The sequence below is a fragment of the Streptomyces sp. NPDC027962 genome, from assembly GCF_055566095.1.
Genome location: NZ_JBVHTA010000003.1, coordinates 220,847 through 276,819, shown reverse-complemented (window position 1 = coordinate 276,819; position 55,973 = coordinate 220,847). Strand labels below are relative to the sequence as shown.

The window sequence follows — 55,973 nt, the reverse complement described above, 5'->3', positions numbered from 1 at the left end:
CCACACGACAACGTCGGTCTCCAAGACCACAACCGGGTCTTGGAGACCGACGTCACGCAGGCCCCGAATTCGCCAACAGCATCCCTGATGGGTAGGGGCGGCGCACGTACCCGCTTCGGCTCAGGCGGCCTTGAAGCCGCGCAGGCGCAAACTGTTGCCGACGACGAAGACGGACGAGAAGGCCATGGCCGCGCCCGCGATCATCGGGTTGAGGAGGCCGGCGGCGGCGAGGGGGAGGGCTGCGACGTTGTAGGCGAAGGCCCAGAAGAGGTTCGAGCGGATGGTGCCGAGGGTCCTGCGGGAGAGGCGGATGGCGTCGGCGGCCGCGTTGAGGTCGCCGCGTACGAGGGTGAGGTCGCCGGCCTCGATGGCGGCGTCGGTGCCGGTGCCCATAGCCAGGCCCAGGTCGGCCTGGGCGAGTGCGGCGGCGTCGTTCACGCCGTCGCCGACCATGGCGACGCTGCGGCCCTCGGCCTGGAGCTTCTTGACGACGTCGACCTTGTCCTCGGGCGTGACCTCCGCGATCACCTCGTCGATGCCGACCTCAGCGGCCACGCTCCGGGCGACGGTCTCGTTGTCGCCGGTGAGCAGGATGGGCGTCAGGCCCAGCGCGCGCAGCCGGCGGACGGCTTCGCGACTGGTCTCCTTGACGGTGTCGGCGACCTCGACGACGGCGCGGGCCTCGCCGTCCCAGGCGACGGCGATCGCGGTACGGCCGGCGGCCTCCGCCTCGCCCATGGCCCGGGCGAGGTCGGCGGGCAGTTCCATGGCCCTCCCCCATGGCCCTTCGGGCATGGGAGGTCCCCCCACCCGCAGCAGCTTCTCGCGGCCGACGAGGACCGCGTGGCCCTCGACGACGCCCTGGACGCCGAGCCCGGGGATGCCGGCGAAGTCCTCGGGTGTGGGCAGCGTGCCGACCCTCTCCGCGGCACCGGTGGCGACGGCCTGGGCGATGGGGTGCTCGGAGGCGTGCTCCAACGCGCCGGCCAGCCGCAGCACTTCGGTCTCGGTGGTGGTGGCCGCGGTGTGGACGGCGAGGAGCGTCATCCGGCCGGTGGTGACGGTGCCGGTCTTGTCGAGGACGATCGTGTCGACCTTGCGGGTGGTCTCCAGGACCTCCGGGCCCTTGATCAGAATGCCGAGCTGGGCGCCGCGGCCGGTGCCGACCATCAGCGCGGTCGGGGTGGCGAGGCCCAGAGCGCAGGGGCAGGCGATGATCAGGACGGCGACGGCGGCGGTGAACGCGGCGGTCGGTCCGGAGCCGTTGCCGAGCCAGAAGCCGAGCGTGCCGAGGGCGAGCGCGATGACAACGGGGACGAAGACGGCGGAGATCTTGTCGGCGAGCCGCTGGGCGGCGGCCTTGCCGTTCTGCGCGTCCTCCACCAGCCTGGCCATACGGGCCAGTTGGGTGTCGGCGCCGACGCGGGTCGCCTCCACGACGAGTCGGCCGCCGGCGTTCAGCGTGGCGCCGGTGACGGTGTCGCCGACACCGACCTCGACGGGGACGGACTCGCCGGTGAGCATCGAGGCGTCCACGGCGGACGCGCCTTCGACGACCGTGCCGTCGGTGGCGATCTTCTCCCCGGGCCGGACCAGGAACCGTTCATCGACCTGCAGTTCCGCGGTGGGTATCGTCTCCTCGCGCCCGCCCCGCACCACGGTGACCTCCTTGGCGCCCAGCTCCAGGAGCGCCTTGAGCGCGGCGCCCGCCTTGCGCTTGGAGCGGGCCTCGAAGTAGCGCCCGGCCAGGATGAACGCGGTGACGCCCGCGGCGGTCTCGAGGTAGATGTTCCCGGCGCCGTCGCTGCGGGCGATCGTGAACTCGAAGGGGTGCGTCATGCCGGGGGTGCCGGCGGTGCCGAAGAACAGCGCCCACAGCGACCACAGGAACGCGGCCGACGTGCCGACCGAGATCAGGGTGTCCATCGTGGCCGCCCCGTGCCGGGCGTTGGTCCAGGCGGCACGGTGGAACGGCCAGGCCGCGTACGTGACGACCGGTGCGGCGAGGGTGAGGCTCAGCCACTGCCAGTACTCGATCTGCAGCGCGGGGGCCATGGCCATCGCGATGACGGGAACGGACAGTGCCACGGCGGTGATCAAACGCTGCCGCAGGGGCCGCAGCTCGGCCGCGTCGTCCTCGTCCCCGGCCTCGGCCCGGCCGGCGCCCTCCGTGCGCGGCGGGGCAGGCTCGTGCGCGGTGTAACCGGTGGCCTCGACCGTCGCGATCAGATCCGCGACGGCGACGTCCTCGGCGAAGGTGACCTTCGCCTTCTCCGTCGCGTAGTTGACGGTCGCCTCGACGCCGTCCATGCGGTTGAGCTTCTTCTCGATGCGCGCCGCGCAGGAGGCGCAGGTCATACCGCCGATGGCGAGTTCCACCGCACGTCCGGTGGCGGGCTGCGTCCGCGTCTGCGACATGGCTCTCCTCCTGGCAGTGGGGTATACCCTATGGGGGTATCTGGACTCCCATGTATACCCCCTGGCCGTATTGGGCGCAAGATGATGACCACATGGGCGGCTGCCGAGGCTGCTTCCGTGCGGTGCGGGTATTAGGCTGCTTATTGGACTAGACCTGTTGGGTCCTGGTCGTTCTACCGCCGACGGTGCAGCCGCCCCCTGGAGGAATGGGTCCCATGAGCAACCGTGCACTCCTTGAGGTGATCGCTCTCGACGCGCAGGACGCGGTCGCCGCCCGGTCCGGAGGTGCCGACCGGCTCGAGCTGGTCACCGACATGGCGGCGGACGGCCTGACGCCGCCCCTCGGCACGTTCACCGCGATCCGCTCGGCGGTCGACATCCCGCTGCGGGTCATGCTCCGCCTCGCCGACGGCTTCGCGGCCGGCGGCCCGGCGGACATCGACGCCCTCGTCCGGGCCGCGGAGCGACTGCGCGAGGCGGGCGCGGACGAGTTCGTCCTCGGCTTCCTGGACGACCACGGCCAGCCGGACCTGGTCATCGTGGAAAGGCTGCTCGCGGTACTGGACGGCTGCCGCTGGACGTTCCACCGCGCCATCGACAACGCGGCGGACCGGGACGCCCTGCGCAAGCAGCTCGCGGACCTGCCCGGCCTCGACACGTACCTGACCGCGGGCTCCGGGTCCGGCGTCGACGCCGGCATGCCGACGCTTCTCGCGGAGGCGGCGAGGCAGGGCGAACCGGGCTACGAGCCCCTGATCCTGGTCGGCGGCGGCCTCCGCCTGGACCACGTCCCGCGCCTGAGGGCGGCGGGCGTGACGGGCTTCCACATCGGCGGCGCGGCGCGCCCGCAGGGCTGGGCGGCACCGGTGTCACCGGGTGCGGTCCGCGAATGGCGCGAGGCGCTGGACGGGTAGTCCGGTTCGGGGTCGGCCCGAGCGCGCGGGCGTCAGGCGAGTTCGGGCAGCAGCCCGGGTCCCGTATGCGCGGGGTGTCGGCCGCATTCGGGCGGCGGGCCGGTTCGCTGCCGGGTCCGAGCGCGCGGGCGTCGGCCGAGTTCCGGGGTCGGCCCGGGTCTCGAGCGCGGCGTCGCCGATTTTCGGCGGCTGCGCGGCCCGGCCCGAGCGCGCGGGCCGTCAGGCGAGTTCCGGTGGCAGCGGGTCCGCGTGCAGGACCGTCAGGCCCGAGACCGCCCTCGTCAGGGCCACGTACAGGCGGCGCAGGCCGGTGCGGAGGTCAGGTTCGGACGCGATGATCGTGGCGGGTTCGTCGAGGACCACGTAGTCGTACTCGAGGCCCTTGGCCAGCGACGCCGGGACCAGGGTGAGCCGGGACTCGGCCGTCGTCTCCTCGCCGGGGGACAGATGGGGCAGGCCGGCGACGGTGAGGGCCGCCGCGAGGCCAGGGATGCGGGAGTCCGCCGCGATCAGGCCGATCGAGCCCTCGTTGCCCAGAGCCTCCGTGCACGCGGCGACGATGTCCGCGTCGAGATCCGTGGCCCCCCGGACGGCACGGACGGAGAGGGAGCCTGGGGTCTCGCGGACCGAGGAGACCGCCGCGAGGCCGGGGGACATGTGCGGCAGCAGGCGGGACGCGTAGGCGATCACCTCGCGCGGGACACGGAAGCCCGCGGTGAGTTCCTCCACAGCCGTGTCGGGCTTGCCGAGGTGGGACAGGGCTTCGGCCCACGATCCCGTCGCCCACGGGGTCGTGCCCTGGGCCAGGTCGCCGAGGACCGTGGCCGAGCCCGTGGAGCAGCGGCGGCCGACGGCGCGGTACTGCATCGGGGACAGGTCCTGGGCCTCGTCGAGGACGACATGGCCCAGGGACTGCGTGCGCTGCACAAGATCCGTGGCCTCGTCGATCAACACGGCGTCGGCGGCGGACCACTTGGCGGACTTCGCGCTGCGGGGCGGCTTGCCGAACAGGATCGTGCTCTGTTCCTCGGATGTGAGGATGCCGTCGGCGTGCGCCGCGAGGAACTCCGCGTCGGACAGCAGGCGCAGCACGAGTTTCGCCGGGTCGACCGGCGGCCAGATCGCCTTCACCGCGGCCTTGACGGCGGTGTTGCGGGCCACCGAGTCCTGGACGCGGTCGTCGGGGGCCTCGCCGGCCTGTTCCATGCGGACGAGCACGGTGTGCGCGATCCGCTGCGGCAGGGCCTCGCGGGCGGCGCCGTAGCGGATGTCGCGGTCGAGCAACTGTCGGACGATCTCCTCGAGTTCGTACGCGGGGACCCGCCAGCGCCGCGATCCGCGCACGACGACCACCGGCTCGGCCGGCATCGTGACATGGGAGCGGACCGCCCGCCGCAGCACCTCCGCCATCCTTGCGTCGCCCTTGACGACGGCCGCGGCGGCGGTGTCCTCGCCGCGTACGTCCACATGGGCGACGAGATCGTCCACCGTGGACTGCCTGACCTCCAACTCGCCGAGTGCGGGGAGGACTTGCTCGATGTAGTGGAGGAAGGAACGGTTCGGCCCGATGACCAGGGTGCCCGTACGGGCCAGCCGTTCCCGGTGGGCGTACAGCAGGTACGCGACCCGGTGCAGGCCGACGGCGGTCTTGCCGGTGCCGGGGCCGCCCTGCACGCACACCGTGCCGGACAGGCCGCTGCGCACGATCTCGTCCTGCTCCGGCTGGATCGTCGCGACGATGTCGCGCATCGGGCCCACGCGCGGGCGCTCGATCTCCGCCTGGAGCAGTTTCGACGTCTGCTCGGCCTCCGACGGGTCCGTGAGGTGCTCGTCCTCGTACGCTGTGAGGTCCCCGCCGGTGTAGCCGAAGCGCCGGCGCAGGCCGACGTCCTGCGGGTCCTTGCGGGAGGCCCGGTAGAAGGGCTGGGAGACCGGGGCGCGCCAGTCGATCACCATGGGGTCGCCCTGGGCGTCGTGGACGTGCCGGCGGCCGATGTACAGCTGCGTCTCATGCGCCTCCGGCGCGGGGCGCCGGCCCTCCTGGGCGGTGGGCAGGTAGTCGAGCCGGCCGAAGAAGAGCGGGGTGTGGGCGAGGTCCGCGAGCGCCTCGATGCGCTGCTCGATCTGCGCCTGGAGGACCGCGGCGTTGACCCAGTTCGCGGTGACGTCCTTGATGTCGAGGGACTGGACGTCCTCCCGCATCGCGCGCAGCGCGGACCGGGACGCGGCGAGGTGCGCCCGCTCACGGGCGAGCGGGTCGCCGCCGTCCGGGCCGCGGGGGGCGGACACGGCGGCCCCGGTGGATACAGCGGATACGGCGGATCCGGCGGATACGTCGGGTACAGGGGCGTGCGCGGGCACGGGTGGCCTCCGGCTGAGCTGCGTGATCACGACATGGCGGACCGGCCGGTTTCCGTCCGGGCGGCGGCGCTCCTCGGGGGAGGCGGGGGAAGGCCCCGCGGTCCGGCCCCGGGGCAAGCCCGCGATTCTAGTGGGGCTCCGGACCGGGGGCGAACGGTTTTTTCCCGCGAGGGTGCCATCCCCGTCCCCGCGCGGTCATCCCCGTAGGGGATGCACTCTGCCTGGAGTAGTACGCGAGGGGTCGCGGGGTTCAGCCCATGGCCCGATGCTCCGGCCGGGTGAATTGCCGCACCATGGAGACATGACCTCAGCGACCCTCATACCAGGAACCCACCCCGCTCACGGAGCCACGGCGAGCGGCGCCGGAGACCTCCCGCACCGCCCCGTCGGCAACGCCCTGCGCGCGGTCAAGGTCTTCGTGAGCGCCGTCTTCAGCGTCGCCGTCCTCGGCGAGTACGCCGAAGAAGCCGGCGTCCGCCGCCGCTGAGCGCGGCGGCGGCGCACCGTGAAAGGCCCTCAGCTCACCGGGTCCTCGCCCGCGAGCAGATCGTGCGAGTCGATGATCCGGTAGGCGTAGCCCTGCTCCGCCAGGAACCGCTGGCGGTGGGCCGCGAAGTCCTGGTCGATCGTGTCCCTCGCCACCACCGAGTAGAAGTGGGCCTTGTGCCCGTCCGCCTTGGGCCGCAGGACCCGGCCGAGGCGCTGTGCCTCCTCCTGGCGTGAACCGAACGTGCCGGACACCTGGATGGCGATCGTCGCCTCCGGCAGGTCGATCGAGAAGTTCGCGACCTTGGACACCACGAGCACGCTGATCTCTCCGTTGCGGAAGGCGTCGAAGAGCTTCTCGCGCTGGGTGTTGGGCGTCTCACCCTTGATCACCGGTGCGTCCAGGTGCTCGCCGAGTTCGTCGAGCTGGTCGATGTACTGGCCGATGACGAGGGTCTGCTGGCCGGCGTGCTTGCGCACCAGCTGCTCGGTCACCCTCCGCTTGGTCGCCGTGGTGGCGCAGAAGCGGTACTTCTCCTCCTGCTCCGCCGTCGCGTAGGCCAGCCGCTCGGAGTCGGTCAGATTGACCCGTACCTCCACGCAGTCCGCCGGGGCGATGTAGCCCTGCGCCTCGATCTCCTTCCAGGGCGCGTCGAACCGCTTCGGCCCGATGAGCGAGAACACGTCCGACTCGCGGCCGTCCTCGCGCACGAGCGTGGCCGTGAGGCCGAGGCGACGGCGGGCCTGCAGATCGGCGGTGAACTTGAAGACGGGCGCGGGCAGCAGGTGCACCTCGTCGTAGACGATCAGACCCCAGTCGCGGGAGTCGAAGAGCTCCAGGTGGGGATAGATCCCCTTCCGCTTGGTCGTCAGCACCTGGTAGGTGGCGATGGTGACCGGGCGGATCTCCTTCTTCGTGCCGCTGTACTCGCCGATCTCGTCCTCGGTCAGCGAGGTGCGCTTCACCAGCTCGTGCTTCCACTGGCGGGCCGAGACGGTGTTGGTGACCAGGATCAGGGTGGTGGCCTTCGCCTGCGCCATCGCACCGGCGCCCACCAGCGTCTTTCCGGCGCCGCAGGGGAGCACGACGACTCCGGAGCCACCGTGCCAGAAGCCCTCGACGGCCTGCTGCTGGTACGGCCGCAGCGCCCAGCCGTCCTCCGCCAGCTCGATGGCGTGGGCCTCGCCGTCCACGTAACCGGCGAGGTCCTCGGCCGGCCAGCCCAGCTTCAGCAGCGTCTGCTTGATCTGCCCGCGCTCGGAGGGGTGCACGACGACGGTGTCCGGGTCGATCCGGGTCCCGACGAGCGGCTGGACCTTCCTGGACCGCAGGATCTCCTCGAGGACCGGCCGGTCGGTGGTGGTGAGGACGAGCCCGTGGGTGGGGTGCTTGGACAGGGTGAGCCGGCCGTAGCGCGCCATCGTCTCCGCGACGTCGACGAGGAGCGCGTGCGGGACGGGATAGCGGGAGTACTCGACCAGTGCGTCGACGACCTGCTCGGCGTCGTGCCCGGCCGCCCGGGCGTTCCACAGGCCGAGCGGAGTCACCCGGTAGGTGTGGATGTGCTCCGGCGCACGCTCCAGCTCGGCGAAGGGCGCGATGGCGCGACGGCAGGCGTCCGCCTGCTCGTGGTCCACTTCGAGGAGGAGCGTTTTGTCGCTTTGGACGATGAGGGGCCCGTTCACGCCACACCCTTTCTCCGGGTCGGTCCGTCTGTATTGGACGCGGCCAAACAACCAGTGTCGCGCATCGCCGGAGTGCGCGGGGACCCTGCGGGTATCCGCGTGTCCATGACTAAGGGAGCCGAACCACGCCGTGAGTGGGGCAGAACTGTCCTGAGAGCTTTCCTGATCGTCTCCGCGTTCGTAGCGATGGTCCTCTTTTCGGCCGTGCTTGCACGGCTCACGCTGTCGCCGTCGGCCGCCTCCGAGGGCGTCGCGACCGCCAACATGCGGCCCGGGGCGTCGCTGCGCCAGTACGCGCAGGACTACACGTTCCTCGCGGCGGCCAAGCAGGTGGGCGGCAACCTGCTGCTCGGTGTCCCCTTCGGTGTGCTGCTGCCGGTGCTGCTGCCGCGTTCGCTGCGGCTGCTGCGGGTGATGGTGCTCACCGTGCTGGTGATGGCCCTGGTGGAGCTGGCGCAGGGCGCGATCGTCGCAGGCCGCGCCTTCGACGTGGACGACGTGATCCTCAACACCACGGGTGCGCTGATCGGCTACGCACTGCTGGGCCGCAGGCTGGGCCGGGCGGGACGCAGCCGGCGCGGCGAGCCGCACGAGTCTGCGGCCTCGCAGCCCGTGGACCACGCGAGGTCCGCGAGGTCCGAGAGGTCCGCGAAGTTCGCGAAGTTCGGGAAGCCCGCGAAGTTCGGGAAGTTCGGGAAGCCCGCGAAGCTTGAGAAACCCGCCACCGAATCGGCGGGCAGGGGACCGGGCGGCCTGTTCAGGTGGCGTCGTCGGCCAGTTCGGCCACGCCCGTGATGCGGTGCAACGGGTACGTGCGCACCTCGTCCGCGGTGTGGTCGTACGCCGTGACGAAGCCGCCCTCGACGCGGACGGGTGCGATGACACGCTGGCTCGCGGAACCCTCCGCGTTCACATAGCCGATCCAGACCGCGGAACCGGTGAGTACGGCGGCCTGCACGGTGGCGAGGGTCTCCGCCGAGGTGGTGCGCGGCAGTTCACCGCCCTGGGGCCGGCCCGCCATCGCGGCCGGCTTGCGGACGACTGTGGCGGCGAGATCGCCCGCCTTGATCGCCTTGACCGCCGCGCCGAGCAGCGTGCCGTCGGGCACGGGCGGCCCGTCCGGTACGGGGGCGGGCGCGGCGCGCGGCGGCGTGCGGCGGGCATGGGCGCGGGTGATCAGCACGTCGCCCTCCGCGCTCTCCGCGGCCGGCGCGAATCCCATGACGCGCAGCCCTTCCAGCAGCGTCCCCGGGTCGGCCTGGGACGCCAGCACGGTCGGGGCGAGGCGGCGCAGGCCGAGGCCCTGGGAGCGCTTGTCGGCGAGGATCTCGCCGAGAAGCGCGTCGTCGTCGCAGCGCACATAGGCCGAGGCGGCGCCGATGCGCAGATGGCCGTGACGGCGGGCGACGTCGTCGATGAGGTAGCTGAGCGGCTGGGGGACGGGCGTACGGGAGTGCGCGGCCAGGAAGGCGTGCAGGTCCGACGCGGCCTTCCCGGCATCCAGGGCGCGCCGTACGGAGGCGGGCGTGAAGCGGTAGACCGTGGCGCCGCCCTTGGACTCCACGTCGGCGAGCACGGCGAGCGTCTCGGCGAGCGGCCGTTCCAGCGGGCCCGGGGCGACGGCGGTGAGGTCGGCCTGGAGCAGGACATGGTCGAGCGGCTCCGGCAGGAGCGGCGCGAGCGCCTTGACCGCGCGGGCGCGGCACGCGGAGAGCGCCTCTGCGTCGGCGCTGGCCGCGGCATGGGGTGCGCCGGCGTTCATCACGTCCGGTCCGTCGGGGCGGTCCGGTTCGTCGAGGCCCACCAGGGCCCGCGCGTGCATGGAGAGGGCGCCGCGGCCCGTCACGCCCAGCAGCTCCGCCTCGGAGAGCGTCCAGGTCGCGGCCAGTGCCCGCAGGTCCCTCGTCGCGCCGGCGGCGTCGCCGCGCAGCGGACGTTCCCAGCGCAGCCGGGCCAGCAGCGTCTGCGGGTCGGGGGCCGCGCCGTGCGGGAGGTCCGCCAGCAGCTCCAGAACCCGGTGCCGCACCTCCACGGTTGCCGACCGGTCCAGGTCCGGCCCGAGCACGGACAGTGTGCGGCCCTTGCTGTCCTGGCTGCCGACGAGGCCGGGGGTGCGCGTCGCCGTCAACCAGGCGACGGCGAGTTCACCCCACCTTTCCGCCACAGGGAGTTCGAGCCACTCGTCGTACGCCGGTGTCGGCGCGTACCGCTCATCGGCCTCTCCGTCGGACGCCAAGAGCCCTGCCGCATAGGCCAGTTCCAGCCAGAACGCCGCCAACTGCTCGTTCGTGTCCAGTGCCGCGGCCGTCCGCTTGAGGTCCCGTACGGCGAGACCTCCCGCGCGCAGCACCGCGGGGCCGCCCTCGTGCCAGTCCTTCAGCAGGTCCTCGACCGTGGTCAGCGCCGTGTAGGCCTGGCCCGCCGCCGCACTGTCCACAACCTGTGGACCGTATACGGAGGCAGGCTCGACGGCCGGCGGAACCGGCTCCGGCACCCGGTGCGCCCGCCCCGCCCGCAGATGCAGCGCCGCCTCCCGCGGCAGCACCACCGTGCGCGTCGAGGCGGGAAGCAGCAGCCCGCGGTCGCGCAGCCAGCGCACGGGCGGCGCCGGATTGGACGTCACCTCGCCGTACGGAGGCCCCCACACCAGCCGGTCCAGGATCCCGAGCGCCTCCGGCGGCGCGGTGTCCAGCAGCGCCGCCATCCGCGTCCGGTCCGTGAACAGCGAGGTCAGCGCCGCGACCGCGGACACCGGGTCGTGCGTGGTCGGCAGACCCGCGGCCGCCAGGATCTCCTGCAGCCGGCCCGGCGACATCCCGGCGGTCGCCTCCGAGACGGTCGGGCCGAGCCCCGTCGGCGAGGGACGGGTGGGCGACGGCGCGAGCAGCTCCCGCGCGGTGCGCACCAGCCGCAGCCGGTCCTCGCCGCCCCACACCAGGGCCTGTCGGCGCAGCGAGTCCAAAGCCCTCGGCAGGGCGGCCTCAACGGCCGGTTCGCCCTCGTCGCCCGTCAGCAGCGCGAGCAGCGTGCCGTACGGGGCGGGGTCCGGTGCGACGGCCAGCGCCTCTGCGGTCTGCAGCGTGAACCGGTCCAGCCGCTCGAGGGCCCGTACGACCGAGGCCCGGGTGCCGGCCCGGGTCGCCAGCTGGGTCACGTCGTTCGGCACCGGGCTCAGCAGATCGGGGCGGGCGCGCAGCAGCGCGGCCAGCTCCTCGTCGTCGCGGGCGCGCAGCGCCTCGGCGAGGGTGCGCGGGCCGCCGCCGGTGGCGCTGCCGCCGCTTCCTTCGGGCATGGTCCCCATCCGCCCCACGTTAGCCCCTGGAGCGCTACCGTCGGGGACAGGGCGGCCCGGGAAGGCGGGCGGCCGGCCTTCGCAGGCCCTTCGCTGGGAACGTCAGGGGAACCGTCGGTGGGGATCGAGAGCGACCAGCTCGTCTACGACTATCTGAGCCGCGTAGGCGACCTGGCTCAGCAGGCCCAGCTCCCGTCCGGTGCGCGCATGCGGCTCGTGACGACACTGCGGAGCGAAATCGACAAGCAGCGGGCGAAGTTCGGCGGGGACAGCCCGGCGGGCGTCCGCCGCATCCTCGGGCGGCTCGGCACGCCGGACGAGGTGGTGGCGTCCGCGGCTTCCTCCTCTTCGGTGGCTTCCCCGGCCGCGGTGTCCGAGCCGCAGGACACGGGGAGTTCGCGTGCTGCGCCGGGCGCGGCGTCCGAGGACGAGCAGGGGGGCGCACTGCCGCGCCAGCGCGGGTGGCGGCGGGTGCCCCGGCCGCGTCGCGCCGACACCCCGGCCCCCGCGCCGCGCCCGGCGGCCTCGCCGCCGCACCTCGCCGGCATGGACGAGCTGGGTCCTTCGGGCTCAGAACCGGACTGGTGGCGCATCGACCCTGGGCCGTTCGGCTCGAGCGACAGCGTGGCCGGGTTCGTGGGGGGCGTCGAGATCCCCGAGATCCTGAAGCCGCCGGAACAGGACGATGCGGCGGAGACCGGGGCCGGGGCGGATCCGGCCGGGGACCCGGAGGCGGAGGTCGCCCCGGGCGGCCGCCGACCGCTGCTGCGGCGGCTCCTGCGGCGCGGCGGCACGGTCGTCGCGGAACCGGCGCAGCCCGGGCGGGTCGGCTTCGGCAGCCCGATGCTGCTGCTCGCCGCCGCGCTGCTCGTCGCGGGCGCGGCCCTCGGTTCGCTGATCGCGCTGGGCCTCGGCTGGCTCCTCGCGTACGGCTCACGCCGGCTCTCCCGCACCGAGGTCAAACTGGCCGTGCTCGGCCTGCCGGGCGCTGTTGCCGCGGGCGCAACGCTGTGGCTGTGGGGCCGCATCAACGGCAACTGGGGCGAACCCGTACCGGAGGGCGGCATGCGGGACGTGCTGGCGGGGATGTGGCCGTGGGTGGTGCGGGGGGCGGCGGTGGCGTCCGCGCTGTTCCTGGTGTGGCGGGGCAGGCGGGTGCGCTGACGCCTGCGGCGGGCTCCTTCCCCCACCCCGCCCGGACCCGCGCTCTGCCCGGACTCGCAGCCGGGCTCTGCCCGGGGCCGCAGTCGGGGTCTGCCCGGACCCGCGCTCCGCCCGGTGCCCGCACCGCGCTCCGCCCGGACCCGCGCTCCGCCCGGACTCGCAGCCGGGCTCTGCCCGGGGCCGCAGTCGGGGTCTGCCCGGACCCGCGCTCTGCCGGGGGTCGGTACCGCGTTCCGCGTGGACCCGCAGCCGGGCTCCGCCCGGACCCGCCCTCTGCCCGGACCCGCCCTCTGCCCGGACCCGCCCTCTGCCCGGGGCCCGCACCGCGCCCCGCCCGGGGCCGCACCCGTGCTCCGCGCGGACTCGCCGGGGAGCGCCCCCGGACGGGCTGGGGTTTGCCGCTGTGCGGCGAACCGCAGCCTCGTCTGCGCGCCCGGTCGGTTACTTCGTCAGGTTCGCCTGCAGTTCGTCCAGGATCTTCGACGCCGCCGTGTAGCCGATGCCCTGGATCCACACCTCGTCCTCGACGGCGAAGACCTTGTCGTTCTTGACCGCCTTCATGCCCTTCCACAGCGCGCTGTCGAGGGTCTGCTTCTGCTTCGCCTTCGTCGGGTCGCCGTACGTGGAGTGGAAGACGACGTCCGCGTCCGCGAGGTCGATCTTCTCGGGGCTCACGTCGTACGAGAAGCCGTCCTTGGCCTTGTCCGTGATGGCGGGGCGGCCCATGCCGACGTCGGCGAGGAGCGTCGAGATGTAGTTCTGCTTGCCGTAGATGCGGATGTCCGCGCCCTCGACGAAGCGGACCACGTTGACCTCGGTCTCCGCGGCCTTGTCCTTGCCGCCGAGCGCCTCCGTGACCTTCTTGGTGTGGGCGTCGTAGTCGGCGACCGCCTGCTTCGCCTCGGCCTTCTTGCCGAGCGCGTCGGCGTGGAGCTGGAAGTTCTCCTTCCAGGGGTAGCCGGTGGTCTCCGTCATCACCGTCGGCGCGATCTTCTTCAGCTCGGCGTACTTGTCGCCGTGCCGGATCTTGCTGGTGAGGATGAGGTCGGGCTTGAGCGCGGCGATGGCCTCCATGTTGGGCGTCATCATCTCGCCGACGTCCTTGATGCCTTCGACCTCGTCCTTGGGCAGATAGGGCAGGAAGCCGGACTCGGTGCCCGCGTGGGTGGCACCGACGGGCTTCACGCCGAGGGTGATGACGGAGTCCAGCTCGGCCGTGTCGAGCACGACGACGCGCTTCGGGGCGTTCTTGACCTCGACGTCGCCCATGGCCGTCTTGACCGTGTGCGTGTCATTGCCGGCGGCGCCGGACTCCTTGCCGTTGTCGGACGGTTCGGAAGAGCCGCACGCGGAGAGAACGAGCGCGGCGGTGAGCGTGAGGGAGCCGGTGAGGAGGCCGCGGCGGCGGGCGGTGGTCATGGCAGGGGGAACCTTTCAGGCGGACTGCGTGGACGGTGTGGGGGTTCGGGAGGGGGAGTACGGCGCTCCCGGGACGACGAGCGGCGACCCGGTCACCGGGTCGGGGACCACGACCGACTCCATGCCGAACACCTCGCGGACCAGCTCGGCGGTGACGACGTCCGCCGGACGCCCTTCCGCCACTATGCGGCCGGTCTTCATGGCGACGAGGTGGTCGGCGTAGCGGGCGGCCTGGTTGAGGTCGTGGAGCACGGCGACGACCGTGCGGCTGCGTTCGTGGTTCAACTGCCGTACCAGGTCGAGGACCTCGACCTGGTGCGCGATGTCGAGGTACGTCGTCGGCTCGTCCAGCAGCAGCAGATCCGTCTCCTGCGCGAGCGCCATCGCGATCCACACGCGCTGGCGCTGACCGCCGGACAGCTCGTCGACGGGCCGGTCGGCGAGGGCGGTGACGTCCGTGCGCGCCATCGCGTCCGTCACCGCGCGCTCGTCCTCCTGCGACCACTGCTGCCACCAGTGCTGGTGCGGCTGGCGGCCGCGGGCCACGAGGTCGGCGACGGTGATGGCCTCGGGCGCGACCGGGGACTGCGGCAGCAGACCGATCGACTGCGCGATCTTCTTCGTCGGGATCTTCGACAGCTCGGCGCCGTCGAGCAGGACCGCCCCGCCCTTGGGCTTCAGCAGTCGGCCGAGCGCCCGCAGGATCGTCGACTTGCCGCACGCGTTGGGGCCGACGACGACCGTCACCTGGCCGTCGGGGACGGCCAGGTCGAGCTCGTGCACGACCGTGCGGTCCTCGTAGGCGAGCGTCAGCTCGCGGGCCGTCAGCCTGCTCACGACTTTCCTCCAGCGGTACGGCTACGGATGATGAGCCAGATCAGATACGGGGCCCCGATGGCGGCCGTCAGTACGCCCACCGGCAGCTCGGTGGGCGAGAACAGCCGCCGCGCCGCCAGGTCGGCGAGGACGACGATCACGGCGCCGAGCAGTGCGGAGCACAGCAGCGGGATCTGCGCGGTACGGGTCGCCCGGCGTGCGTTCTGCGGTGCCAGCAGCGCCACGAAGTCGACGGGTCCGGCCGCGCCGGTCGCGACCGAGGCCAGTACGACACCGAGCAGCACCAGCCCGAGTCGTACGCGGCCGAGCCGCACGCCCAGAGCGGTCGCCGTGTCGTCGTCCATCGAGACGGTGCGCTGGGCGCGGGCGGCCCACAGGATCGCGGGCAGCAGGGCGAGCAGCGTCCAGCCGAGCGGCGCGGCCTCCTCCCAACCGCGGCCGTTGAGCGAACCCGTCATCCAGATCTGCGCCTGCTGGGCGACGAGATAGTCGCCCTTGGTCATGAACAGCGTCGTGACCGAGCGGAGCGCGATCGCGAAGCCGATGCCGATGAGGACGAAGCGGGTGGCGTGCAGGCCGCCGCGCCAGGCGAAGACGTAGACGAGCGCGGCGGCGACGACACCGCCGGTGACCGACAGGTACGGCAGCACCGTGTACGAGGTGACCCCGAACGTGAGCGCGCCGACGGTGAGAGCGCTCGCGCCCTGGCTGATGCCGATGATGTCGGGGCTGGCGAGTGGATTGCGCGCGACGGTCTGGATCAGCGCACCCGCGAGGCCGAAGGCGGCGCCGACGAGGAGCCCGAGGACCATGCGGGGCAGTCGCAGCGTCCCCACGACGAGCTCGTCGGGCGACGGCTGCCCGAAGAGCACCTTGAGCACTTCGCCCGGCGCGACGAAGCTCTCGCCGACGCAGAGGTACACGACGCACGACGTGGCGAGCGTGAGGGCGAAGGCGGCGGCGACGGTCGCGGAGCGGCGGTGCAGCAGGAGGCTGGCGCGGCGGGTGCGGGCGACGGCGTAGCCGGCGGGGCGGACGGTCGTGACGGTGTCAGCGCTCACTCGGCGCCCTCCTCGTAAGGGCCGGCGGGCACGGACCGCCGGGGCCGGAGCCCGAACTCCAGACGCGAAGGCAAGGGCAGGAGGAAATGGGATCCTTTCGAAGACGGAGCCCCGCGAAGCACGGACGTCACGCCGGCACCGCCTTCCGCCGCACCAGCGTCACCAGGAACGGCACACCGATCAGCGCCGTCATCACCCCCGCGGGGACCTCGCTCGGCGGGAAGACGATCCGGCCGGTCACGTCGGACACCAGCAGCATCACCGGGCCGACGACCGCCGCCATCGGCATCAGCCACCGGTGGTCGCTGCCGACGATCGCGCGGGCGATGTGCGGGACCGCGAGGCCGATGAACGCGATCGGGCCCGCCGCCGCGACGCCCACGCCGGTCAGGACCGTCGCGCCGACGCCGCCCACGATCCGGACCGTCGCGACGTTCTGGCCGAGGCCCTTCGCCACGTCCTCGCCGAGGGCCAGCGCGTCGAGGCCGCGTGCCACCGACATCACGAGGAGCGTGCCCACCAGCAGGAACGGCCAGATCTGGCCGACCACTTCCGCGTCGCGCCCGGCGACGGAGCCGACCTGCCAGAAGCGGAACTCGTCCAGTGCCGCGGCCTTCGTCGTCAGGATGCCCATCGTGACCGACACCAGCAGCGCGTTGATCGCCGCGCCGCCGAGCGCCAGTTTGACGGGGGTCGCGCCGCCGCGACCGCGGGCCGCGATCGCGTACACGGCGACCGACGCGAGCGCCGCGCCCGTGAAGGCGAACCACACGTACCCCGTGAGCGTGTGCACTCCGGCGAAGGCGATGGCCAGCACCACGCCCACCGACGCGCCCTGGCTGATGCCGAGGATGCCCGGGTCGGCGATCGGGTTGCGGGTGATGCCCTGCAGGACCGTGCCGGCGAGGGCAAGCGCGGCGCCGACCATCAGACCGATGAGGGTGCGTGGCACGCGCAGTTCGCGTACGACTTCGGCGTCGGGGCTGTGTCCGCCGTTCAGTACGGCGTCGAGGACGGTGGACGGCGCGATGGCACGTGCTCCGACCGCGAGGCTGAGCAGCACCGCGAGCAGCAGGGCGGCGACGGCGGCGGCCGTCCACCCGATGCGGCGGGCCGCGAGCGCGCGTCTGGCTGACATGGGCACCAATCGGATGGGGAAGTGAGGCGGGAGTTCGAGGAAACCGACGAAAGCAAGGTTGGTAAGGCTTGGCTAAGTCTAAGCGGGCGCACATTCGCGCCGACGCGTGGGCACAATGACCCCCATGGCTTCCTCGTCCGCGCCGCGCCCGCTCACCGTCGGATTCGACCTCGACATGACGCTCATCGACTCACGCCCCGGTATCCACGCCGCCTACCGGGCGCTCTCCGCGGAGACGGGTGTGCACATCGACGCGGACCTGGCCGTCACCCGTCTCGGGCCGCCGCTGGAGCAGGAGTTGGCGCTCTGGTTCCCGGCAGAGCAGGTCCAGGAGATGGCCGACCGGTACCGCGAGATCTATCCCGGGTACGCGATCGAGCCAACCCCTGCGATGCCGGGCGCCCGCGAGGCGATAGCGGCGGTCCAGGAGCTCGGCGGCCGCGCGATCGTGGTCACCGCCAAGCACGAGCCCAACGCCAAGCTCCACCTCGCGCACCTCGGCATCGCGCCGGACGAGGTGATCGGCTGGCTGTGGGCGGAGGCCAAGGCGGAGGCGCTGCTCGAGCACGGCGCGGCGGTGTACATCGGCGACCACATCGGCGACGTACGGGGCGCGCGCCTCGCCGGCGCGCTGTCGGTGGCGGTGCCGACGGGGCCGTGCGACGCGGGCGAACTGAGCGGGGCGGGCGCGGACGTGGTCCTCGAGGACCTCACCGCCTTCCCGGCCTGGCTGCGCTCCTACAGTGCGGAGCCCGTCGGCGTGGAGGCCGTGGCTGCGGACCGCGCGGATCTGGCCTGACGCCGCTGCGCGGCGATCGAACGCAGCACTCCCGCCGCGGCGACCAGGAACCCGACGCCCATCAGCATGCTCACCGCATACGCGACGGTCGGGAACGGCTCGGTGTCCAGGAACAGCGGGGCCACCGTGACCAGAGTGGCCACCGCGCCGACGATGAAGACGATGGCGCCGGCGCGCACCAGCCCGTCACCCGGGGCGGCAGCGGCCGAGGCAGGAGTAGCAGTCATTCGGCCAGGGTAGTTCCCTTGCGCACAGGAACCGGTCGGGGACGTCTTGTCACCGGCCTCTGGACCATTAGCCTTGGGGGTGGCGGGTCAGGCGACCCGCTGTAGTGCTATCCAGAGCCGTTTTTTCGGCGCCCCAACTTGCGGTGCCCCAGCGCCCAACGAGTACGAGGACGAGGACAGACGTGCCTACCGGCAAGGTCAAGTGGTTCAACAGCGAGAAGGGCTTCGGCTTTCTCTCCCGCGACGACGGCGGCGACGTCTTCGTGCACTCCTCCGTGCTCCCGTCCGGAGTCGAGGCCCTGAAGCCGGGCCAGCGCGTCGAGTTCGGTGTGGTGGCCGGCCAGCGCGGCGACCAGGCACTGTCGGTGACGCTGCTGGACCCCACCCCGTCCGTGGCGGCGGCCCAGCGGCGCAAGCCGGACGAGCTGGCGTCGATCGTGCAGGACCTCACGACGCTGCTGGAGAACATCACCCCGATGCTGGAGCGCGGCCGCTACCCCGACAAGGTGCACGGCGCGAAGATCGCGGGCCTGTTGCGTGCGGTGGCCGACCAGCTGGACGTCTGAGCCCGACCGGCGGTACGGACCCGCTCACACGAACGAGCTCACACGAACGAGAGAGCACCCGGGCCGAGGGGCGGTACGAGCCCCTCGGCCGCCGCGCGTGTCAGCAGCCCCCGCACGGCCGCGTAGCCGTCGTCCCCGAGGTCGGCCGTGAACTCGTTGACGTACAGCCCGATGTGCTGGTCGGCGACGGCCGGGTCCATCTCCTGGGCGTGCTCGAGCACATACGGACGCGACGCCTGCGGGTCGTCCCACGCCATGCGCACCGACGTGCGCGCCGACTCCGCGAGCAGCCGCAGCGTCGGTGCGCCCAGCGACCGCTTGGCGATGATCGCGCCCAACGGGATCGCCAGGCCCGTCGTGGACTCCCAGTGCCCGCCCATGTCGGCGAGGGAGTGCAACCCGTAGTCCCGGTAGGTGAAACGGGCCTCGTGGATGACGAGTCCGGCGTCGACCTTGCCGTCGCGCACGGCCGGCATGATCTCGTGGAACGGCATCACGACGACCTCGCCGACCCCTCCGGGGACGACGTCCGCGGCCCACAGCCGGAACAGCAGATAGGCGGTCGAGCGCTCGCTCGGCACGGCGACGGTCTTCCCCGTCAGGTCCGTACCCGCCTCGCGGGTGAGGACGAGGGGACCGCAGCCCCGGCCCAGCGCGCCGCCGCACGGCAGCAGCGCGTACTCCTCGAGGACCCACGGCAGCACCGCGTACGACACCTTGAGCACGTCGAGCTCGCCGCGCTCCGCCATCCCGTTGGTGATGTCGATGTCCGCGAACGTCACGTCCAGCGCGGGGGCGCCGGGGACCCGGCCGTGCGCCCAGGCGTCGAAGACGAAGGTGTCGTTCGGGCAGGGCGAGTACGCGATCCGCAGGGTCACGATTGCTCCTCGAGGACGGGGGCGAGCTGGTGGAACGCCTGCCGCAGCGCGGACAGGGCGTCGCCGATGCGCCACGCGAGGCGGTCCCGGGGGCCGACGGCGTTGGAGATCGCGCGGATCTCCACGACCGGCACGCCGTGCGCGGCGGCGGCCTCCGCGACGCCGAAGCCCTCCATCGCCTCCGCGGCGGCCCGCGGGTGCCTGGCCGAGAGCTCGGCGGCGCGGGCGGCGGTCCCGGTGACGGTGGAGACGGTCAGTACGGGTGCGTGGGTCGCGCCCAGCGCCTTGGCGATGAGCGCGGACAGGGCGGGCGGCGAGGGGTGCGTGGTGCGGCCGAAGCCGAGTTCGTCGATGGGCAGAAAGCCGTCGGGGGTCTCGGCGCCGAGGTCGGCGGCGATCACGGAGTCCGACACGACGAGCGAACCGACGGGCGCGTGCGGAGGGAAGCCGCCGCCGATCCCGGCGGGGACGACCAGGCCGTAGGGCCGGTCCGCCACGGTGAGCGCCGTCGCGGCGGCTGCGGCGGCACCGGCGGGCCCGACACCGCCGACGAGCACGTCGTAGGCGGGGGTGCGGGTCAGTGCGTAGCCGCCGGGGAGGGAGGCAGCGGCACCCTCCGCGTTCGCGACGACGGCGGCGGCCTCGGCCGCCACCGCAGTCACGACAAGCACGCGCACGGCATCGACCTCCGGGTCAGGATGCCTTCTCGAACGAGAAGTTCCAGATGCCGACGACCTTCTTGCCCTTGGTCTCCATGACGCTGACGGCCGTCTTGGCCGTCGGCTCACCGGTCGGCGAGGAGAAGAACGCATTGCCCGGAATGGACCGGTACGTCTTCTTGAAGGGCTCCTGCTCCACCGGCTGCGCGCCGAACAGCAGGGTCCAGCCGTTCTCCGCGATCTCCGGGTCCACACCCATGCGGACCTGGTCGTTCATGTCGACCTTGATGGTCTCCGTCGGCTTCTTGGTCAGGCAGCCCTGGATCTCGGACTCCTTGATCGCCTCACCGTCGTTGTAGCAGGCGGCCTCCGCGTGGACGGAGTCCGACCCGATCGTCACCGTGACGAGCGGCGTCGGCTTGTCGCAGGCGGAAAGGACGAGGAGCCCGGCGGAGACGGCACCGAGAGCGGCAGCGGCCCGGCGGCGCTTGCCCGAGAAGAACGCAACGGTCATGAGCCGAAGGCTATCGGGCCCGCTTCCTCCTGCCGCGCGGGGGTACGCGGCGCGGCGCGACCGGGTTGCGCCACGAGGGTGGCGGCCTCGGCCGCCGCGCGGGCGGGCGCGTCCGCCCGCAGGCCCTGCCCGCCTTGCCTGTGCCAGCCTCGCGCAGCCCCTAGGGCGTGTTTCGAAAGTAGCGTCGTCCGCCCGCAGGGCGGGGCCCGCGGCGTCTGGTGCGTGCGATCGCAAGGCGGAGGATCATCCTCGTACTGGACGTACTTGGATGACTCCGACAACGCAGCGAGTGTGCGTGCCAGGCGTCGTGGGCCAGGCGGGACTTTCGAAACACGCCCTAAGCCACCTTTGCCCGCGGCCTGCTGCCCTGCCGCCCCGCCCCCAGCAGTCCGCGCGCGGCCGTCACCGCTCCCGCCGCGACGATGCCCGCGGCCACCGACATGCCCACCACACCGTTCAGCGGCAGCACGATCCCGATCGCGCCTCCCAGCACCCACGCCATCTGCAGCAGCGTCTCCGAGCGGGCGAACGCCGACGTGCGGACCTGTTCCGGGACGTCCCGCTGGATCAGCGCGTCGAGGGACAGTTTCGACAGCGCCTGGGACAGCCCCGCCATCGCGCCGAGCACCGCCACCATACCCACGCTGAAGAAGACCGCCGCCGCGACGGCCGCGGCCAGGACGAGGGCCAGCATCGTCGCGATGATCGCCTCGGGGGCGCGGGACTTCAGCCAGGCCCCGATGGCTGTGCCCAGCGCGTTGCCCAGGCCCGCCGCGACACCCACCATCCCCAGCGAGACGGCGGCCGACTGCCCGGCGAGCGGGTGTTCGCGCAGCAGGAACGCGAGGAAGAAGATCAGGAACCCGGACAGCGCGCGGTGCGCCGCGTTCGCCTGCAGTCCGTGCAGTACGGACGGGCCGACCGTGCGCAGGCTCGGCTTCGTCTCGCCGTGCGTGAGCATGTGCACCTTCGACTCGCCCTTCGCCGAGTCGACCTTGTGCGGCATGGTGAACGCCCAGTAGGCACCGAGGACGAACAGCGCGAACGCCCCGTACAGCGGCCACTGCGGCCCGATCTGCTGCAGCGCAACCCCGATCGGCGCCGCGATCCCCGTCGCGAGCAGGCCTGCCAGTGTGACCCGCGAGTTCGCCTTCACCAGCGAGAACTTCGGCGGCAGCAGCCGGGGCACGACCGCACTGCGCACCACCCCGTACGCCTTGGAGGACACCAGCACGCCGAGCGCCGCCGGATAGAGCTCCAGGCCGCCCGTCGCGACGGCACCCGACATCGTCAGCGCCAGCAGCGCACGGGCCAGCATCGCGCCCGCCATGGCCGCGCGGCGGCCGTGCGGGACGCGGTCGAGAAGCGGGCCGATCACAGGGGCCAGCAGCGCGAAGGGCGCCATCGTGACGACGAGGTAGAGCGCGACCCGGCCGCGGGCCTCGTCGGTCGGTACGGAGAAGAACACCGTGGACGCCAGCGCCACCGTGATCATGACGTCGCCGGCGCCGTTGACGGCGTGCAGCTCGATCAGTTTGCCGAGGCCCGACTCGCCCGCTCCGTGAGCGTGCGTCGCCTTGCGGATGCCGCGGGCGGTGCCGGTGATGGGGAGGTGCAGGGCACGGCCGACCGTCCGGCCCGCCCTGCGGAGCGGCCCGGCTGAGTCGGACGACCTTGCGGCTGCCACCCCGTCATAGTGCCCCAACCCCCGCGTCCCCGAACCGTGGCAGCGCCCGGGCGTCGGGCGTGTTCCGCCCTTGCCGCTGCTGCGCCTGCCCGCGTCGCGCCTGCGTCCTGCCTGCCTCCTGCTCCTGCGCGCTGCACCCTCGTCCCGCTCCGGCGAGCAGGCCGCATCCTTGTCGGTTCGTCCCGTGTTGGGTCGGGCAGGTGGGCGGCGGGCGTAGGAAGGGGTAGCGTGCGTAGCGCGCCACCGGCGGTTGGTTTCGGCCGCGCGCCTCTTCGGCATCCCGCAGAATGGGTGACGTTAGGTGTGCCCGGGATCAGGACGGTCCGGGCGTGTGCACGTCGATTGCGGCCCCTTGGTCCGCTCCGTGCGCCGCCCAGTACCTCGGAATCGGCCGAGCGCATCCGTGAGACGGCGTAGGAGAGAAGCGAGACCTGTGAGTGCTGCGACGACGCGAAGCCGTACCCCCGACCGTCTGTGCGCCGAGGCGGTCGACCTTGCCCGGAAGGCGGCCGAGGAGGCCGCGGCGCCCGGGGTGGTCGGAGAGCATGTGTCGGTCGTCTCCGAAGGGGACCGGGTCGTCACGCACTCCTTCGAGTGCCAGGAGCCCGGCTACCGGGGCTGGCGCTGGGCCGTGACCGTCACGCGCGCCTCGCGTGCCAAGGTCGTCACCCTTGACGAAACCGTCCTGCTGCCCGGTCCCGACGCGCTGCTCGCCCCCGAGTGGGTGCCGTGGAGCGAACGGCTGCGGCCCGGCGACATGGGTCCCGGCGACCTGCTGCCCACCGAGGCGGACGACCTGCGCCTGGAGCCCGGCTACACCGGCGAGGACGAGCCGCCGCCGAACTCGGTCCTCGCCGAGCACCCGCCGTCCCACGACCTGGTCGAGCGGGTCGAGGCGGAGGACGCGGAGCTCACCGACCGCAGGCCGGCCATCGAGGCGACGACGAGCAACGGCCGCGGCCAGATCGCGGCGCTCGCCGAGGAACTGGGCATGCGCAGGGCGCGTGTGCTGTCCCGCTACGGCCTGCACAGCGCGGCCGACCGCTGGGAGGAGGCCTTCGGCGCGAAGACGCCGATGGCGCAGGCGGCTCCGGCGGCGTGCATCACGTGCGGCTTCCTGGTTCCGATGGCGGGCTCGCTGCGGCAGGCGTTCGGAGTGTGCGCGAACGAGTTCTCGCCGGCGGAAGGGCACGTGGTGTCTTTGGCGTACGGCTGCGGCGGGCACTCGGAGGCGGCGGTCATGCCCAAGCCGCCGAAGCCGCCGGCGCCTGTGCTCGACTCGATGGCGGCGGACGAATTCCCTCTCCGCCCCGCCCGCGACGGCGGCTCGGTCCCAACAGAGCCGGACGGCCCGTCGGAAGACCTGGGCCACTCGTAACGCTCGCCCGCCGGGAAGCCGGCCGCTCGGGCGTTTGAGGGCACGGTCGTGGGTCGTGGTGTGTCCATGGGCCGGGGCTGGACCATGGGCTCCGGCTTGTTCGGGTCCGGTGGTCAAGGTGGGGGAATGAAGCTCGTCCGGCGCTCCGGGGTGGGCTGTCCGGGTCGGGAAGCCGGCCGCTCGGGCGTTTGAGGGCACGGTCGTGGGTCGTGGTGTGTCCATGGGCCGGGGCCGGACCCCTGGGCTCCGGCTCGTTCGGGCCCGGTCGTCACGGCCGGGAAACTCAGCCGGCCCGGCGTTCGAGGACGAGGCCGCAGGCCTCCCTGCGGCCACCGGCCACGGGCCCGGGGCGGAGCCCCGGTTTCGGGAAGGGGCGGCGTGGGGGCCTCGCCGCGGGCCGCCGCGCGTCACCGCGGGCAGCCACGCGGTACCTTCGGCCCCAGGAACAAGCAAGCCCCGCCGAGGCCCCCGGACACACCGGACTCCGCCCCGGTGATGCGAGAGAGCGGAGTCACACCGTGAGCGTCAGGACGACCGAGTGGGCCGACCCGTTCGGGACGGCACGGCTGCGGCGCGGTGTGCTCGACGCGTGGGGCGCGAGCCCGGCCCGGTTTCGGGAGGACGCGAACGCCGAGGAGGACCTCGCCCTCGGCGGCTACCGCGACCGCCTTGTGGTCGAGCTGGCGCAGAACGCCGCCGACGCCGCCGCCCGCGCCGGCGTCCCCGGCCGGCTGCGGCTGACGCTGCGGCCGGCCAACGGCCAGGAACCCGCCGTGCTCGCCGCCGCGAACACCGGCGCTCCGCTCGACGCGACCGGTGTCGAATCGCTGAGCACCCTGCGCGCCTCGGCCAAGCGCGAGGGCCACGAGGCCGCCGTCGGCCGGTTCGGTGTCGGCTTCGCCGCCGTCCTCGCCGTGAGCGACGAGCCCGCCGTCATGGGCCGGCACGGCGGCGTGCGCTGGTCGTTGGCGGAGGCCAGGGAGCTGGCCGGTCAGGTCGCCAAGGCCAGCCCGGGCCTCGGGGACGAGCTGCGCCGCCGGGACGGCCACGTACCGCTGCTGCGGCTTCCGCTGCCGGCCGAGGGCACCGCGCCCGAAGGCTACGACACTGTCGTCGTCCTGCCGCTGCGCGACGGCGCCGCCGTCGACCTTGTGGAGCGGCTGCTCGCCGGTATCGACGACGCACTGCTCCTGACTCTCACCGGCCTCGCCGAGATCGTCGTGGAAACCCCGGACGGCGTGCGGGTGTTGGAGCGCCACGCGCAGGACCCGTACGTGCGCATCGAGGACAGCGTGCGCGGTGAGCACCGCTGGCGGGTCGTCAGCCATGGCGGCCCCATCGAGCCGGCGCTGCTCGCCGACCGCCCCGTCGAGGAGCGCCTGCGGCCGCACTGGACCGTCACCTGGGCCGTTCCCGTCGATGACGAGGGCGCGCCGGCCCGTCCGCAGACCCAGCCTGTCGTGCATGCGCCGACGCCGACCGACGAGCCCCTCGGCGTACCGGCACTGCTCATCGCGTCGCTGCCGCTGGACACCACCCGCCGGCACCCGGCCCGAGGCCCGCTGACCGCCTTCCTGGTGGAGCGCGCGGCCGACGCGTACGCCGAACTGCTCGGCTCCTGGCAGCCGGTGACGACAGGGACCATCGACCTTGTGCCGGGGCCGCTCGGCAAGGGGGAGCTGGACGGCGAGTTGCGGGCGGCGATCCTGAAGCGCCTGCCGCGCACCGCGTTTCTGGAGGCGGCGGTTCCGCGGGATGTCGCGGACGAGGACACCGGTCTGCCGGACCGGGTGACCACCGGAGGGCTGCGGCCCATCGAGGCGGAGGTCCTGGAGGGTGCGGGCACGGACACCGTGCGAGTACTGGCCGAGGTGATGCCGACGCTGCTGCCGGCCGGCCTCGAGCGCCGTGTGGAGCTGCGCACGCTGGGCGTGGCGCGCGTGCCGCTGACGGAGGCGATCGACCGGCTGGCCGGTCTGGAACGCGAACCGGCGTGGTGGCAGCGGCTGTACGAGAGCCTCGCCGGCGTCGACCCCGACCGTCTTTCCGGCCTGCCGGTGCCCCTCGCGGACTCCCGCACCACCATCGGCCCGCGCCAGACACTGCTGCCGCTCGCCGACACTCCGGCCGACCTGGCCCGGCTCGGCCTCAAGGTCGTGCACCCGGACGCCGCCCACCCACTGCTGGAGAAGCTGGGCGCGCTGCCCGCGACGCCGCGGGCCGTCCTCACGACGCCCCAGGTGCGGGCGGCCGTCGCCGCGTCGCTCGACGCGGGCGAGATCTGGGACGAGGACGCGGACTCGCTCGACGCGGAGGAACTGGCGGAGACGGTCCTCGCTCTCGTCAGGGACGCGGAGTTGGAGCCGGGCGACGAGCCGTGGCTCGGCGCGCTGGCGCTGCCCGACGAGGACGGGGAGCTCGCCCCCGCCGGCGAACTCGTCCTGCCGGGCAGCCCGTTCGCCTCCGTCATCCGTGGGGACGAACTCGCCCTGTGCGACGCGGAACTGGCCGAGCGGTGGGGCGAGCAGCCGCTCGCGGCGTGCGGCGTCCTCGCCAACTTCGCCCTGGTCCGCGCCACCGACGTCGTCCTCGACCCGGACGAACTCGAGCCGCGCGCCGGCGACTACGCCGAGCCTGACGACGCCGGACTGCTCGACGCGGTCGACGTGTGGGCAGAGGACGTCCTCGACCGGTTGCCGGACACTCCGGTGCCGCCGGTCGCCACGGAGATCGTCGCCGTGCGGGACCTGGACCTGGTGGACGACGACTGCTGGCCGCAGGCCCTGGCGCTGCTCGCGCAGCCGCCGCTGCGGGACGCGCTCACCCAGTCCGTACGGGTCCTGCTGCCGGACGGCACGACGGAGACGGTGCGCCCGTACACGGCGTGGTGGCTGCGCGACCACCCCGTGCTCGACGGCCGCCGCCCCGCGGGACTGCGCGCTGCGGGCGCCGACCCGCTGCTGGAGGGCCTGTACGAGTCGGCCGACACGACCGGCTTCGCGGACGCGCAGGTGCTGCACGCCCTCGGGGTCCGCACGTCCGTGGCCGCGCTCCTCGACGAACCGGGGGGCGCGGCGGAGCTGCTGTCGCGCCTCGCGGACCCGGACCGCCAGGTGTCGGCCCGTCAGCTCCACGCCCTCTATACGGCGCTGGCCGACCTCGACCCGGAACAGGTCACGCTCCCCGACGAGCTGCGGACGGTCGTGGACGGCGAGGTGGTGGTGGTCGACGCGGCAGAGGCGGTCGTCGCGGACACCCCCGACCTCCTCCCGCTGTCCGCCGGCCTGCCCCTGCTCCCGGTGACGCCCACGCGCGCAGAGGACCTGGCCGACCTCTTCCAGGTACGCCGCCTGAGCGAGGCGGTCGAGGCGGACGTCACGACGGACGGGGAGGAGCACGAGGTCCCGGAGTCCGTCCGCATCCTGCTGGGCCCGTCGACGCCCTCCTCGTACGTCGAGCACGAGGAACTGATCGCGGGCGGCAGCGAACTCGACTGGCGCCGCACTCCGGACGGCACACTCCACGCCGCCACCCTGGAGGGCGTGGCGGCGGGCCTCGCCTGGTCGGCCGGCCAGTGGCCGCGCCGCTTCGAGGTCGCGGCGCTGCTGGAGGACCCGTCCCGCACGGAGGAGCTGGCGCGGGACCGCTGGTTCGACGCGTAGGCCGTCCCTTCCGGGTCTCGCGCGGTCCGTCGCCGCCGTACGGTGACGCACTCCTGACGCATGGGCACCACGTGCGGGGGACGTTCCCGCCCGGGCGGTGAGGAGGGGCCCTGCGCCCGCGTGGCCCAGATGTGACGGGCCCGTGCGCCAGGTGCTGTCCGCGCGTACTTGCAAGGGCATCGCACCTGGTCACAGGGCGTACGACGGCTGTAGCCGCAATGTGCTCCGTGTGCAACGGTAGGTGCCATGGCGGGCATTCGGCACACTCATCCGAACGGGCACGACCACCACGGCGACCACCGCCACGGCGACCACCGCCACGACCATCCCGGTCAGGGGCCTGCGCGGGGCGGGGCGCGGCACCGCCTCGCCCACCTGCTCCGGCCGCACAGCCACGAGTCGGGCGACAAGGTCGACGCGGCGATGGAGACCTCCCGCGACGGCATGCGCACGCTGTGGATCTCCCTCGTGGTCCTGGGCGCGACCACCGCCGTCCAAGCCGTGATCGTCGCCCTGTCCGGGTCGGTGGCGCTGCTCGGCGACACCGTCCACAACGCCGCCGACGCCCTGACCGCAGTCCCGCTCGGCATAGCCTTCCTGCTCGGCCGGCGCGCCGCGAACCGCCGCTACACGTACGGCTACGGCCGGGCCGAGGACCTGGCGGGCATCGTCATCGTGACCACCATCGCCGCCTCAGCGGTCGTCGCCGCCTGCATGGCCGTCGACCGGCTGCTGCACCCCCGCGACATCACCCACCTGTGGGCGGTCTCGGCGGCCGCGCTGGTCGGTTTCGCGGGCAACGAGTGGGTCGCCCGGTACCGCATCCGCACCGGCCGGCGGATCGGCTCCGCCGCTCTCGTCGCGGACGGCCTGCACGCCCGGACCGACGGGTTCACCTCGCTGGCGGTCCTGCTGGGCGCGGGCGGCGCCGCGCTCGGCCTCCGGTGGGCCGATCCGGTCGTCGGTCTGCTGATCACCATCGCCATCCTGCTGGTCCTGAAGGACGCCGCCCGCGAGGTCTGCCGGCGCCTGATGGACTCGGTCGATCCGGCCCTCGTCGAGACCGCGGAGACCGCTCTGCGCGGCGTGGACGGAGTGCTGGACACCGGACAGGTGCGGATGCGGTGGATCGGGCACGCGCTGCGGGCCGAGGCCGACATCGTGGTCGACCCGCAACTGACCGTCGTCCAGGCGCATTCGCTGGCCGTCGCGGCCGAGCACGCCCTGATCCACGCCGTACCCCGGCTGACCGCCGCGACCGTCCACATCGACCACCGCCCTGTGGGCGACGACCCGCACGCGGCACTCGCCCACCACGGCACTGTCAGTTCCGGGTGACAGCATCGGAGCATGACCGACTCCGCAGCGATCGCCGCGTACTGGGATGCAGCCGCCGCCGACTTCGACGCCGAGCCGGACCACGGCCTCGGGGCGGAGGAGACCCGCGCGGCCTGGTCGCGACTCCTGACGACGTCCTGGCTTCCGTCGAGTCCGTCGAGCCCGACGCGTCCGTCCGATGTACTGGACGTGGGCTGCGGCACCGGTTCGCTCTCCGCTCTGCTGGCGGAGGCCGGACACCGGGTCACGGGGGTGGACCTGTCCCCGCGGATGGTCGACCGGGCCCGCGCCAAGCTGAGGGCCGCCGGTCTGCCGGGCCGCTTCCTGGTGGGCGACGCGGCGGCCCCGCCGACCGGTGACGAGCCGTTCGACGCCCTGCTTTCCCGCCATCTCGTCTGGACCCTGCCCGATCCGCAGGCCGCCCTCGCCGCCTGGGTGGGCCGCATACGCCCCGGCGGCACGCTGGTCCTGGTCGAGGGCCGCTGGCGCGAGTCCGGCCAGGCAGGTGTGGAGTATGTGGCGGGCGCCGAGACCCTGCCCTGGCACGGCGGCGTCACCGCCGACGACCTGGCCGCCGCCGTGCGCCCCCTTGTCACCGACCTGCGCATCGAGCCGTTGAGCGGCGAACCCGCCCTGTGGGGCGGCGCCGTGACGGACGAGCGGTACGCGTTGGTCGCCCGCGTCTGACGGCAATGGCCTGTAGTCGCCGCCGGCACATTCCGGTTCATCCTTGTCCCGACGCCCAGGGAAGCAGACATCTGCCGATATCTCGCACCGGAAACTCCGTGGTGGGATACGTCTGTTGACCGTCACAGCAGAAGTGCAGGTCAGTTGACTTTGTCGTGAAGAAGTATTCACCGTCAAAACCGGAACCAGCGTTGCCGGTTGGCCCAGTGGCGTGATCTCATCCCTTGGTGCGGGGGTCGTGTCTGCGGACCCGCTACGGGCGTCAGGCGGCCGTCTGCGCCGGCCTGTTGTCCTTTGACGTGAGTTCGGGTCGACAGTCCCGGCATTTTCCGAAGTGAAAAGGGAGAGAAAGTGCGTAACGACTTCACCTCTGTTGAGACCGCCGAGATTTCCGACAGCGAGCTGGACGGCATTTCCGGCGGTGTCGCCAGCGCCCACGCCGGTGCCAACGGCTACGGTGCTGCCGTCAACGTCGGCGACGTCGTCGGCGCCGCCCAGTCCGTCGCCTCCGTCGTGCCGGTCGGCGCGGTCACCGGTGCGGCCAACGGCCTCGTCTCGGTGCAGACCACCGGCATCTGAGAAAGACCTGCCTCAAAGCCTTCTCGGCCACGAGCATTTGCTCGCCCCGTCCGCTCGTGAGTGGACCGTCGCGGTGAGACAGGCCTCGGGACATCCAGTCCCGGGGCCTTCTGTGTTCGTCCGGACCCTGTAATCGGAGCGTTGCGCGTTTCCGTGTCGACGCGGACAAGGGATTCGGAACCGGAACGGTGCGAGCATCCCCTTCCGGGCTCGGCGGACCGAGTTCTCACTCGACGTGGAGATGCCTTTTCGATGCGGGCGACCATCAGCGTGTTGTCGGTGAACCGGTGCCCCTGGGCCGAGTCCCGAGCCGTACACGTTCACCAGCGAAGTCGCGCGCGGAGTTCGCCGCGTCGTTCGGCTCGACACCCCGAGGCGCGCGGCTCGCCTGGCGGGTCGCCCTGCGGCACCTGGCGGTCCGCTGGGGTGCGGAGCCGCGCGTGCCGGTCGGGAAGACCGTCTGGGCGGAAGTGGCGGTCGGAACGGCCTCGGACTCCTGCCTCTGACCTCGGCCGCCCAGCCGTTCAGCAGGTCGCCCCGCCTCGGCGCCCCGCGTCTGCGCTCGCCCTCAGCGCGGCAATGTGTCGAGGAGGGTGAAGAACCGGGCGCGGTGGTCGGTGCCGTCCGGGAGGTGCCAGGTGGCGGTGACGTGGCCCCGGACGGCGGTGCCGGAAACGCCCTCGTCCGCCGGGCGCAGGACGCGCGTCACCTGGAGCGCCAGGGGCTCGGGTGCCAGGGAGGCCGTCGTGCCGTCGGGCCCGTCGGTGACGACTCCCGGCGCGCTGTCCGCCGGGAGTCCGGGACCGGCGAAGTGGCCCGTGACGGAGGGGTCCGGGGCGTTCGACACGCTCTGGGCCTGCGCCTCGGCCCGGCCCTGCGCGAAGGCCAGCAACTGGGCGACGACCACCGGGTCGTGGACGCCGTCGTACACCCAGCGCTTGCCGAGCACGCCGTGCTCGCTGGTCCCGACGAGCGCCGCCTCGTCGGCTCCGTCGAGCGGCGCGGCGCGGTAGGAGAACGGTACGTGGTACGCGACGGGCTCGTCGCCGGACGCGTCCGTGACCACCATGAACTCGATGCCCACCTCGCCCTGCGGGTCGTCGAGCCGGAAGCCGCCGGCTTTGGCGAGCTCCGGCTCGCGTCCCGTGCCGAGGTACCAGGGCCGCGTGGGAAGCCAGGCCGCGAGCAGCTCGAGTTTGCCGGGCGCCATTGTTGTCCTGTGGATGACAGCCATATCCGGTGAACTCCCCCTGCACGTGACCGATTCCCTTCCGCCCGCAGGTCCTCCCCCTCCCACGGCCGGAAGTCGATTGCCGCCTTCCGCGGTGGCGGTTAGGGTCGGTCGGGTGACTGCCGGGTCGGCCATGGGCCACGCACGAGTGAGGCGCCCGGCCTCGGCGTGAGCGCGAGGCGGGCCAGAGCCCCGCCGTTTTCTCCCCGTCTTCGACCTGTCCTTCAAGGAACCAAGACCTGGGAGAGTCACCTCAGCATGCCGCACCAGCAGTCCGTCACCACCGTCCAGCTCAACCACACCGCCGTGTACGCCAAGGACCGTCAGCTGTCGGCCGAGTTCATCGCCGCCGTCCTCGGCCTCGAGGTCGGTGCGCCGTTCGGCCCGTTCCTGCCCGTCGACCTCGGCAACGGCGTGACGCTCGACTACTACGAGACGGCCGACGAGCCGATCCAGTCGCAGCACTACGCGTTCCAGGTGCCCGACGAGCAGTTCGACGCCATGATCGCCCGCCTGGAGGCGGTAGGGGTCACGTACTTCGCCGATCCCGGTCACACCGAGCCCGGGACGATCAACCGCCTGTTCGGCGGCCGGGGAGCGTACTTCGACGACCCGTCCGGTCACAACATGGAGATCATGACCCGGCCCTACGCCCGGCCGTAGCGCGCTCCGCGCAGGGGGCGGCCGGCCCCCTGCGCGGAGCACGGGTCAACCGGCCCGCCGAGGCGCCGCGTTGTGACTGTTGAGTAAGCGGTTCAATGGATTTTCTGCCCATGATGAGAATAGGCCGTTCTGGGGTATAGGTGGGCGGGGCAGGTGTCCCCCGTCGTGAAAGATCGTTGACCGGGCGTGGAACCACGTGAATTTTGGGAGCGCAACTCACTCCTGGCTGAGGCTTTCTGCAGCAGCGACGACAAGGTGCGTCAGGCGAGGGCATTCCTGGACGAGGCACATGCCGATCGGGCGCGTACGCTCGCCGCGTTCGCCGTCACGGTCGGCAGCGACGGTGCGGTCGCAGATCTGATGGGCCTGAACGCGCGTGAGGTCCGTGTCGCCCGCAGGACCGTCGGCAAGACGGATGCCCGCACAGTCGCGGAGCACATCCTCACCCTGCGTCCCGAACACCGCGTGGCCCCAACCCCGCACGAGGACGAGTGCGTGGCACCGGACGTCGCGTTCCCCACCCCGCGTGCGGAGGCACCGGCTGCGCCGGCCCCGACTCCTGTGTGCGCACCTCCGATCGAGCAGGGTGCGCGGCCCGCCGAGGACTCGGTGATCTGGTCACCCGGCATGGACTCCGTCCTCCAGTGGAGCTGGCAGTCCGGACTGGACCTCCAGACGGTGGCCGAAGAGCTGGGTCTCAGTCCCAGGGCGCTCCTGCTGCGCGCCCAGTTCCTGGCTGCTGAGGGGCGCTTGTCGCCAAGGGCCGGAGACAGTGAGTCGGTGCAGCCCGGTCGCCACCGCCGAAACGACGACCCGCCCTACACACCGGTGCCGGACAACATCGAGAGTCTCTACTACTCACCCGCGCCGCACGGCTGGGCACACGCCTGACGGTCGCCGGCCGGCCGGCCCGGCGCCAGGCGCGGTGACACCGCCCCACCACGCGCCAAGAGACCTCCAGCAGCGCCGCGCCGGCCGCCGCGATCGCCACGGCCGTCCACGTATCGTCGTGGTCGTTCACCGGCCAGGACACGCCGCAACGTGGATCCTCCGCCTGCGCGACGCTCACATCGGAAGGCCCTGCCGCCCGGCGGGGCCTTCTCCGTGCCGGGTGGCGGCGCGCAAGATGGACGTGCCCGCAGGCGTGAGCGTGTGCAGCACGCTCGCGCCGTACCGGACGCTGGTGACAAGGCCCGCGTCGCGCAGAGCGGAGGCGTGCCTGCTGGCCGAGGACGCCGAGACACCCGCGGCACGGGCGATCTCGCCGGTCGTGGCACCGGCCGCGGCGGCGTGCAGGGCGGCGGCCCTGGCCCGCCCCAGCAGCGCGGCGAGAGGCCTCCCGGGACCGGAGCCGCCGGCGGTGCCGTCCGCGGTGTCTGACGGCTCGTGCAGCAGCGGGTACCAGAGGACGGGCGGCAGACGCGGGTCGGCCAGGCTCACGGGGGCGGTCCACGAGAAGTAGGAGGGGAACAGCGTCAGTCCCCGACCGTTCAGGTGCAGGTCCCGGTCGTCCGCAGGGTAGGTGACCTCCAGCACCGGGGCTCTCCAGCGCATCGTCGGCCCCAGGCCGGCCAGTACGTCGTCCACGCCTCCGTCGAGAAGCCTGCGGCAGCACGCCGCGCGCTCGGCCTCGACCCGCGCCTGGACCTGCTCCTTGTACGGGTCGACGACCGCCTCGTAGTACGCACGCAGGAGGCGCACGAATTCCCTACGGGTCTGCAGTTCGGCCAATTGCGGTGCCCATGAAGGAGCTCCGGAGCCCTTGTCCAGAATGGACAACTCCTTGAGGATACGGCGTGGCGGTGTTGCCAGAATTGATTCCAGCCCCTCGTCGAGATCCGGAGCATTGGCCGGAGTCAGGAAATCCGGAAAGTAGGAGGCTCTCGGGAACAGCGGCAGCAGGACGCTGCGCAGGGCGCGTTCCAGCCCCTTCTCGCGCAGTCGGCCGCGCGCCGTCCGGTACCAGCCCGCATAGGCCCATCTGCCCTTTCGCGTCTGGAGTCGATGCAGGCTGGCGGTGGTTTCCCAGAGCGGATCGGGAGCGGCCATGACCCTGGTTCTGGCCAGGTCCAGGTCGCTGAAGTGGACGCGGAGCATTCTGTTCCCCCCGGGAAGCTCGGCTTTTGCGTTCAGCCGCAACAGCATGGCCGGAGCCTGGCGAACGGGCAATTCTTTGACGTGGCAGGCGCGTCGGGCCCCACGGTCCCGAAGTGCCGTCCGTGCGAAACAGCGGAAAGGTGCCGCCGGAAGGCGGTACCGGTCAACGGGGGGCAACCAGCATGAGGCATACGTTCGCTTCCGCCTGCGCGGGTGTCGTGATCGTCGTGATCACCGCCGCCGGGTGCACGGCCGCGGCACCGGCGGGACCGGACCGCGCCCGGCGCCCGGGACCGCCGGCGGCCGGAGCCGAACCCGGGGACGAGGGCAGGGAGTTGACGGGACCCGAGCAGATCCTTGTGCAGCGTGCCGAGCAGTTGCTGGTGAAGGAGTGCATGGCGGAGTCGGGCTTCACGTACTGGGTGGGCCCGGTGCCGACGCCCGACGACCTGAAGGGCTCCGGCTATGTGCTGGCCGACACCGGCTGGGCGAAGCGGAACGGCTTCGGAAGCCGGCTCCAGCAGAAGGTGCAGGACCTCCAGCGCGACGACCCCAACCACGCGTATGCCAACGCGCTTCCGCAGAGGGACCGCGTCCGCTACAGCATGACGCTGGAAGGCGGCCCGTCGAGCGGGATGCTCACGGCCGAGCTGCCCGGCGGCGGAACCGTGCGCACCCCCCGTGACAGCTGCCGGGCCGAAGCGAAGGACAGGCTGTACGGCGACTTCGAGACGTGGTTCCGTGCCGAGAAGACCGCCACCAATCTAGAGCGGTTGTACGTGTCCGACCTGCTCGAGGACAAGCGCTTCACGGCCGCGCTCGACACCTGGTCGGCGTGCATGCGCGACATCGGGCACGACTACGACGACCCCCCGGCGGTCCGCGAGGCCCTCCCGGAACTGACCGGGCGACTGGGCCCGGACGAGGCGTTCGCCGTCGAGGTGCGGCTGGCCGTCGCGGAGGCCACGTGTGCGACCGAGACACCGCTGGCCGCGACGGCACGCACCCTCGCCGCCGAGTACCGCGCGAAAGAGTCGGCCCGGTACGGCGCGGACGTCGCGACCTACCAGCGGATGGGTCTCGTCGCCCTGGCCCGCGCCGAGGACATCACCGGCACGACGGCCTGACCACACCCGCCCGGTCCCCGGGCGTCGAAGACTTCCGCAGCTCGGCTGCGGGACATCGGAAACCACCACACAAGGAGTGATGCACCATGCGCAAGACTCTCGCCACGGCCGCGACCCTCGGTCTCGCGGGCCTCGGGGTGATCCTTCCCGCGGGCGGCGCCCAGGCAGCGTCGGCCTGCGACACCGCCTACGCCAACGCGGTCTCGGGCCGGTTCTACGCCTACAACTACGACAACTGCAGCGGCTATCTCGGCAGCACCGACAGCTGGGACTCGGACTGGGGCAACAGCACGGGGCCCTTCCAGGGCGGTGACACCAACAAGGCGCAGTCCATCCTGCACAAGGGCACGTCCGGCATGGCCGTCCAGGTCTTCAACGGAACGGGGCAGGACTGGGGCGGCGGCCACACCTGCATCAAGAAGTCCGAGTACTACATGAGCAACCTCACCGGCCACACGTTCACCAGCGGCGCCGGCGTCGACAACAACATCAGCTCCCACCGGTGGGTGTACGAATCGTCCTGCGGCAAGTTCCTGAACTCCTGACCCGCCCGGGACCAGGCCCCGCCGCCTTCGGCGGTGGGGCCTGCGCCATGCCGGGCACCTCACGCGGGGAAGCGCCGGCTCACCACTCGCCAAGAGACCTCCAGCAGCGCCGCGCCCGCCGCCGCGATCGCCACGGCCGCCCACGGCATTGTCCGGCCCACCAGCCGCAGAGCGAAGAACTCCTGGAGCCACGGCACCGACAGCACCAGCAGGAAGCCCAGCCCCATCGCCGCCACGAGACCGATGCGCCACCACGTGTACGGGCGGGCGATGATCGCGAGCACCCACATCGCGACCAGGAACAGCGTCAGTGTCGCCACACTCGTCTCGGCGGCCAGCGCGCCGGGGCCGCTGTAGTACGAGCGGGCCAGCACATACGCGCTGAACGTCGCCGCCGCCGCGATCACGCCCGCGGGGATCGCGTACCGCATCACCCTCCGTACGAAGTGCGGCTTGGCTCGTTCCTTGTTGGGCGCGAGGGCCAGGAAGAACGCAGGGACGCCGATCGTGAGGGTGGAGAGCAGCGTGAGATGGCGGGGCAGGAAGGGGTACTCGACCTGGCTGCAGACCACCAGGAGCGCCAGCAGCACCGAGTACACCGTCTTGGTCAGGAACAGGGTGGCGACGCGGGTGATGTTGCCGATGACCCGGCGGCCCTCCGCGACCACCGACGGCAGCGTCGCGAAGCTGTTGTTCAGCAGGACGATCTGTGCCACGGCCTTGGTCGCCTCGGAGCCCGACCCCATCGCCACACCGATGTCGGCGTCCTTCAGCGCCAGGACGTCGTTGACGCCGTCACCGGTCATCGCCACCGTGTGCCCGCGGGACTGGAGCGCCCCGACCATGTCGCGTTTCTGCTGCGGACTGACGCGGCCGAAGACCGCGGCCCCGTCCAGCTCCGCGCCCATCGCCTCCCGCTCCGCCGGCAGCTTGCGCGCGTCGAGCGTGCCGTCGGCGCCGGGCAGGCCGAGCTTGGCCGCGACCGCGCCCACAGCGACAGCGTTGTCTCCGGAGATGACCTTGGCCGCCACGTCCTGGTCGGCGAAGTAGCGCAGCGTCTCGGACGCGTCGGGCCGCAGGCGCTGTTCGAGGACGACCAGGGCGGCCGGGATCCGCTCCGAGGGGGCGTCCAGCGGTCCCGTGGCCCGGGCCAGCAGCAGCACCCGCAGGCCCTGCCGGTTGAGCTGGTCGACCTCGGCGAGGGACGCGTGCCCGGCGGGCAGGAGCACGTCGGGTGCGCCCAACAGCCATGTCGAGTGCCCGTCGCCGTCGCCGTCGCCGTTCGCGAAGGTGGCGCCACTGTATTTGCGGGCCGAGGAGAAGGGGAGGGTGCCGGTGCAGCGGTGGTTCCCGCCGTCGGGGTAGGCCGCGATGACGGCCTGCAGGGAGGCGTTCGGCCGCGGGTCGGTCCCGCCGAGCGCACCCAGCACCTGGCGTACGTGCACCTCGTCCGCCCCGTCCAGCGGGCGCAGCTCGGTCACGTCCATGCCGCCCTCGGTGAGCGTCCCGGTCTTGTCGAGGCAGACGACGTCGACGCGGGCCAGGCCCTCGATGGCGGGGAGTTCCTGCACCAGGCACTGTTTGCGGCCGAGCCGGATGACCCCGATCGCGAAGGCGACGGAGGTCAGCAGGACCAGCCCCTCGGGGATCATCGGCACGATCCCGCCGACCGTCCTTGCCACCGAGTCCTTGACGTTGGTGTCCTTCGCGACCAGCTGGCTGATGATCAGCCCGATCGCGGTCGGGACCATCATCCAGGTCACGTACTTCAGGATCGTGGAGATCCCGGAGCGCAGCTCGGAGTGGACGAGCGTGAAGCGGGACGCCTCCTCGGCGAGCTGCGCCGCGTAGGCCTCACGGCCCACCTTCGTGGTCGTGAACGCGCCGCCGCCCGCGACGACGAAGCTGCCGGACATCACGGGGTCGCCCGGCTGCTTGAGCACGGGGTCGGCCTCACCGGTCAGCAGCGACTCGTCGACCTCCAGGTTGTCCGCCTCCACGATCTCGCCGTCGACGACGACCTTGTCGCCGGCGCCGAGTTCGACGAGGTCGCCGAGGACGATCTCGGAGGTGGAGATCGAGGCGGCGACGCCGTCCCGCCGCACTCTCGGTTTCGCCTCGCCGATGACCGCGAGCCCGTCGAGGGTCTTCTTGGCGCGCAGCTCCTGGACGATGCCGATGCCGGTGTTGGCGATGATCACGAAGCCGAAGAGGCTGTCCTGGATCGGCGCGACGAAGAACATGACCACCCACAGGACGCCGATGATCGCGTTGAAGCGGGTGAGGACGTTGGCGCGGACGATGTCGACGGCGGAACGGGAACTGCGTACGGGTACGTCGTTGACCTCCCCGCGGGCGACCCGCTCCGCGACCTGCGCGGCCGTCAGTCCGCCCGCCTGCGGTCTCCCGCCCGGTGACCCCGGCAGCCGCCGGGGGTGTAGGGGGTCGAGTTCTGCGCCCGCGTCGATGACGGGCCCTTCCGGCTCGGGGGCGCCGGGTCCCCTGTCCGCCCGCTGCGTCATGTTCTCGACGTTACGGCCGGAGCGGTCCGTTCACCCCCGGGCGAGGCGGAAGACGGCACCACGGTCGGACGGGAATCGTCCCTGAGGACTACGGGCGACGGCGGGAGGCTTCCGGGACGGGCCGGGCGGCGACTTCGGGGTCGCCGGGGCCGGTCGTACGGGGTCAGGCGTGCGGGCCCGGCTCCTGGGGCTCGTCGCGCCCAGCCGTTTCCGCGGCCGCCGCGCGCTTGATCGCCGCGTCCCGGCCGCGCACGTACCAGATGCCGATGAGCCCGAGGCCGGCGCCGGCCAGGCAGGTCCACACCCACCAGGTCAGATCGCGGTCGTCGAACCAGCTGTAGAAGGGGACCTGGACGAGGAACATCACGAACCAGAGGAGCGTGCCGCCGACGATCGTGGAGACGATCGGGCCCTCAAGGGGTTCGGGTGCCTTGTGCCGGGGGGTCCACTTCGCCATGGCGACAGTGTAGGCGGGGGAGGGGTGGACACCGGCCGGGTGGGACGCACGGTCGGACGGGCCGTGCGCGCCAAGGGTCTACGCGCGGAGAGTAGCGATCTTTCGTTCATATGTTCATACTGAAACTGATTCCGGCTGGCTGGTTTTCCTTGTTGGAACATCCAAACCAGGCCGGTTTTCCCTTGCCCTTCCCTGTGTCGCCCCCCTTCGCGTACGACTGAGGTTCTGCATGTCCACCACGGCCACCGCCACGGTCGAATCCCCCGACCTGCCGCCCGGGCCCCAGCAGCCGGTCGGCGGCCTGGACCGCTTCTTCAGGATCTCGGAGCGCGGCTCCACGGTCGCCCGCGAGGTCCGCGGCGGCTTCGCCACCTTCTTCGCGATGGCGTACATCCTCGTGCTGAACCCGATCATTCTCGGCAGCGCCAAGGACATGTACGGACACCAGCTCGACGGCGGCCAGCTGGTCACCGCCACCGTGCTGACCGCCGCCTTCTCCACCCTCCTGATGGGTGTCATCGGCAACGTCCCGATCGCCCTCGCGGCGGGACTCGGCGTCAACACGGTCGTCGCCCTCCAGCTCGCGCCCCAGATGGCCTGGGCGGACGCCATGGGCATGGTCGTGCTCGCCGGTGTCGTGGTGATGCTGTTGGTGGCCACGGGCCTGCGCGAGCGCGTGATGAACGCCGTTCCGCTCGGCCTCCGCAAGGCCATCGCGATCGGCATCGGCCTGTTCATCATGCTCATCGGGCTGGTGGACTCGGGCTTCGTCACGCGTATCCCCGACGCCGCCCACACCACCGTCCCGCTGCAGCTGGGCACCGGCGGCCATCTGCTCGGCTGGCCGGTCCTCGTCTTCGCGCTGGGAACGCTGCTCACTCTCGCGCTGATCATCCGCAAGGTGCCGGGCGCGATCCTCATCTCGATCGTCGTGATGACGGTCGGCGCGATGATCATCCACGCCGTGGCGGACGTCGAGTCCTGGGGCCTGACCACGCCCGAGTGGCCCGGCAACCCGCTCTCGACCCCCGACTTCGGACTGCTCGGTCAGGTCAGCCTGTTCGGCGGCTTCGGGAAGGTCGGCCTGCTGACCGGCGTCCTGTTCGTCTTCACCGTGCTGCTGTCCTGCTTCTTCGACGCGATGGGCACGATCCTCGCCGTGGGCGACGAGGCCAAGCTGATGGACAAGGACGGGAACTACCCCGGCATCAACAAGGTGCTGATCGTCGACGGCATCGCCGTCGCCGCGGGCGGCGCCACGTCCTGCTCCGCCAACACCTGCTTCGTCGAGTCCACTGCCGGCGTCGGCGAGGGCGCCCGTACGGGACTGTCGTCGGTCGTCACCGGTGCGCTGTTCTCGGTGGCGCTGTTCCTGACGCCGCTCGCCACGATGGTCCCGTCCCAGGCGGCGACGCCCGCCCTGGTGGCGGTGGGCTTCCTGATCCTGGCCGGTTCCATCAAGGACATCGACTGGAGCGACTTCACGATCGCCGCCCCCGCGTTCCTGGCGATGGTGATGATGCCGTTCACGTACTCGATCACCCACGGCATCGGCATCGGCTTCATCTCTTTCACCGCCCTGCGCCTGGCTGCGGGGCGTGGGCGCGAGGTGCCGGGGGCGATGTACGCGGTCTCGGCGGTGTTCGTCTTCTACTACGCGATGCCGGCTCTCGGTCTGACCTGACCGGTCATAGGTGACCGATCAGGATCGGTCACGTAACGCCATAGAACTTCTCCGTCTCGTCGACGGCCGCCTTGAAGCGCTCGTCGAAGTCGTCGCGAATGAGCGCCCGGACCACATAGTCCTGGACGCTCATGTGCCGTTTGGCGGCGCGCTCCCGGAGCCGGTCGAGCAGATCGCCGTCCATCCGCAGGCTGAGCACTGTCGATCCCATGTGGCTCAGGGTCGCGTCAACCCGGTCGCCCGAGCGTCACTTTGCGGATGCGTCTCACTCGTATGGGTGATGCGCTCATTGGAGCCGTAACCGGCTGGTCTTTAGCCAGGGTAATGAGTTAAGCTAACAAACATGCCTGACTTGTCCCACGGTACTGACGCAGACGTCGCCGCCGTGAACTCGCTCCGCTCGGCCGTCATGCGGCTGGGCCGCCGCCTGAAGCACCAGCGCGTCGACGAATCGCTGAGTCCGACAGAGATGTCGGTGCTCGGCACCCTCGCCCTCTGCGGCTCGGCCACCCCCGGGGAGCTGGCCCGCAAGGAGCATGTCCAGCCGCCGTCCATGACCCGGATCGTCGCGCTGCTGGAAGCCAAGGGGCTGGTCCGGCTCGAGCCCCACCCGGACGACCGCCGGCAGAAGGTCGTCAGCCAGACCGAGCGCGCGGAGACCATGCTCGAAGAGTCCCGCCGCAAGCGGAACGCCTGGCTGGCAACGCTCGCCGAGGGTCTTGACGATGAGGAGTGGGCCACGCTGCGCGCGGCCGCTCCTGTCCTGGAGAAGCTCGCGCACATGCGGTGAACCGCAGATTGTCCAGCGACCGCCGACGCCGAGGAGGCGAACCCTTTTGAGTACGGGACCCGGAGCAGACTCCGCCCCCGCACCGACCGCCACCGACACCCCGCCCACCCCCAAGCAGACGATGTTCAGCTCGCTGAGGATCCGCAACTACCGGCTCTTCGCGACCGGACAGGTCGTCTCCAACACCGGCACCTGGATGCAGCGCATCGCCCAGGACTGGCTGGTGCTCAGCCTGACCGGATCGGCCTCCGCGGTCGGCATCACCATCGCGCTGCAGTTCCTGCCCATGCTTCTCTTCGGCCTGTACGGCGGGGTGCTCGCGGACCGGCTGCCCAAGCGGCTGCTGCTGCTCGCCACCCAGTCCGCGATGGGCCTCACCGGCCTGGCGCTCGCCGGTCTCACGCTCAGCGGACACGTCCAGGTCTGGCACGTCTACCTGACGGCCTTCCTGCTCGGTCTCGTCACCGTCGTCGACAACCCGGCACGGCAGTCGTTCGTCGCTGAGATGGTCGGCGCCGACCAGCTGCGCAACGCCGTCTCGCTGAACTCGGCGAACTTCCAGTCGGCGCGACTCGTCGGCCCTGCCGTGGCCGGTGTCCTGATCACCGCAGTAGGCAGCGGATACGCCTTCCTGCTCAACGGCCTCTCGTTCATCGCGCCCATCGCGGGCCTGCTGATGATGCGGACATCCGAGCTCCACAAGGTCGAGCGCGCCCCGCGCGGCAAGGGCCAGCTGCGCGAAGGCCTGCGGTACGTCGCGGGCCGGCCCGAGCTGATCTGGCCGATCGTCCTGGTCGGCTTCATCGGCACGTTCGGCTTCAACTTCCCGATCTGGCTCTCCGCGTTCGTCGACGAGGTCTTCCACGGCGACGCCGGTACGTACGGCCTGCTCAACACGCTGATGGCGGCCGGCTCCCTGGCCGGCGCCCTGCTCGCGGCCCGGCGCGGCACTTCGCGGCTGCGGCTGCTGGTCGGCGCGGCGGTGCTCTTCGGCGTGCTCGAGATCGTGACCGCGTTCGCGCCCGCGTTCTGGATCTTCGCGGTGCTGATGGTGCCGATCGGCATGTTCGGCCTGACGGTCAACGTCACGGCGAACTCGAGCGTCCAGATGGCGACGGACCCGCTGATGCGGGGCCGCGTGATGAGCCTCTTCATGATGGTCTTCACCGGCGGCACGCCCGTCGGCGCCCCGCTCGTCGGCTGGATCACGGACACCTACGGAGCCCGCATCGGCTTCGCCGCGGGCGGCGCGACGGCCGCGCTCGCGGCGATCGGCGTCGGTGTGATGCTGGCGCGGGTCGGCGGTCTGCGCCTGCGCTTCGGCTGGTACGGCGGGCACCCGCGGGTGCGGTTCGTCCCGCGCGAGGAGCTGGCTACGGCGGCGTAAGGCCCCTGCGGGGGCCGTTCCTCCCACTCGCCCTTTCCCGTGCCGGGCTCCTCCGGGACCCGGACCCGGACCCGGACCCGGGCCCGGTACCGCGCTCCGGGCGGTGCCCTCGACGCCGGACGGGCCGACGTTGCCCGGCAACTCCAGCCCGCCGCGATGAGGTGCGGGTCGGGGCCGGCCGCCACGCGGGGTGTTTCCCCACGCCGCCCATTCCGTGCCGGCGCTCGGGCAGGACCCGTGCTGGGCCTCTTCGTGGGAGGTGCCCCCCTCCACGGCCGCCGGGCCGTGGGCGGTGGCACCTTCCACGCCACCAGGCGCAAGGGAGGGCCCAGCCTCGCCGGCGTTTGAGGCGCCGGGGTGCGGGGGCGGAGCCCCCGGGGAAAACGGCCGCCGTCGGCGGAGGCCACCGGCACACTGGGCCCATGAGACTGTTCGCCGCCGTCATCCCGCCCCCACCGGCCGTCGACGAGCTCGACCGCGCTCTGGGCCCCCTCCGCGCCCTTCCCGGCGCCAAGGCACTGCGCTGGACCGGGCGGCCCGGCTGGCATTTCACGCTCGCCTTCATGGGAGAGGTCGACGACGAGCTCCTGCCCGATCTGCGGGCGCGGCTCTCGCGGGCCGCGCACCGGACGCCGGCGTTTCCGCTCCGGCTGCACCGCGGCGGGCGGTTCGGGCAGCGGGCGCTGTGGATCGGGGCGGCCGGCGGCCTCGAGCAGATGCGGCTGCTCGCCGAACGCGCGGACGCGGCCGCCCGGCGGGCCGGCGTGAGCATGGAGGAGCACCGCCGCTACCAGGCGCACCTCACCGTCGCCCGCACCCGCGAGTCCGGCGATCTGCGTCCGTACGTCGAGGCGCTGGACACCTTCGACGGCACGCCCTGGGAGGTGGATGAGCTTGCCCTCGTCCGCAGCAACCTGCCGGTCAGCGGGGTGCCGGGTGAGCGGCCCCGCTACGAGGTGGTCGAATCCTGGCCGCTGGAGGCCGCGGGTTAACCTCGTTGGGTGAACCCCAAGACCCGCAACCAGATCATGGCTGCCGTGCTGGTGCTGATGTTCGTGATCGTCATCGTGGCGGCGGCCCTCGGCTGACCTGCCTCCCGCGCTGCCCGCGCGGTGGCGGCCGTCGCCCGTCGGAACGGGCGACGGCGTGCCCACGAGGTTCTACTCGATCACCAGGCGAAGGCCTCCGGAGACCGCCCCGGGCCCGGGAGGATCTCGTCCAGGGACGCCAGGATCTCCTCGCTCAGCTCCAGATCGAGCGCGCGCAGCGCCGAGTCCAGCTGCTCCTGGGTGCGCGGGCCGACGATCGGGCCGGTGACGCCGGGCCGGGTCAGCAGCCACGCCAGGGCGACCTCGCCGGGCTCCAGGCCGTGCTTGTCGAGCAGGTCCTCGTACGCCTGGACCTGCTCGCGCACCTTGGTGTTCTCCAGGGCGCTCGCGCTGCGACCGTCCCTGCGCCGCTTGCCCTCGGCCTCCTTCTTCAGCACGCCGCCGAGCAGTCCGCCGTGCAGCGGCGACCAGGGGATGACCCCGAGGCCGTACTCCTGCGCGGCCGGGATGACCTCCATCTCGGCGCGGCGCTCGGCCAGGTTGTACAGGCACTGCTCGCTGACCAGGCCGTAGGACCCGAGGCGGCGGGCGGTCTCGTTGGTCTGGGCGATCTTCCAGCCGGGGAAGTTGGAGGAGCCCGCATAGAGGATCTTGCCCTGCTGGATCAGGACGTCGATCGCCTGCCAGATCTCCTCGACCGGCGTGTCCCGGTCGATGTGGTGGAACTGGTACAGGTCGATGTAGTCGGTCCGCAGCCGCTTGAGCGAAGCGTCCACCGCACGGCGGATGTTCAGGGCGGAGAGCTTGTCGTGGTTGGGCCAGGCCTCGCCGTCGGTGCCCATGTTCGCGTACACCTTGGTGGCGAGCACGACCTTGTCGCGGCGGCTCTCGCCCTTGGCGAACCAGCTGCCGATGATCTCTTCCGTGCGGCCCTTGTTCTCACCCCAGCCGTAGACGTTGGCCATGTCGAACAATCCATTTTGAGTCACGCCCGCAGGGGCCTAGCGTCAATCCCCAAGCACCACAGGGGATGGGGAGAGCAAGTGGCACGAGTCCTGGGAGTAGTCCGCCTGTCGAAGGTGTCGGACGAGACCACATCGCCGGAGCGCCAGCGCCGATCGATTCAACGATGGGCCGACCAGGAAGGGCACGTCGTCGTCGGTTGGGTCGAGGACATCGACGTGTCGGGCGGTGTCGAGCCTTGGAAGCGCCCGGAGTTCGGCAAGTGGCTGCCTTCTACGATCGGCAAGGAGGTCAGCTCGATCGAGCACCGGATCGCACTGGAGGAGTCCCGGGCCGACGAGTACGACATCATCTGCGCACTGAAGCTCGACCGCCTCTCACGGCGTGTGCTCCACGTGCACACGCTCGTGGAGTGGTGCGAGAAGCACGGCAAGGAGGTCGCCACCGTCGAGGACGGGATCAACCTCAACACGCAGATGGGCAAGCTGCTGTTCAGCCTGATCGCCTCCTTCGCGGAAGGGGAGCTCGAAGCCATCAAGGCCAGGGCGAAGTCCTCGTACAACCACTTGGTGAAGGAGGGCCGCTGGCGTGGTGGCCGTATCCCGTACGGCTACCGGGCGGAGAAGCAGGACACCGGTGACGGCTGGCGGCTGGTCCCGGACGACTACGGAACGGACACCGCCGGGACACTGCGCGAGATCGTCCGTCGGCTCATCGAGGGCGAGTCGGCGAACAGCATCGCCCAGTGGCTCAACGAGGACCCGACCAAGACCCCGGTGTCGCTCGATGCCCAGCTGATCAGGAACGGCAAGCCCCCGAAGGGCGGCCGGTGGACCGCCGCGAACACAGCCAAGGTGGTGCGCTCCCTGAACGTTCTCGGTCAGATGGAGGTGACGGAGGAAATCGTCATCGACGGCAAGAAGACGAAGCGAACCCGCATCGTCCGTGACACGGAAGGGCGCCCTCTCCAACGGGCGGAGCCGCTGATCACCCAGGAGGAGTGGGAGCTGGCGAACAAGAAGCTGAACGAGAACACCAGCAAGCGCAACGGCAACAGGAAGGGCGGCTCCCCTCTGCTCAGAGTCGCGTTCTGTACCTGCGGTGAACCCGCGTACCTCGGCCCGGGGCGGAACTGGCCGTACTACCGCTGCGCATCCCGGACCACGCACAAGCCGTGCCCCACAGGCAGCAAAGGCATCGCAGCGCACGTCCTGGAGGGAGCGGTCGAGGAGGTCTTCCTGCGCGCGGCCGGCAATGTCGAGATCGTGCGGAAGGTCTTCCGCCCAGGTGTGGACTTCGCACGAGACATCGAAGAGGTCAACCGCGCTCTGGCAGAACTCCGGGAGGACCGCCAAGCCGGTCTCTACTCCAGCGAGCTGGGCAAACAGGAGTACCGGGAGACGTACAAGCGGCTGGACGCGAGGCGGGAGCAACTCATGGCCCAGCCCACCCGCTCCGACACATGGGAAGAGATCCCGACAGGCGAGACCTACCGGGAACGCTGGGCGAAGCTGTCGACCCAGCACGAGAAGGGCAGGGAACTCCGGGCAGCCGGCATCAAGGCGGTCATCCACGCCGAGAAGGTCCCGCCCATGACTGCCGTGCAGGCCATGTCTCCGGAGGGGCATGACGGCATGTGGCAGGAAGGGAAGGGCCGCGTACAGATCCTCATCCCGATGGACTTCAAGCGCCGCGTGCGTGACCTGGCGGCGGTACACAGCGAAGACTGACCGCCTCGCCGCCGTACGACAGGAGGGCCCCACTCCGGGCCCTCCTTCGATCTGTAGGATTCCTGGCAGGTCTCAGCCGTCACTCCCGACTGCACGAGACCGAGTCCGAGCCGGAAGGCTCGGACGTCGCCTGTGAAGAGAGACCGTGCCGACCGTGGCCGGTCTCCACCCCCGCGAAGAAAGGGAGGCACATGTCCCGCCGTCCGGCGGGGGTCACTGGCGCACCTGTGTGCGCCGCACAGGAAGGAGCCACACTCGGTGGCTATCAGCTTCGGCCATGACCGCCCGTGGGGCGGCGTCTCCCAGCACGAGTACCGGCGGATGGCGCAGCACCCCGGCCATCCGCTCGCCTACCGCGGCCACTTCGCCGCCATCGGATGGGCCGACAGGCACGGGCACGCGGCTTTCGAACCGGGCCGCCTCGCAACGCTGCTCGGCAGGGACGGCAACCGGTTGTCCGACCAGAGCACCCGCAACGCGGTGACGCGGGCCAAGGATCTGCACCTCGTCTCGCCCCGCTCAGGGGCGGCGTGCCTGGTGCTTCCGTCCCACCTGTTCCAGAAGGCCAAGGGTGCTCCCGTCCCGTGCCGTCTTCACCAGGACCGCACGCCCGGCGTGTAGTCAGAGCACGTGAGACGTATGTCGGCTCATGCCCTGAGCTGGGCAAATGTTCGCGTCCTCTCTTCTCTGTTATGGGTAAGTCCAGTGCGGCCCCGTTCGGGGCCGACAGAGGAAGACACTTCGAGTCGCGGCGGCGGGAGAGCAAGCGACCAGGGGCGGCTCTGCCGCCCCAGGGCGAAGAGGCTTCGGCAGAGCGGCCCCGAAGGGGCCGACATCGGGAAGACCAGGGACTCACGCCAAGCCTGGAAAGCCGCCCCTCCGTGCAGGCTTCCGCCGCCGGCTGGAGCCTCACACCTGCCCTGAGCTGCGGATTTCCTGGTGCGCTTCTCTTCGCCGCCGCCCTGGCGACCCTTGGAACCGTGGCAGGATCTGAACTGCTAAGACATGGCGGTCGAAAGGGTCGGCCTAAAGTGGGCACACCCCACCCGTCCTCGTCTCGCTACTCAGTCACTTCGGGCGCTGCCGTCACCTGCTCCCTTTGCAGCTGCGGGAGCAGGGCTCCGCAGACCCAGCGGAAGATGCTCATTCCTGTTTCCCTGAGGCTATGCGCAAGCTCCTCTGCCTCCACGAAAGTGATGTTCACAGCCTTCGTCGCGGTTCGTCGCTTGCTAACCAGCGCCAAGACTTCAGCCGGCTCATCCTGGTCTGTCCGCATCCCCGCAGGTGCCCACAGGCCATGGATCAACCGATTCCGGCGGGTATAGAGGGGCTTCAACGCCGACAGGTGAGTCAGGCACTCGCTGCGCTGCGCCTCTGTTATCTCCCTATTGATCTTGGCCAGGGCCGCACACGTTTCGATGAGCTCGTTGGCCGCAAGCCCCGCTGCCGTCACCTCCGCATACTTCGAGTCGATCAGCGCCTGCATGAGCTGCCGAAGGTGCAGTTCGACCACGGCACTCGCGCGAGCCACATCCCCAACGAGGAGGGGCATCCGGTTTTGAAGCGCCTCTTGCTCCTCGGGAGTTAGGCCGCCTAGTCAGCAGATCATCCGTCATGAAGCCGCAGCCTATTCACGGGAGGAGGTGTCCCGTCTCATTGGATCTTGCTTTCGTGGGGCCTGCTGACCAGCGATGATGCTCTTTGGTGTGAGAGGAGACCACGCCCGTGTCTCATCTCATCGTGCCCGCGCTGAGCAGATGCCGATGGCTGTCTCACTTCATCGTGTCTGCTGGCCTGGGAGGACAGCCGTGGCCGGTTCGGCGCTCTGGCTGCTGATCGGTGATCTTCCTGGCCGTTGAGTCAGCCGATAGGTTCGTCCCATGAGATCACCACAGGCGGACGTGCATCATTCGGCTTCGTCCTGGCGGCAGCCCTGCCCTCCGGCGGCCTCCGGCGAGCGCAGCATGCTGGTCGAAGAGATCGTCAAGCGCATCCTGAATCTCGGGCAGGGCCGTCTGCTCGTGGGGATCGACGGCTTCACTGCCGCTGGGAAGACGAGCTTCGGACATGAACTGGCTGAGTGGATCAGTGCTGCGGGGCGGCCCGTGCTCCGGGCGACTCTCGACGATTTCAAGAAGCCGTGGAGGGACCGGCATCTGTATGACCGGGAGTCTGGTGAGGGGTACTACCGCAACGCGTATGACTATGAGGCGGTCAAGCGCCTGCTGCTGGATCCCTGCCGGTCATCGGAAGCGACATCCTGCGTGCTGTGCAGCATCGACCCGCTGACCCAGCGAGATCACTCATCGGAAACGACGCCGCTTGAGGCGGACGCCGTGCTGATCGTGGATGGTGTCTTCGCGTTCCGGCCGGAGATCAATGAGTACTGGGACTTCCGGATCTGGTTGCAGGTCGATGCGGAGCTGTCTGTTCGGCGAGGTGCCGAGCGTGACCAGAACTGGGCCGGGTCTGAAGCCGAGTCGATCCACCGCAACAGGTATCTGATGGCCGAGGGCATCTATCTCCAGGAGGTCGACCCGCTGCCGATGATGGATGTTGTCATCGACAACTCGACGTTCGCGCGTCCGCAGATCGTGACGCCGTGACGCCTGGATGGTGCTGACGGGTGGTCGACTGAGCGAAGACAACGGAGCATGTTGGTTGCCCTGCGGCCGTCAGTTCGCTGCTTTGGGTGTGATGTAGCGGTAGATCGTGGCGGGTGCCGCCTTGAAGGTGCGGGCGATCTTCGGGACTGGGGTGCCGGAGTCGTAGAGCTGCTGAGCCTGTTCGGCCTGCTCAGGGGTAAGTCGCGGGGGTCGTCCGCCGGTCCTGCCCTGGGCGCGGGCGGCGGCCAGGCCGTCGTTCGTCGCGGCCAGTACGAATTCTCGGTGCAGGCTGGCGAAGACGGACATCATGCCGAAGAAGTCACGCCCTTCGATGGTGTTGCTGTCGATGTCCTGCTCAACGGCGTGGAGCCGAATGCCGCGGTCGCGCAGATCAGTGCCGACGAGGATGAGGTTCTGGACGGAGTAGAAGAGCCGGTTGAGCCGGGTGATCGTGATGGTGTCGCCGGAGCGGAGTTGGGGCAGCAGCAAGTCCCTCTCGGGCCAGGCGGTTTTATGGCCGTTCGTGCGCTCGATGTAGATGTACTCCTCGGCGACGCCGGCCCGCACGAGCCTGTTGATCTGCGGGACGGGGCTCTGTCCTGCGGCCGCGCGGACGTAGCCGACGACGGCCGGGGCCGATGGGGTCCGCCGCAGGGAGGACGCGGTCGTCATCGGGTGTCCACCTGCTCATGGTCGGGACGCTTCGAGCGACTTCAGCTCTGCCTGTCTCGTGCCGAGGCCCTTGCGCCGAAGTTCTCGGAGGTTCCGCCACTCGGTGTTCGCCATTCTGGCGAGGGCGGAGACCTCGGCGACGAGTTCCTGCGGAGCGTCCAGCGCTCGCAAGATCTGCTCGACATCGACTAGGGACGGTCGTGTCCGGCCGTTCTCGATGCGGGACACCTTCGACTGGGACATGTTGCAGCGCGCCGCGAGCGGGTCCCCGGAGAGGCCAGCCCGCTTGCGCAAGTCCCGAAGCAGCGAGGCGAGTTCGGCGCCGGACGCGCCAAGCTGCTCAGCTTCGAACGTCACTCCGTCACGCGCTCCGCGTACTCCAGGAAGGGAACCGACTCGGCAACGGCGATGCGCTGCCACTCGATGAAATGCGCAGGGTCTGCGTCGTACAGCTCCCGGCCGATCTGCGTGCCGTCGCACGCGTAGTGCATCAGGCGATCGTCGAGTGGTCGAACATCCAGAAGTCCCCGACATCCGGCAGCGGGTTGTCTCGGTCGGTCACGTCAAGGATGCGGATGTCCTCCCCGGCGAGCACATGCGGGGCGTAGTACCGGGAGAACTCAAAGCGCAGGTACTCGGATAGCGGTCGAGTCAGCACGTGCACGCGCCCCTTGCTCCGTCCCTCGCCTCGCAGCCGCTTCAGGTCTTCCGTGTACGAGGACGAGTAGGCGTGCGGGTCGACGCGCTTGCCGGCCCGGAAGGCTTCGAGCTCTTCCGCCTCCTGCGGTACGAGGTATTGGGGCAGGGTCTCCAGCCGCCACGCCTCCGACTGGAAGCCCCGGAGCATCGCCCGCCACTCGTCACCATCCAAGAGCACGAAGGGCCTCCCGAAGAACGCTCTCGGGGATCTCCACGAGCCCCTCGCCCTGCGGGGGCGTGAAGGCGTCGGACACGTCGCCCTGAACCACGATGGAGCCGGAAGCGGTGCGGTAGACGTTCGGGCAGTCGTCCTCTCCGCATGTGCCGTTGCCGTTGCCGTTGCCGGTGAGCCGAGTCAGTTCTTCGCGTGCCATGCGGAACTCCCTTGACCTGTCGACCCGGTCGGGCCGCCTGGGACGACCGTACGGGGCCGCTCGCGGCCGTCCATGCACGGACGTGACTCATGCACGTTGTCGCATAAGTGGGCGGCTGAGTGGTCGGCTCTTGCTTCGAGTGGGCTCGAAGCAGTTGGCTTGTGCCTCATGAAGTACACCCAGCTCGGACGCACCGGACTCAAGGTCAGCCGACTCGTCCTCGGCACGATGAACTTCGGCCCGCAGACAGACGAACCGACAAGTCACAGCATCTTGGATGCCGCGCTCGACGCAGGTCTCAACTTCGTAGACACGGCCAACGTGTATGGGTGGGGCGAGAACAAGGGCCGCACTGAGGAGATCATCGGGACGTGGTTCGCCCAGGGCGGTGGCCGGCGGGAGAAGACCGTCCTCGCCACGAAGGTCTACGGCTCCATGTCACGTGAGGGTGAGACCTGGCCCAACGAGGACCGGCTGTCGGCGTTGAACATCCGGCGGGCCGTCGACGCCAGCCTCAAGCGGCTGCGGACGGACTACATCGACCTGTACCAGTTTCACCACATCGACCGCCGCACTCCCTTCGAGGAGATCTGGCAGGCCGTCGACGTGCTGATCCAGCAGGGGAAGGTTCTGTACGCGGGCTCTTCCAACTTCCCCGGGTTCAAGATCGCCCAGGCCAACGAGACCGCCGCCCGGCGTGGCATGGTCGGCCTGGTCAGTGAGCAGTGCCTGTACAACCTCTACGAGCGGCGGGCCGAGATGGAGGTGATCCCGGCCGCGCAGGAGTACGGCCTCGGGGTCATCCCCTGGTCGCCGCTCCACGGCGGCCTCCTCGGCGGTGTACTGAAGAAGGAGACCGAGGGCAAGCGGCGCACCGAGGGCCGCGCGGCGGAAACGCTCGCCGACCCGACCGTGCGGGCGCAGTTCCAGGCGTACGAGGACCTGCTCGACAAGCACGGCCTGGAGCCGGGCGAAGTCGGGCTGGCATGGCTGCTGACCCGGCCCGGCGTCACCGGCCCGATCGTCGGCCCGCGCACGGTGGAGCAGCTGGAGAGCGCGTTGCGCGCCCTGGAGCTGGAGCTGAGTGACGAACTTCTGACTGGCCTGGACGAGATCTTCCCCGGCCCGGGGCCGTCGCCGGAAGCCTTTGCCTGGTGATCGAGTAGCGGTTGGAAGCACGGCCGTCGCCCGCTCCGATGGGGCGGCGGCCGCAGTGGCACACAGGCATCAAAGTACCTGCTTGGCCGTGTGTCGAAGAAGTTGATGCCCGCGCCGAGCGCGGAGTCCATGATGCTGTGGCTTGCGGCCTCATCGGTCTGAGGCCCGAAGTTCATTGTGCCGAGGACGAGTCGGCTGACCTTGAGTCCGGTGCGTCCGAGCTGCGTGTACTTCATGGGTCACAAGCCAACTGCTTGGAGTCCACTCCAAGCAAGGGACGCCACGCCCCCTCGGAAACCGTCTGCAAGGTGCCGGGGCCGGTTCGATCCTGCGCTCCTCCAAGGCGGTCATCGTCGCGTTCCTCCCCGGCTGCCGCTCGCACGCAGGCAGCCGCGCAGTGCAACGGTACGCACAGAACCGGGGTGCGCCCCCGGAACGGGGTCACGCGCCGCCCAGCCAGCCCGCCGCGTCCAGGCGGAAGTTGTCCGGCGCGGTGACCGTGCGCAGGGCGGCTTCGAGGTCGCGCAGGCGCTCTGGGCCGATCGCCTGCGCCCATTCCGCGTGCAGCTCGTCGAAGATCGCCGCCGAGCGGGCGAGCGCGTCGAGGCCGTGCCGGGTGAGGCGGATCAGTTTGCGGCGGGCGTCGGCCGGGTCGTTCGCGCGTTCCGCGTAGCCGAGGGTCAGGAGGCGGTCGACGGTCTTGCCGGCGGCCTGCTTGGAGACGCCGAGGCGTCGGCCGATGTCGCTGGCGGTCGCCCCTGCCGGGCCGATCGCCTGCATGGCGAAGCCGTACGCGGGGCGCATCTCCGGGTGGCCCTGGCGGGCCAGTTCGGCGTGCAGCTTGTCGATGAGCGAGCGGAAACCCGCGAAGAGGAGCAGGGGCAGCTCGTAGCCGGGCACGTCGGTGTCTGCCGTATCCGCCTTGCGCCTTTCGACAACCTGGTTTACGTTTTCTGGGTCGTCAACCATGTTGTCCATTGTAGGAGCTGCCCGTGTTCACCGAGCACACCCTCGAAACGGCGCCGCCCGCGGCACGCCGCGCCATGGAGTCCACCGTCAAGCGCCTCGGCCATCTGCCGCCCGCGGTGGCCAGGTTGGCCGCCTCGCCCCACCTGCTGGACGGCTTCCTCAAGCTGAGCGTCGCCTTCGAGGCGACGACGCTCGACCCGGTCGCACGCGAGGTCGTCGTGATGACGGTCGCCGCGCGCAATGAGTGCCATGTGTGCGTGGCCATGCACACCGGCAAGCTGCGCTCGCTCGGCGCGCAGGAGGAGCTGATCGCCGCCCTGTGCGAGCAGCGGCCGCTTCCGGACGAAGGCCTCGAAGCCGTAAGGGAGTTCACGGTCGAGGTGTTCCGTACGGCCGGCGCCGTCGGCGATGACGAGCTGCGTGCCTTCTTCGCCCACGGCTTCACGTCGCGGAATGCGCTGGAGGTCGTCATGGGCATCGGTGTGTACACGATGTCGACGTTCGCCAACCGGCTGACGCGGGCCGCGCTCTGAGCGGGGACGGGATCCGGCCGTTGTGAGCGGGCCGGGGCGTGTCGGTCTTCCCTTCTCGGGACCCATGTGCCGCAATGCCCGCACCAGCCCGTGACCCCCCACGAAGGGCGGATCCCCCCATGAAGCACAGCACTCTGCTCGTCCTCGGCGCGTGCGCCGCGGCCACCCTCGCCATGGCGCCCGCGGCGCAGGCCGTGACGCCCGAGACGGCAACGTTGTCATTCGACTGCGGTTCGTACGGCTCCGGAGCGGCCACGCTCAAGGCGGCCCAGGACGGTACGGCCGCGACCATCGAGGTCTCCACGGAGGCGATCACCGCGCCCATCCCGATCGGCGCGAACTCGGTGAAGTCCACGCTCACCCTGTCCGAGAACGGCACCGGCACGGCGACGTTCACCGGCAACTCGAACCCGGCGATCCCGGCGGGCGGCGCGGTCTCCACCGGCCCGCTGAACGGAACCGTCGCGGCGGGCGACAGCCTTGAGGCAACGTCCCTGACGGTCGTCGTCTTCGGCATCACGGCACAGTGCACGGCTACTTCCCCGCAGAACCCGGGCCCGTTCGTCTTCTGACGTCCGGGCCTCGACGGCCCGTTCGCCTTCGGGCACGACTGTCGGGCGGCACGTCCCTTCCCGTGCCGCCCGACGCCGGCCCGTCAGGCCTCCGCGTAGATGCGGGTCGCGAACTCCGCGATCTGCTGATCGCTCAGGTTCTTGGCGACATTCGCCTCCGTGATCATGCCGACCAGGCGGTGACCGCCCGCCACGTCGATCACCGGAAGGCGCTTGATGTGATTGCTCTCCATGGTTTCCAGGACTTGCGAGGCGTCCGCCTCCGCGTCGATCCAGTGCAGATCGCCGGCCATGGTGCCCGCCTGCACCGTCGCCGGGTCCACGCCGTCCGCGCAGCAGGTGACGACGATGTCCCGGTCGGTGACCAGGCCCGTGAGCCTGTTGTTGTCACCGCAGATGGGCAGGGCGCCTACGTCCAGGTCCCGCATCATCTTGGCCGCTTCGTGAAGCGACTGATGCGCGCCTACGCATGTGGCACCGCTGGTCATGATGTCCTTGGCTCGCAGCTCGCCGGCCATGAGTCCTCCCTTGCGGGAAATCGGGAATGTGGCATGCATCCGACGCCACAGCGGGTGCCCAGCTGTCGCCGTCCGAAAAGTCCGCAAACCGGCGCGGTGGGAATTCTTCGGCATCGAGGCGGCAGCGGCTCGGCGGTCGGGGCGCGAACCGGCCATCGGGCCAGGAATGCGGGCACGGGCGGTGATGTTGCCAGGGGCATGACTTTCTCTGTCGACGTGACCGTGCGCGGCTACGAACTGGACACACAGGGGCACCTCAACCAGGCCGTCTATCTGCAGTACGCCGAGCATGCGCGGTGGGAGCTGCTGCGGGCCGCCGGTCTGCCCCAGGAGAAGCTTCTGGCCGGCGGCGTGGGCCCGGTCGCGCTGGAGGTGACGGTGAAGTACGCGCGGGAGCTTCGCGGCGGGGACCAGGTACGCGTGACATGCCAGTTCGTCTACGGGGAGGGCAAGACCTTCAAGGTCGTGCAGCAGATCCTCAAGGACGACGGCACGGTCGCGGCGGACATCACCGGTGTGGCGGGCATGCTCGACCTGTCGACGCGCAGGCTCATCGCCGACCCGCGGGGACATCTGTCGTCGCTGGCCGACAATCCGGACCTCCTGAGCGGCTGAAGCTCTGCGTGCCGGGGCGGTGGGCGACCGACGTCGACTTCGGCGCGTTGCGCGGCGACGGCCTGCCCGGCACGGCCGGCTACGGCCAAGCGGCGTGATCACGGGAGGGGTGAGCCCTGGGCGGCATCAGCCGACCGGCGGGCCTGGCCGCCCTGGCACCGCTGCGGAGGTGGTGTTGGCTCTACTTGGACTCGATTCGTCCGAGCGGGTCGGGGCCGGCCGTCAGGGCTTCTTGCGCTGCCCGCCAGGCGGATTCGCCGGGGTAGAGCTGGGTGCGGAGGTAGGCCCAGGTGAGCCGCGAGACAGCGGCGACTCGCTCGGGGTTCTCGTCCGTCGTCTCGGCGACGTCGTATCCGGAGATCCCGCCGAGCCCGTGCTCTGCGTCGAACAGGGTGAGCAGGGACTTGGGGCCCGGGGAGAGGACGTAGGGATCGGCGTGCCAGTCCGGGCCCTGGACCGTCAGAAAGGCGGAGTCGTCCTTGTCGCCGGCGACCACGAGTGCGGGCGTCGTCATCTCGGAGAAGTCCGTGGTCAAGAAGAACGAGTAGTTCTCGACGGTGAACGCGGTGAGGGCGTCGCCGCCCCGGCCGGGGGCGGCCAGCAGCACACCCGCCTTGATCCGGGGCTCGGCCAGGTTCACTACGGTTCCGTCGCGGGGATCGGTGAGCCGGGCGCCGAGGAGCAGGCTCGCGGTGTGCCCTCCCATCGAGTGCCCGGCCACGGCGACCTTGCTGCGGTCGAGGCGCCCGGCGAGCTGCGGGACGGCCGCCTCGATCACGTCGAGCCGGTCGAGGACGCGCTTCATGTCCTCGGCCCGTGAGCGCCAGTGCGGGGGCGCCCCGGGGGTGCCGGACTCCAGGCTCAGCGTCCTGGAGTCCAGATGGGTGGGCTGGATGACGACGAAGCCGTGTGCCGCCCAGAAGTGGGCGAGGGGGGCGTAGCCGTTCAGCGAGGAGAGGTTGTTCGAGAAGCCGAGACCGTGCGAGAGGAGGATGACCGGCAGTTCGTCCCCTGTCACCGGGGCGGAGACGCGCACCTCCAGGTCCACGGCTCTGCCGGGAGCCGACAGCACGACCGGACTGACCGAGAGGACCGGACTGGGCGAGCTGAAGGTGTCGGCGGTGTAAGTCGATTCAGTCATCACGCGTAGTTCCCTTCGAGGCCTCTGCCGCCGGGCTCATGCGGCCGGGCAGCGGGCAGGGCGGGGTCAGGAGCGCAGGCTTCGACTAGGCTGAAAGCGGAGCGCTGTTCCAATTAAGATA

The 55,973-nt window shown here is 71.2% G+C and carries 52 protein-coding genes and 2 pseudogenes; 26 read left to right on the top strand and 28 right to left on the bottom strand.

Annotation, left to right across the window (positions count from 1 at the left end; all coding sequences use genetic code 11):
• Positions 1-120 precede the first annotated feature (120 nt).
• A complete protein-coding gene (locus ACZ4SA_RS04590; RefSeq protein WP_468269752.1) occupies positions 121-2,418 on the bottom strand; it encodes a heavy metal translocating P-type ATPase in 2,298 nt (765 codons plus the stop codon).
• A 215-nt stretch (positions 2,419-2,633) separates the two neighbouring features.
• Between ACZ4SA_RS04590 and ACZ4SA_RS04585 the strand changes: the two genes are divergently transcribed.
• A complete protein-coding gene (locus tag ACZ4SA_RS04585; protein ID WP_468269750.1) occupies positions 2,634-3,332 on the top strand; it encodes a copper homeostasis protein CutC in 699 nt (232 codons plus the stop codon).
• Between the two features lie 219 nt (positions 3,333-3,551).
• Here the strand turns inward: ACZ4SA_RS04585 and ACZ4SA_RS04580 are convergent, their stop codons facing one another.
• Complete coding sequence (locus tag ACZ4SA_RS04580) at positions 3,552-5,621, bottom strand: HelD family protein (protein ID WP_468269748.1); 2,070 nt, start codon at positions 5,619-5,621, stop codon at positions 3,552-3,554.
• A gap of 373 nt (positions 5,622-5,994) precedes the next feature.
• On the opposite strand from ACZ4SA_RS04580, the gene ACZ4SA_RS04575 reads away from it, so the two are divergent.
• Positions 5,995-6,180: a hypothetical protein gene (locus ACZ4SA_RS04575; protein ID WP_468269746.1), complete on the top strand. Its 186-nt coding sequence runs from the start codon at positions 5,995-5,997 to the stop codon at positions 6,178-6,180.
• Positions 6,181-6,209: 29 nt separating this feature from the next.
• Here ACZ4SA_RS04575 and ACZ4SA_RS04570 read toward each other — a convergent pair whose 3' ends face one another.
• Positions 6,210-7,865, bottom strand: a complete 1,656-nt coding sequence (locus tag ACZ4SA_RS04570) for a DNA repair helicase XPB (protein WP_468269744.1) — start codon at positions 7,863-7,865, stop codon at positions 6,210-6,212.
• Positions 7,866-7,970: 105 nt separating this feature from the next.
• Between ACZ4SA_RS04570 and ACZ4SA_RS04565 the strand changes: the two genes are divergently transcribed.
• Entirely contained in the window at positions 7,971-8,660 is a 690-nt protein-coding gene (locus ACZ4SA_RS04565; RefSeq protein WP_468269742.1) for a VanZ family protein, read from the top strand.
• On the opposite strand, the gene ACZ4SA_RS04560 is transcribed toward ACZ4SA_RS04565, so the two are convergent.
• A complete protein-coding gene (locus tag ACZ4SA_RS04560; RefSeq protein WP_468269740.1) occupies positions 8,623-11,166 on the bottom strand; it encodes a helicase-associated domain-containing protein in 2,544 nt (847 codons plus the stop codon). The genes ACZ4SA_RS04565 and ACZ4SA_RS04560 overlap by 38 nt on opposite strands.
• Before the next feature lie 108 nt (positions 11,167-11,274).
• Between ACZ4SA_RS04560 and ACZ4SA_RS04555 the strand changes: the two genes are divergently transcribed.
• Complete coding sequence (locus ACZ4SA_RS04555; protein ID WP_468269738.1) at positions 11,275-12,321, top strand: hypothetical protein; 1,047 nt, start codon at positions 11,275-11,277, stop codon at positions 12,319-12,321.
• 441 nt (positions 12,322-12,762) lie between these two features.
• On the opposite strand, the gene ACZ4SA_RS04550 is transcribed toward ACZ4SA_RS04555, so the two are convergent.
• From ACZ4SA_RS04550 to ACZ4SA_RS04535, 4 genes are all read right to left on the bottom strand, one after another.
• Positions 12,763-13,740 (bottom strand): ABC transporter substrate-binding protein, encoded by a 978-nt coding sequence (locus ACZ4SA_RS04550; protein ID WP_468269736.1) that lies wholly within the window; start codon positions 13,738-13,740, stop codon positions 12,763-12,765.
• A 15-nt stretch (positions 13,741-13,755) separates the two neighbouring features.
• Positions 13,756-14,577, bottom strand: coding sequence for an ABC transporter ATP-binding protein (locus ACZ4SA_RS04545; RefSeq protein WP_468269734.1), 822 nt, complete (start codon positions 14,575-14,577; stop codon positions 13,756-13,758).
• Positions 14,574-15,638 (bottom strand): FecCD family ABC transporter permease, encoded by a 1,065-nt coding sequence (locus ACZ4SA_RS04540; protein WP_468269732.1) that lies wholly within the window; start codon positions 15,636-15,638, stop codon positions 14,574-14,576. Before ACZ4SA_RS04540 ends, ACZ4SA_RS04545 begins: the two co-directional genes overlap by 4 nt.
• A 127-nt stretch (positions 15,639-15,765) precedes the next feature.
• Complete coding sequence (locus ACZ4SA_RS04535) at positions 15,766-16,776, bottom strand: FecCD family ABC transporter permease (protein ID WP_468269730.1); 1,011 nt, start codon at positions 16,774-16,776, stop codon at positions 15,766-15,768.
• Between the two features lie 124 nt (positions 16,777-16,900).
• Here ACZ4SA_RS04535 and ACZ4SA_RS04530 point away from each other — a divergent pair, with 124 nt between their 5' ends.
• A complete protein-coding gene (locus ACZ4SA_RS04530) occupies positions 16,901-17,575 on the top strand; it encodes an HAD family hydrolase (RefSeq protein ID WP_468269728.1) in 675 nt (224 codons plus the stop codon).
• On the opposite strand, the gene ACZ4SA_RS04525 is transcribed toward ACZ4SA_RS04530, so the two are convergent.
• On the bottom strand, positions 17,515-17,802 hold the full coding sequence (locus tag ACZ4SA_RS04525; protein ID WP_468269726.1) for a hypothetical protein: 288 nt from the start codon (positions 17,800-17,802) through the stop codon (positions 17,515-17,517). The two genes, ACZ4SA_RS04530 and ACZ4SA_RS04525, sit on opposite strands and share 61 nt — an antisense overlap.
• Positions 17,803-17,984: 182 nt before the next feature.
• Between ACZ4SA_RS04525 and ACZ4SA_RS04520 the strand changes: the two genes are divergently transcribed.
• On the top strand, positions 17,985-18,368 hold the full coding sequence (locus ACZ4SA_RS04520; protein ID WP_356630895.1) for a cold-shock protein: 384 nt from the start codon (positions 17,985-17,987) through the stop codon (positions 18,366-18,368).
• 38 nt (positions 18,369-18,406) lie between these two features.
• Here ACZ4SA_RS04520 and ACZ4SA_RS04515 read toward each other — a convergent pair whose 3' ends face one another.
• From ACZ4SA_RS04515 to ACZ4SA_RS04500, 4 genes are all read right to left on the bottom strand, one after another.
• The gene (locus ACZ4SA_RS04515) at positions 18,407-19,246 is read right to left on the bottom strand and encodes a 1,4-dihydroxy-6-naphthoate synthase (protein ID WP_468269724.1); all 840 of its coding nucleotides are present in this window, start codon (positions 19,244-19,246) and stop codon (positions 18,407-18,409) included.
• Positions 19,243-19,923: a futalosine hydrolase gene (locus ACZ4SA_RS04510; protein WP_468269722.1), complete on the bottom strand. Its 681-nt coding sequence runs from the start codon at positions 19,921-19,923 to the stop codon at positions 19,243-19,245. Before ACZ4SA_RS04510 ends, ACZ4SA_RS04515 begins: the two co-directional genes overlap by 4 nt.
• 16 nt (positions 19,924-19,939) lie before the next feature.
• Positions 19,940-20,419 carry a DUF2771 domain-containing protein gene (locus tag ACZ4SA_RS04505; RefSeq protein ID WP_468269720.1) on the bottom strand — a complete coding sequence of 160 codons (480 nt, stop codon included), beginning with the start codon at positions 20,417-20,419 and terminating at the stop codon, positions 19,940-19,942.
• Between the two features lie 337 nt (positions 20,420-20,756).
• Positions 20,757-22,106, bottom strand: coding sequence for an MFS transporter (locus tag ACZ4SA_RS04500; RefSeq protein WP_468269718.1), 1,350 nt, complete (start codon positions 22,104-22,106; stop codon positions 20,757-20,759).
• 433 nt (positions 22,107-22,539) lie between these two features.
• Here ACZ4SA_RS04500 and ACZ4SA_RS04495 point away from each other — a divergent pair, with 433 nt between their 5' ends.
• The 5 genes from ACZ4SA_RS04495 to ACZ4SA_RS04475 all read left to right on the top strand — a co-directional run bounded on the left by ACZ4SA_RS04495 (position 22,540) and on the right by ACZ4SA_RS04475 (position 29,750).
• On the top strand, positions 22,540-23,484 hold the full coding sequence (locus ACZ4SA_RS04495) for a DUF3027 domain-containing protein (RefSeq protein WP_468269716.1): 945 nt from the start codon (positions 22,540-22,542) through the stop codon (positions 23,482-23,484).
• A gap of 518 nt (positions 23,485-24,002) precedes the next feature.
• The gene (locus ACZ4SA_RS04490; protein WP_468269714.1) at positions 24,003-27,146 is read left to right on the top strand and encodes a sacsin N-terminal ATP-binding-like domain-containing protein; all 3,144 of its coding nucleotides are present in this window, start codon (positions 24,003-24,005) and stop codon (positions 27,144-27,146) included.
• A 246-nt stretch (positions 27,147-27,392) separates the two neighbouring features.
• The gene (locus ACZ4SA_RS04485) at positions 27,393-28,484 is read left to right on the top strand and encodes a cation diffusion facilitator family transporter (protein ID WP_468269712.1); all 1,092 of its coding nucleotides are present in this window, start codon (positions 27,393-27,395) and stop codon (positions 28,482-28,484) included.
• Between the two features lie 12 nt (positions 28,485-28,496).
• The gene (locus tag ACZ4SA_RS04480) at positions 28,497-29,171 is read left to right on the top strand and encodes a class I SAM-dependent methyltransferase (protein WP_468269710.1); all 675 of its coding nucleotides are present in this window, start codon (positions 28,497-28,499) and stop codon (positions 29,169-29,171) included.
• Positions 29,172-29,522: 351 nt separating this feature from the next.
• Positions 29,523-29,750 carry a hypothetical protein gene (locus ACZ4SA_RS04475; protein ID WP_468269708.1) on the top strand — a complete coding sequence of 76 codons (228 nt, stop codon included), beginning with the start codon at positions 29,523-29,525 and terminating at the stop codon, positions 29,748-29,750.
• A 568-nt stretch (positions 29,751-30,318) separates the two neighbouring features.
• On the opposite strand, the gene ACZ4SA_RS04470 is transcribed toward ACZ4SA_RS04475, so the two are convergent.
• Positions 30,319-30,984 (bottom strand): maltokinase N-terminal cap-like domain-containing protein, encoded by a 666-nt coding sequence (locus ACZ4SA_RS04470; protein WP_468269706.1) that lies wholly within the window; start codon positions 30,982-30,984, stop codon positions 30,319-30,321.
• 255 nt (positions 30,985-31,239) lie between these two features.
• Between ACZ4SA_RS04470 and ACZ4SA_RS04465 the strand changes: the two genes are divergently transcribed.
• Together ACZ4SA_RS04465 and ACZ4SA_RS04460 are read left to right on the top strand one after the other, a co-directional pair.
• The gene (locus ACZ4SA_RS04465; protein ID WP_468269704.1) at positions 31,240-31,644 is read left to right on the top strand and encodes a VOC family protein; all 405 of its coding nucleotides are present in this window, start codon (positions 31,240-31,242) and stop codon (positions 31,642-31,644) included.
• A 186-nt stretch (positions 31,645-31,830) separates the two neighbouring features.
• The gene (locus tag ACZ4SA_RS04460) at positions 31,831-32,535 is read left to right on the top strand and encodes a hypothetical protein (protein ID WP_468269702.1); all 705 of its coding nucleotides are present in this window, start codon (positions 31,831-31,833) and stop codon (positions 32,533-32,535) included.
• Between the two features lie 174 nt (positions 32,536-32,709).
• On the opposite strand, the gene ACZ4SA_RS04455 is transcribed toward ACZ4SA_RS04460, so the two are convergent.
• Positions 32,710-33,741: a helix-turn-helix domain-containing protein gene (locus ACZ4SA_RS04455; RefSeq protein WP_468269700.1), complete on the bottom strand. Its 1,032-nt coding sequence runs from the start codon at positions 33,739-33,741 to the stop codon at positions 32,710-32,712.
• Positions 33,742-33,923: 182 nt separating this feature from the next.
• Here ACZ4SA_RS04455 and ACZ4SA_RS04450 point away from each other — a divergent pair, with 182 nt between their 5' ends.
• Positions 33,924-34,868 carry a hypothetical protein gene (locus tag ACZ4SA_RS04450; protein ID WP_468269698.1) on the top strand — a complete coding sequence of 315 codons (945 nt, stop codon included), beginning with the start codon at positions 33,924-33,926 and terminating at the stop codon, positions 34,866-34,868.
• An 86-nt stretch (positions 34,869-34,954) separates the two neighbouring features.
• On the top strand, positions 34,955-35,413 hold the full coding sequence (locus ACZ4SA_RS04445) for a hypothetical protein (protein ID WP_468269696.1): 459 nt from the start codon (positions 34,955-34,957) through the stop codon (positions 35,411-35,413).
• Between the two features lie 59 nt (positions 35,414-35,472).
• On the opposite strand, the gene ACZ4SA_RS04440 is transcribed toward ACZ4SA_RS04445, so the two are convergent.
• Both ACZ4SA_RS04440 and ACZ4SA_RS04435 read right to left on the bottom strand, forming a co-directional pair.
• Positions 35,473-37,935, bottom strand: a complete 2,463-nt coding sequence (locus ACZ4SA_RS04440; RefSeq protein ID WP_468269694.1) for an HAD-IC family P-type ATPase — start codon at positions 37,933-37,935, stop codon at positions 35,473-35,475.
• 163 nt (positions 37,936-38,098) lie between these two features.
• Entirely contained in the window at positions 38,099-38,392 is a 294-nt protein-coding gene (locus ACZ4SA_RS04435) for a DUF2530 domain-containing protein (protein WP_468269692.1), read from the bottom strand.
• Positions 38,393-38,621: 229 nt separating this feature from the next.
• On the opposite strand from ACZ4SA_RS04435, the gene ACZ4SA_RS04430 reads away from it, so the two are divergent.
• Complete coding sequence (locus ACZ4SA_RS04430; RefSeq protein ID WP_468269690.1) at positions 38,622-40,076, top strand: NCS2 family permease; 1,455 nt, start codon at positions 38,622-38,624, stop codon at positions 40,074-40,076.
• A 28-nt stretch (positions 40,077-40,104) separates the two neighbouring features.
• Here ACZ4SA_RS04430 and ACZ4SA_RS04425 read toward each other — a convergent pair whose 3' ends face one another.
• Positions 40,105-40,287, bottom strand: a complete 183-nt coding sequence (locus ACZ4SA_RS04425) for a ribbon-helix-helix protein, CopG family (RefSeq protein ID WP_468269688.1) — start codon at positions 40,285-40,287, stop codon at positions 40,105-40,107.
• A 132-nt stretch (positions 40,288-40,419) separates the two neighbouring features.
• Between ACZ4SA_RS04425 and ACZ4SA_RS04420 the strand changes: the two genes are divergently transcribed.
• From ACZ4SA_RS04420 to thpR, 3 genes are all read left to right on the top strand, one after another.
• Positions 40,420-40,866, top strand: a complete 447-nt coding sequence (locus tag ACZ4SA_RS04420; protein ID WP_468269686.1) for a MarR family winged helix-turn-helix transcriptional regulator — start codon at positions 40,420-40,422, stop codon at positions 40,864-40,866.
• A 46-nt stretch (positions 40,867-40,912) separates the two neighbouring features.
• Positions 40,913-42,253 (top strand): MFS transporter, encoded by a 1,341-nt coding sequence (locus ACZ4SA_RS04415; protein ID WP_468269683.1) that lies wholly within the window; start codon positions 40,913-40,915, stop codon positions 42,251-42,253.
• A gap of 422 nt (positions 42,254-42,675) precedes the next feature.
• Complete coding sequence (gene thpR / locus ACZ4SA_RS04410) at positions 42,676-43,245, top strand: RNA 2',3'-cyclic phosphodiesterase (protein WP_468269681.1); 570 nt, start codon at positions 42,676-42,678, stop codon at positions 43,243-43,245.
• 176 nt (positions 43,246-43,421) lie between these two features.
• Here thpR and ACZ4SA_RS04405 read toward each other — a convergent pair whose 3' ends face one another.
• Positions 43,422-44,291: an aldo/keto reductase gene (locus tag ACZ4SA_RS04405; RefSeq protein ID WP_468269679.1), complete on the bottom strand. Its 870-nt coding sequence runs from the start codon at positions 44,289-44,291 to the stop codon at positions 43,422-43,424.
• 54 nt (positions 44,292-44,345) lie between these two features.
• On the opposite strand from ACZ4SA_RS04405, the gene ACZ4SA_RS04400 reads away from it, so the two are divergent.
• Together ACZ4SA_RS04400 and ACZ4SA_RS04395 are read left to right on the top strand one after the other, a co-directional pair.
• Positions 44,346-45,995 carry a recombinase family protein gene (locus ACZ4SA_RS04400; protein WP_468269677.1) on the top strand — a complete coding sequence of 550 codons (1,650 nt, stop codon included), beginning with the start codon at positions 44,346-44,348 and terminating at the stop codon, positions 45,993-45,995.
• 258 nt (positions 45,996-46,253) lie between these two features.
• Positions 46,254-46,616 (top strand): hypothetical protein, encoded by a 363-nt coding sequence (locus ACZ4SA_RS04395; protein ID WP_468269675.1) that lies wholly within the window; start codon positions 46,254-46,256, stop codon positions 46,614-46,616.
• 439 nt (positions 46,617-47,055) lie between these two features.
• Here ACZ4SA_RS04395 and ACZ4SA_RS04390 read toward each other — a convergent pair whose 3' ends face one another.
• Positions 47,056-47,508, bottom strand: a complete 453-nt coding sequence (locus tag ACZ4SA_RS04390; RefSeq protein WP_468269673.1) for a hypothetical protein — start codon at positions 47,506-47,508, stop codon at positions 47,056-47,058.
• Positions 47,509-47,875: 367 nt separating this feature from the next.
• Between ACZ4SA_RS04390 and ACZ4SA_RS04385 the strand changes: the two genes are divergently transcribed.
• Positions 47,876-48,601, top strand: a complete 726-nt coding sequence (locus ACZ4SA_RS04385; protein ID WP_468269671.1) for a nucleoside/nucleotide kinase family protein — start codon at positions 47,876-47,878, stop codon at positions 48,599-48,601.
• A 69-nt stretch (positions 48,602-48,670) separates the two neighbouring features.
• On the opposite strand, the gene ACZ4SA_RS04380 is transcribed toward ACZ4SA_RS04385, so the two are convergent.
• The 4 genes and pseudogenes from ACZ4SA_RS04380 to ACZ4SA_RS04365 form a co-directional block, all read right to left on the bottom strand.
• Positions 48,671-49,273, bottom strand: coding sequence for a recombinase family protein (locus ACZ4SA_RS04380; RefSeq protein WP_468269669.1), 603 nt, complete (start codon positions 49,271-49,273; stop codon positions 48,671-48,673).
• A gap of 15 nt (positions 49,274-49,288) precedes the next feature.
• The gene (locus tag ACZ4SA_RS04375; protein ID WP_468269667.1) at positions 49,289-49,630 is read right to left on the bottom strand and encodes a helix-turn-helix domain-containing protein; all 342 of its coding nucleotides are present in this window, start codon (positions 49,628-49,630) and stop codon (positions 49,289-49,291) included.
• A pseudogene (locus tag ACZ4SA_RS04370) lies at positions 49,627-50,150 on the bottom strand (DUF6879 family protein). Before ACZ4SA_RS04370 ends, ACZ4SA_RS04375 begins: the two are co-directional and overlap by 4 nt.
• Complete coding sequence (locus ACZ4SA_RS04365; RefSeq protein ID WP_468269665.1) at positions 50,134-50,346, bottom strand: hypothetical protein; 213 nt, start codon at positions 50,344-50,346, stop codon at positions 50,134-50,136. Before ACZ4SA_RS04365 ends, ACZ4SA_RS04370 begins: the two are co-directional and overlap by 17 nt.
• A gap of 168 nt (positions 50,347-50,514) precedes the next feature.
• On the opposite strand from ACZ4SA_RS04365, the gene ACZ4SA_RS04360 reads away from it, so the two are divergent.
• Positions 50,515-51,504, top strand: coding sequence for an aldo/keto reductase (locus ACZ4SA_RS04360; RefSeq protein WP_468269663.1), 990 nt, complete (start codon positions 50,515-50,517; stop codon positions 51,502-51,504).
• Between the two features lie 89 nt (positions 51,505-51,593).
• Here ACZ4SA_RS04360 and ACZ4SA_RS04355 read toward each other — a convergent pair.
• Positions 51,594-51,740, bottom strand: a pseudogene (locus ACZ4SA_RS04355) (aldo/keto reductase); the annotation flags it as partial.
• A gap of 205 nt (positions 51,741-51,945) precedes the next feature.
• Positions 51,946-52,482: a MarR family winged helix-turn-helix transcriptional regulator gene (locus tag ACZ4SA_RS04350; RefSeq protein WP_468269661.1), complete on the bottom strand. Its 537-nt coding sequence runs from the start codon at positions 52,480-52,482 to the stop codon at positions 51,946-51,948.
• A 14-nt stretch (positions 52,483-52,496) separates the two neighbouring features.
• Between ACZ4SA_RS04350 and ACZ4SA_RS04345 the strand changes: the two genes are divergently transcribed.
• Both ACZ4SA_RS04345 and ACZ4SA_RS04340 read left to right on the top strand, forming a co-directional pair.
• Entirely contained in the window at positions 52,497-53,006 is a 510-nt protein-coding gene (locus ACZ4SA_RS04345) for a carboxymuconolactone decarboxylase family protein (protein WP_468269659.1), read from the top strand.
• Positions 53,007-53,125: 119 nt separating this feature from the next.
• Complete coding sequence (locus ACZ4SA_RS04340; protein WP_468269657.1) at positions 53,126-53,578, top strand: hypothetical protein; 453 nt, start codon at positions 53,126-53,128, stop codon at positions 53,576-53,578.
• A gap of 83 nt (positions 53,579-53,661) precedes the next feature.
• Here the strand turns inward: ACZ4SA_RS04340 and ACZ4SA_RS04335 are convergent, their stop codons facing one another.
• On the bottom strand, positions 53,662-54,096 hold the full coding sequence (locus ACZ4SA_RS04335; protein ID WP_468269655.1) for a CBS domain-containing protein: 435 nt from the start codon (positions 54,094-54,096) through the stop codon (positions 53,662-53,664).
• Between the two features lie 198 nt (positions 54,097-54,294).
• On the opposite strand from ACZ4SA_RS04335, the gene ACZ4SA_RS04330 reads away from it, so the two are divergent.
• On the top strand, positions 54,295-54,711 hold the full coding sequence (locus tag ACZ4SA_RS04330; RefSeq protein WP_468269653.1) for an acyl-CoA thioesterase: 417 nt from the start codon (positions 54,295-54,297) through the stop codon (positions 54,709-54,711).
• A 181-nt stretch (positions 54,712-54,892) separates the two neighbouring features.
• Here the strand turns inward: ACZ4SA_RS04330 and ACZ4SA_RS04325 are convergent, their stop codons facing one another.
• Positions 54,893-55,852, bottom strand: coding sequence for an alpha/beta hydrolase family protein (locus tag ACZ4SA_RS04325; RefSeq protein ID WP_468269651.1), 960 nt, complete (start codon positions 55,850-55,852; stop codon positions 54,893-54,895).
• Positions 55,853-55,973: the final 121 nt, after the last annotated feature.

Coding starts and splice junctions, on each gene's coding strand:
- ACZ4SA_RS04590 (WP_468269752.1), bottom strand. CDS start 2,418: ATGTCGCAGACGCGGACGCAGCCCGCCACCGGACGTGCGGTGGAACTC.
- ACZ4SA_RS04585 (WP_468269750.1), top strand. CDS start 2,634: ATGAGCAACCGTGCACTCCTTGAGGTGATCGCTCTCGACGCGCAGGAC.
- ACZ4SA_RS04575 (WP_468269746.1), top strand. CDS start 5,995: ATGACCTCAGCGACCCTCATACCAGGAACCCACCCCGCTCACGGAGCC.
- ACZ4SA_RS04565 (WP_468269742.1), top strand. CDS start 7,971: ATGACTAAGGGAGCCGAACCACGCCGTGAGTGGGGCAGAACTGTCCTG.
- ACZ4SA_RS04560 (WP_468269740.1), bottom strand. CDS start 11,166: ATGGGGACCATGCCCGAAGGAAGCGGCGGCAGCGCCACCGGCGGCGGC.
- ACZ4SA_RS04550 (WP_468269736.1), bottom strand. CDS start 13,740: ATGACCACCGCCCGCCGCCGCGGCCTCCTCACCGGCTCCCTCACGCTC.
- ACZ4SA_RS04535 (WP_468269730.1), bottom strand. CDS start 16,776: ATGTCAGCCAGACGCGCGCTCGCGGCCCGCCGCATCGGGTGGACGGCC.
- ACZ4SA_RS04530 (WP_468269728.1), top strand. CDS start 16,901: ATGGCTTCCTCGTCCGCGCCGCGCCCGCTCACCGTCGGATTCGACCTC.
- ACZ4SA_RS04525 (WP_468269726.1), bottom strand. CDS start 17,802: ATGACTGCTACTCCTGCCTCGGCCGCTGCCGCCCCGGGTGACGGGCTG.
- ACZ4SA_RS04505 (WP_468269720.1), bottom strand. CDS start 20,419: ATGACCGTTGCGTTCTTCTCGGGCAAGCGCCGCCGGGCCGCTGCCGCT.
- ACZ4SA_RS04485 (WP_468269712.1), top strand. CDS start 27,393: ATGGCGGGCATTCGGCACACTCATCCGAACGGGCACGACCACCACGGC.
- ACZ4SA_RS04480 (WP_468269710.1), top strand. CDS start 28,497: ATGACCGACTCCGCAGCGATCGCCGCGTACTGGGATGCAGCCGCCGCC.
- ACZ4SA_RS04470 (WP_468269706.1), bottom strand. CDS start 30,984: ATGGCTGTCATCCACAGGACAACAATGGCGCCCGGCAAACTCGAGCTG.
- ACZ4SA_RS04465 (WP_468269704.1), top strand. CDS start 31,240: ATGCCGCACCAGCAGTCCGTCACCACCGTCCAGCTCAACCACACCGCC.
- ACZ4SA_RS04455 (WP_468269700.1), bottom strand. CDS start 33,741: ATGCTCCGCGTCCACTTCAGCGACCTGGACCTGGCCAGAACCAGGGTC.
- ACZ4SA_RS04450 (WP_468269698.1), top strand. CDS start 33,924: ATGAGGCATACGTTCGCTTCCGCCTGCGCGGGTGTCGTGATCGTCGTG.
- ACZ4SA_RS04445 (WP_468269696.1), top strand. CDS start 34,955: ATGCGCAAGACTCTCGCCACGGCCGCGACCCTCGGTCTCGCGGGCCTC.
- ACZ4SA_RS04440 (WP_468269694.1), bottom strand. CDS start 37,935: ATGACGCAGCGGGCGGACAGGGGACCCGGCGCCCCCGAGCCGGAAGGG.
- ACZ4SA_RS04435 (WP_468269692.1), bottom strand. CDS start 38,392: ATGGCGAAGTGGACCCCCCGGCACAAGGCACCCGAACCCCTTGAGGGC.
- ACZ4SA_RS04430 (WP_468269690.1), top strand. CDS start 38,622: ATGTCCACCACGGCCACCGCCACGGTCGAATCCCCCGACCTGCCGCCC.
- ACZ4SA_RS04425 (WP_468269688.1), bottom strand. CDS start 40,287: ATGGGATCGACAGTGCTCAGCCTGCGGATGGACGGCGATCTGCTCGAC.
- ACZ4SA_RS04420 (WP_468269686.1), top strand. CDS start 40,420: ATGCCTGACTTGTCCCACGGTACTGACGCAGACGTCGCCGCCGTGAAC.
- thpR (WP_468269681.1), top strand. CDS start 42,676: ATGAGACTGTTCGCCGCCGTCATCCCGCCCCCACCGGCCGTCGACGAG.
- ACZ4SA_RS04385 (WP_468269671.1), top strand. CDS start 47,876: ATGAGATCACCACAGGCGGACGTGCATCATTCGGCTTCGTCCTGGCGG.
- ACZ4SA_RS04380 (WP_468269669.1), bottom strand. CDS start 49,273: ATGACGACCGCGTCCTCCCTGCGGCGGACCCCATCGGCCCCGGCCGTC.
- ACZ4SA_RS04365 (WP_468269665.1), bottom strand. CDS start 50,346: ATGGCACGCGAAGAACTGACTCGGCTCACCGGCAACGGCAACGGCAAC.
- ACZ4SA_RS04360 (WP_468269663.1), top strand. CDS start 50,515: ATGAAGTACACCCAGCTCGGACGCACCGGACTCAAGGTCAGCCGACTC.
- ACZ4SA_RS04350 (WP_468269661.1), bottom strand. CDS start 52,482: ATGGACAACATGGTTGACGACCCAGAAAACGTAAACCAGGTTGTCGAA.
- ACZ4SA_RS04340 (WP_468269657.1), top strand. CDS start 53,126: ATGAAGCACAGCACTCTGCTCGTCCTCGGCGCGTGCGCCGCGGCCACC.
- ACZ4SA_RS04335 (WP_468269655.1), bottom strand. CDS start 54,096: ATGGCCGGCGAGCTGCGAGCCAAGGACATCATGACCAGCGGTGCCACA.
- ACZ4SA_RS04330 (WP_468269653.1), top strand. CDS start 54,295: ATGACTTTCTCTGTCGACGTGACCGTGCGCGGCTACGAACTGGACACA.
- ACZ4SA_RS04325 (WP_468269651.1), bottom strand. CDS start 55,852: ATGACTGAATCGACTTACACCGCCGACACCTTCAGCTCGCCCAGTCCG.